This is a genomic window from Nitrosospira sp. CT, assembly GCF_059489795.1.
Map to the genome: position 1 here is coordinate 57,672 of NZ_JCAHZJ010000077.1, position 45,097 is coordinate 102,768.

Annotated in this window: 41 protein-coding genes and 1 pseudogene (1 of these 42 running past the window's edge); 19 read left to right on the top strand and 23 right to left on the bottom strand. The window is 52.8% G+C overall.

Annotation, left to right across the window (positions count from 1 at the left end; translation table 11 throughout):
• On the bottom strand, nt 1-1,022 hold the 5' portion of the coding sequence (locus AC52W5_RS14110; RefSeq protein WP_495671460.1) for a DNA methyltransferase. Its footprint begins 1,168 nt before the window's first position; only the first 1,022 of its 2,190 coding nucleotides appear in the window; the start codon lies at nt 1,020-1,022; the stop codon falls past the left edge of the window.
• Between the two features lie 6 nt (nt 1,023-1,028).
• On the opposite strand from AC52W5_RS14110, the gene AC52W5_RS14115 reads away from it, so the two are divergent.
• The gene (locus AC52W5_RS14115; RefSeq protein ID WP_495671461.1) at nt 1,029-1,838 is read left to right on the top strand and encodes a hypothetical protein; all 810 of its coding nucleotides are present in this window, start codon (nt 1,029-1,031) and stop codon (nt 1,836-1,838) included.
• 327 nt (nt 1,839-2,165) lie between these two features.
• Here AC52W5_RS14115 and AC52W5_RS14120 read toward each other — a convergent pair whose 3' ends face one another.
• The gene (locus AC52W5_RS14120) at nt 2,166-3,149 is read right to left on the bottom strand and encodes a Fic family protein (protein WP_495671491.1); all 984 of its coding nucleotides are present in this window, start codon (nt 3,147-3,149) and stop codon (nt 2,166-2,168) included.
• A 337-nt stretch (nt 3,150-3,486) separates the two neighbouring features.
• Nucleotides 3,487-3,768, bottom strand: a complete 282-nt coding sequence (locus AC52W5_RS14125; RefSeq protein ID WP_495671462.1) for a DUF504 domain-containing protein — start codon at nt 3,766-3,768, stop codon at nt 3,487-3,489.
• 144 nt (nt 3,769-3,912) lie between these two features.
• Between AC52W5_RS14125 and rtcA the strand changes: the two genes are divergently transcribed.
• The 4 genes from rtcA to AC52W5_RS14145 all read left to right on the top strand — a co-directional run bounded on the left by rtcA (nt 3,913) and on the right by AC52W5_RS14145 (nt 7,407).
• On the top strand, nt 3,913-4,974 hold the full coding sequence (rtcA, locus tag AC52W5_RS14130) for an RNA 3'-terminal phosphate cyclase (RefSeq protein ID WP_495671463.1): 1,062 nt from the start codon (nt 3,913-3,915) through the stop codon (nt 4,972-4,974).
• 191 nt (nt 4,975-5,165) lie between these two features.
• A complete protein-coding gene (locus AC52W5_RS14135) occupies nt 5,166-5,573 on the top strand; it encodes a tyrosinase family oxidase copper chaperone (protein WP_495671492.1) in 408 nt (135 codons plus the stop codon).
• Nucleotides 5,574-5,575: 2 nt separating this feature from the next.
• On the top strand, nt 5,576-7,063 hold the full coding sequence (locus tag AC52W5_RS14140; protein ID WP_495671464.1) for a tyrosinase family protein: 1,488 nt from the start codon (nt 5,576-5,578) through the stop codon (nt 7,061-7,063).
• 47 nt (nt 7,064-7,110) lie between these two features.
• Nucleotides 7,111-7,407, top strand: coding sequence for a hypothetical protein (locus AC52W5_RS14145; RefSeq protein WP_495671465.1), 297 nt, complete (start codon nt 7,111-7,113; stop codon nt 7,405-7,407).
• Between the two features lie 50 nt (nt 7,408-7,457).
• Here AC52W5_RS14145 and AC52W5_RS14150 read toward each other — a convergent pair whose 3' ends face one another.
• The gene (locus tag AC52W5_RS14150) at nt 7,458-9,320 is read right to left on the bottom strand and encodes a hypothetical protein (RefSeq protein WP_495671466.1); all 1,863 of its coding nucleotides are present in this window, start codon (nt 9,318-9,320) and stop codon (nt 7,458-7,460) included.
• An 837-nt stretch (nt 9,321-10,157) separates the two neighbouring features.
• On the opposite strand from AC52W5_RS14150, the gene AC52W5_RS14155 reads away from it, so the two are divergent.
• Nucleotides 10,158-11,114 (top strand): YihY/virulence factor BrkB family protein, encoded by a 957-nt coding sequence (locus tag AC52W5_RS14155; RefSeq protein ID WP_495671467.1) that lies wholly within the window; start codon nt 10,158-10,160, stop codon nt 11,112-11,114.
• On the opposite strand, the gene AC52W5_RS14160 is transcribed toward AC52W5_RS14155, so the two are convergent.
• The 15 genes and pseudogenes from AC52W5_RS14160 to AC52W5_RS14230 form a co-directional block, all read right to left on the bottom strand.
• Complete coding sequence (locus tag AC52W5_RS14160; protein ID WP_495671468.1) at nt 11,093-12,256, bottom strand: glycosyltransferase; 1,164 nt, start codon at nt 12,254-12,256, stop codon at nt 11,093-11,095. The genes AC52W5_RS14155 and AC52W5_RS14160 overlap by 22 nt on opposite strands.
• 1 nt (nt 12,257) lies before the next feature.
• Nucleotides 12,258-13,061: an amidohydrolase family protein gene (locus AC52W5_RS14165; protein WP_495671469.1), complete on the bottom strand. Its 804-nt coding sequence runs from the start codon at nt 13,059-13,061 to the stop codon at nt 12,258-12,260.
• A gap of 6 nt (nt 13,062-13,067) precedes the next feature.
• Nucleotides 13,068-16,946: an NAD(P)-binding protein gene (locus AC52W5_RS14170; RefSeq protein WP_495671470.1), complete on the bottom strand. Its 3,879-nt coding sequence runs from the start codon at nt 16,944-16,946 to the stop codon at nt 13,068-13,070.
• 556 nt (nt 16,947-17,502) lie between these two features.
• Nucleotides 17,503-17,781, bottom strand: a complete 279-nt coding sequence (locus tag AC52W5_RS14175; protein ID WP_495671494.1) for a hypothetical protein — start codon at nt 17,779-17,781, stop codon at nt 17,503-17,505.
• A 137-nt stretch (nt 17,782-17,918) separates the two neighbouring features.
• A pseudogene (locus AC52W5_RS14180) lies at nt 17,919-18,098 on the bottom strand (sulfate ABC transporter substrate-binding protein); the annotation flags it as partial.
• A gap of 188 nt (nt 18,099-18,286) precedes the next feature.
• Nucleotides 18,287-18,490: a hypothetical protein gene (locus AC52W5_RS14185; RefSeq protein WP_495671471.1), complete on the bottom strand. Its 204-nt coding sequence runs from the start codon at nt 18,488-18,490 to the stop codon at nt 18,287-18,289.
• Between the two features lie 128 nt (nt 18,491-18,618).
• Nucleotides 18,619-20,118, bottom strand: coding sequence for an OprO/OprP family phosphate-selective porin (locus tag AC52W5_RS14190; protein WP_495671472.1), 1,500 nt, complete (start codon nt 20,116-20,118; stop codon nt 18,619-18,621).
• Between the two features lie 623 nt (nt 20,119-20,741).
• Complete coding sequence (locus AC52W5_RS14195) at nt 20,742-21,002, bottom strand: hypothetical protein (protein ID WP_495671473.1); 261 nt, start codon at nt 21,000-21,002, stop codon at nt 20,742-20,744.
• Nucleotides 21,003-21,373: 371 nt separating this feature from the next.
• A complete protein-coding gene (locus AC52W5_RS14200) occupies nt 21,374-22,378 on the bottom strand; it encodes a PstS family phosphate ABC transporter substrate-binding protein (protein WP_495671474.1) in 1,005 nt (334 codons plus the stop codon).
• Between the two features lie 310 nt (nt 22,379-22,688).
• Nucleotides 22,689-23,933: an MFS transporter gene (locus AC52W5_RS14205; RefSeq protein ID WP_495671475.1), complete on the bottom strand. Its 1,245-nt coding sequence runs from the start codon at nt 23,931-23,933 to the stop codon at nt 22,689-22,691.
• A gap of 509 nt (nt 23,934-24,442) precedes the next feature.
• A complete protein-coding gene (locus AC52W5_RS14210; protein ID WP_495671476.1) occupies nt 24,443-25,603 on the bottom strand; it encodes a zinc-dependent alcohol dehydrogenase in 1,161 nt (386 codons plus the stop codon).
• Nucleotides 25,604-25,705: 102 nt separating this feature from the next.
• Nucleotides 25,706-26,119, bottom strand: coding sequence for a hypothetical protein (locus AC52W5_RS14215; RefSeq protein ID WP_495671477.1), 414 nt, complete (start codon nt 26,117-26,119; stop codon nt 25,706-25,708).
• A gap of 106 nt (nt 26,120-26,225) precedes the next feature.
• The gene (locus tag AC52W5_RS14220) at nt 26,226-27,035 is read right to left on the bottom strand and encodes an inositol monophosphatase family protein (protein ID WP_495671478.1); all 810 of its coding nucleotides are present in this window, start codon (nt 27,033-27,035) and stop codon (nt 26,226-26,228) included.
• A gap of 9 nt (nt 27,036-27,044) precedes the next feature.
• On the bottom strand, nt 27,045-27,578 hold the full coding sequence (locus AC52W5_RS14225) for a DUF421 domain-containing protein (protein ID WP_495671479.1): 534 nt from the start codon (nt 27,576-27,578) through the stop codon (nt 27,045-27,047).
• 227 nt (nt 27,579-27,805) lie between these two features.
• Complete coding sequence (locus AC52W5_RS14230; protein ID WP_495671480.1) at nt 27,806-28,384, bottom strand: hypothetical protein; 579 nt, start codon at nt 28,382-28,384, stop codon at nt 27,806-27,808.
• Nucleotides 28,385-28,490: 106 nt separating this feature from the next.
• On the opposite strand from AC52W5_RS14230, the gene AC52W5_RS14235 reads away from it, so the two are divergent.
• The 4 genes from AC52W5_RS14235 to AC52W5_RS14250 all read left to right on the top strand — a co-directional run bounded on the left by AC52W5_RS14235 (nt 28,491) and on the right by AC52W5_RS14250 (nt 32,283).
• Nucleotides 28,491-29,798, top strand: a complete 1,308-nt coding sequence (locus AC52W5_RS14235; RefSeq protein WP_495671481.1) for an NAD(P)H-binding protein — start codon at nt 28,491-28,493, stop codon at nt 29,796-29,798.
• Between the two features lie 16 nt (nt 29,799-29,814).
• Entirely contained in the window at nt 29,815-30,282 is a 468-nt protein-coding gene (locus AC52W5_RS14240; RefSeq protein WP_495671482.1) for a DUF2269 family protein, read from the top strand.
• A gap of 16 nt (nt 30,283-30,298) precedes the next feature.
• Entirely contained in the window at nt 30,299-30,892 is a 594-nt protein-coding gene (locus AC52W5_RS14245) for a cysteine hydrolase family protein (protein WP_133668959.1), read from the top strand.
• Between the two features lie 221 nt (nt 30,893-31,113).
• On the top strand, nt 31,114-32,283 hold the full coding sequence (locus AC52W5_RS14250) for a DesA family fatty acid desaturase (protein WP_074974663.1): 1,170 nt from the start codon (nt 31,114-31,116) through the stop codon (nt 32,281-32,283).
• Nucleotides 32,284-32,469: 186 nt separating this feature from the next.
• On the opposite strand, the gene rpmG is transcribed toward AC52W5_RS14250, so the two are convergent.
• From rpmG to radC, 3 genes are all read right to left on the bottom strand, one after another.
• A complete protein-coding gene (rpmG, locus tag AC52W5_RS14255) occupies nt 32,470-32,625 on the bottom strand; it encodes a 50S ribosomal protein L33 (protein WP_011381442.1) in 156 nt (51 codons plus the stop codon).
• A gap of 85 nt (nt 32,626-32,710) precedes the next feature.
• On the bottom strand, nt 32,711-32,947 hold the full coding sequence (gene rpmB, locus AC52W5_RS14260; protein WP_074744918.1) for a 50S ribosomal protein L28: 237 nt from the start codon (nt 32,945-32,947) through the stop codon (nt 32,711-32,713).
• A gap of 63 nt (nt 32,948-33,010) precedes the next feature.
• Nucleotides 33,011-33,685 carry a RadC family protein gene (gene radC / locus AC52W5_RS14265; RefSeq protein WP_495671483.1) on the bottom strand — a complete coding sequence of 225 codons (675 nt, stop codon included), beginning with the start codon at nt 33,683-33,685 and terminating at the stop codon, nt 33,011-33,013.
• Nucleotides 33,686-33,823: 138 nt separating this feature from the next.
• Between radC and coaBC the strand changes: the two genes are divergently transcribed.
• From coaBC to AC52W5_RS14280, 3 genes are read left to right on the top strand one after another with little or no spacing between them, the layout of a single operon-like run.
• Nucleotides 33,824-35,074, top strand: a complete 1,251-nt coding sequence (gene coaBC / locus AC52W5_RS14270; protein ID WP_495671484.1) for a bifunctional phosphopantothenoylcysteine decarboxylase/phosphopantothenate--cysteine ligase CoaBC — start codon at nt 33,824-33,826, stop codon at nt 35,072-35,074.
• On the top strand, nt 35,046-35,495 hold the full coding sequence (gene dut / locus AC52W5_RS14275) for a dUTP diphosphatase (RefSeq protein ID WP_133669006.1): 450 nt from the start codon (nt 35,046-35,048) through the stop codon (nt 35,493-35,495). The genes coaBC and dut overlap by 29 nt, the downstream gene beginning before the upstream one ends.
• Nucleotides 35,495-35,926, top strand: a complete 432-nt coding sequence (locus AC52W5_RS14280; protein WP_495671485.1) for a DUF192 domain-containing protein — start codon at nt 35,495-35,497, stop codon at nt 35,924-35,926. The genes dut and AC52W5_RS14280 overlap by 1 nt, the downstream gene beginning before the upstream one ends.
• Nucleotides 35,927-36,125: 199 nt before the next feature.
• On the opposite strand, the gene ffh is transcribed toward AC52W5_RS14280, so the two are convergent.
• Nucleotides 36,126-37,475, bottom strand: coding sequence for a signal recognition particle protein (ffh, locus tag AC52W5_RS14285; protein ID WP_495671486.1), 1,350 nt, complete (start codon nt 37,473-37,475; stop codon nt 36,126-36,128).
• A gap of 65 nt (nt 37,476-37,540) precedes the next feature.
• Here ffh and AC52W5_RS14290 point away from each other — a divergent pair, with 65 nt between their 5' ends.
• The 6 genes from AC52W5_RS14290 (at nt 37,541) to AC52W5_RS14315 (ending at nt 44,951) form a co-directional block, all read left to right on the top strand.
• Nucleotides 37,541-38,371 carry a cytochrome C assembly family protein gene (locus AC52W5_RS14290; protein ID WP_074974669.1) on the top strand — a complete coding sequence of 277 codons (831 nt, stop codon included), beginning with the start codon at nt 37,541-37,543 and terminating at the stop codon, nt 38,369-38,371.
• Between the two features lie 131 nt (nt 38,372-38,502).
• Complete coding sequence (locus tag AC52W5_RS14295) at nt 38,503-39,801, top strand: HlyC/CorC family transporter (RefSeq protein ID WP_495671493.1); 1,299 nt, start codon at nt 38,503-38,505, stop codon at nt 39,799-39,801.
• Nucleotides 39,802-39,810: 9 nt separating this feature from the next.
• The gene (locus tag AC52W5_RS14300; protein WP_495671487.1) at nt 39,811-40,722 is read left to right on the top strand and encodes a prepilin peptidase; all 912 of its coding nucleotides are present in this window, start codon (nt 39,811-39,813) and stop codon (nt 40,720-40,722) included.
• Between the two features lie 6 nt (nt 40,723-40,728).
• Complete coding sequence (gene coaE, locus AC52W5_RS14305) at nt 40,729-41,331, top strand: dephospho-CoA kinase (RefSeq protein ID WP_495671488.1); 603 nt, start codon at nt 40,729-40,731, stop codon at nt 41,329-41,331.
• Nucleotides 41,332-41,456: 125 nt separating this feature from the next.
• Entirely contained in the window at nt 41,457-42,212 is a 756-nt protein-coding gene (zapD, locus tag AC52W5_RS14310; protein WP_495671489.1) for a cell division protein ZapD, read from the top strand.
• A 411-nt stretch (nt 42,213-42,623) separates the two neighbouring features.
• Entirely contained in the window at nt 42,624-44,951 is a 2,328-nt protein-coding gene (locus AC52W5_RS14315; protein WP_495671490.1) for a tetratricopeptide repeat protein, read from the top strand.
• Nucleotides 44,952-45,097: the final 146 nt, after the last annotated feature.

Here is a 45,097-nt window from a genome sequence, read left to right on the forward strand (position 1 = left end):
GTAGCACCGCCACGTTTTCTAAAGTTTTCCCAAGCGAATACCCCATCCTCATCTGAGTTGCCAAAATGAGCCGCTTGAGCTTTTGATCGCTCCAATAAACCAATATCAGATCGAGGCGAGATTCCTGAGAAGATGGCATATTCGTGACTGACGCGGAATCCCTTCACGGATGGGCGTCCCGATGGGCTGTTTTTGATTACAACAGTCCCTAAGATATTTTCGGAGCCAAATTCATTCGAAATAATCTCGAGAAGCTCATTCTTCTGGAAATCATCAATTGTTATGCAGGCAATCCCATCTTCTTGAAAATACTTCCGCATAATTGCGAGCCTGTTTTGAATGAATGTTGCCCATGAAGCCTTTCTGTACCCATTCTTGTAGCTGATTGGACCTGCATCAGTGTTATATGGGGGATCTGCATAAAGCGACTGAACGCGTTCCCTAAACTTCTCTTGCAAAGTATTAAGCGCCTGCCAGTTGTCTGACTGAACGGTGATGCCATCTAGTGCATCGTCCAGCGGGACTGCTCCGGTAACGGCTTCCAGCATTGACCATTTGAAATCAACATCGAAATTTCTCGTGTCCACGGGAAGCGCCAGATAATGCTCGGTAGGTGCCGAGGCGAGATCACCTTCGGTTTTGCGGATACAAGCGGCGGCATTGGCATACTCGCCCAGCCCGAGTTCCTTCCATTCCTGTCGCTGCTTTTTGACGATGGTATCGATGTTCCGCGCGAGCCATTCAGGACAGTAGCGTTCCAGTCTGTCGAGCGTGATGACATAGCGGGTTTCGAACACGAGCTTTTTCTTCTCCCATAGCGCTTTCTGAAAATCTTCCAGCGCGGCCAGGAAGTCGATAATGTGCTTGCCTGCTTCCCGCACGATTCGGGCCACCTTCAAGGCGCGCTTCGGCAAATCCCACTGTGGGTCAGTTTGGTTGATGGCTCCACCCAGCAACTGATCGACATCCAGCACTTCGGTCTTGATGAAGATGTCGAGGTCCTCGGTCAGCGCTTCTTTCAATCGTTTGTGGATGAAAAAGTCACTCTGGTTGCGCGCAATGAAGCGATTAAGCCATCGGCGAATGTCCCCCGGATTACCACGGCTTTCATGCTCCACCGAGGCGACGATTTCATCCTTCTGTCTTTCCGTCTGCGAACCCTTCAGGTACTTGAGGTGAACCTCGATAACATCGCCGTCCTTGCTTACCGCATGGAGCAGGTAATGCGCCTTGTCATTCGGCTTCAATGTCGCGCGAGTGAGTTGCAGGCTTTCTGGCTCGACAGTAAAGACAATGCGTTGACCATTGCTCAAACGTACCGGAAAGTCGGTGAAGATATCGCCCGACTTGATGTAGTACATATCCTCCGTGGCCCAGCGGAACTCGGTGTCGTCGCCGGTGGATTTGACATAGCGCGCGCCATCTTTGCCGTAGCGCCGCTCCACGATAAAATCGCCGTCCTGGTAATGCCTGGAGAAAAACTGGTAGAGGCGGTTGAGCACCTCGGCGCGATCCTGCTGCACGGTCTGCTGGCCAGTCAGATTTTCGATTCGGCTGCGGTATTCCGCAACCCGGCTCTTGAGTGCGTCAAATTTCTCAGCTTGGGCGAGAGCATCCTCGCGTTGCTCCTGCGTCATGCCGGGTTTCAAGCTCAAGTCCTTTTCCAATTCCTTGAGGCGGAATTTGTCTTCGGCCTGGGTTTCGTGCTCGCTAACTTCAAAAGCGGCGTCGAGCAGCTCTGCCGCCTTCCGCCCTTGAGTGTCTTTGCCTCCCTGTCAGTGACGATCTCACCAAGGAAACCGGTAACCTCACGGTTGTGCCGACGAATGATGCGGTAGATACCGAAGTCAAGTGCCGCCGCTTCATCCATTTGAAAAAGCTCTGTCATCAGTTCGACAAAGCGAGTTTCCACTTGCTGCTTCATATGGGAGTCATTTTTACTTAATAGACTGATACGTGCCTGTTATCTATTTACGGTCGTCTGGTAGCTCAGCTTCAACTTTCGCCATGGTCGCGTATTATAGTTGGATAGGACCTGAGGGAACGCCGTAACTCTTCTATTATCAAATGAAACGTTCTGCGATGCGTTCCAGATCAGACCGCCAGCAGGAGCACCTTCAGCTTTGATGACTTGGAGGAGTGGGTAATAAATCAGAATACAACTCTCACCAAACAACTTCATAACCGCTACTCCTTCCGCCTTTGTCCGTCGGAACGAGGCAGCCCTTCTCGACCAATTCGGAAAGTTCCGGATAAGCCGTGGCGCGGCTGGTCCTGGTCAGGCTCATGTGTTTGCGGGTGTTGACGCCACCCTCGAAGCCGTTTCTCCCGACATCAAGCAGCCGGTTTAGCACCTTGCGCTGGCGCTCGTTGAGGTTTGTGTTTTGATGCCGCAGCCAGAATTTGGCTTTTGCAAGTGTATTGGCAACCGTTTTTTCTGCGGCCATGGCCGAGGCTTCGACTTGGGTCAGGAACCAGGTCAGCCAGGGGGTTACATCAATGCTTCCGCGTTGCGTGTGTTCGAGAACGTCGTAATAGCTGTCTCGCTGACGCAGGATTTGCGCCGACGGACTGAAAAAACGCATCGGCTGACGCTCGTCCTGTGCCAAAGCCATATCCGTAATGGCGCGTGCCAGCCGGCCGTTTCCGTCTTCAAAAGGATGCAGCGTGATGAACCACAGATGTGCAAGGCCAGCACGGACCAATCCGTCTACGTCGGGTGGAGGGTTGGCAAAACCTTCGTTGAACCAAGCCAGAAACTGATCCAGTTCCTGCTCCAGTCCCTCGCGCGGCGGCGCGGTAAAATGGATACGCTCCCGGCCCATCGGGCTCGAGATGACCTGCATCGGCTCATCCCCTCGCAATGTACCGGTCCTGATCCTATGCAATCCGGAGTAACCGGTTGGGAAGAGGGAGGCCTGCCAGCCGAACAGGCGCTCTTTCGTCAATGGTGAGGTGAAGTCACGCGTCGCATTCAGCAGAACTTCGATCACCCTATCCACCGCGCGAGGTGGAGTGGGCAAACCAGCGGTTGGCAAACCGAGGTGTCGGACAACCGACGAGCGAACTGCACCCACATCCAGGCGATCGCCTTCGATTGCGCTGGTGGTGACGCCATTTTCCACCAGGATGGTGGCAACCGCTTCCAGTGTCGGTCAGCATCAAGCAATTGTGTTGAACCGAGTACCTTTCCCTGCGCTAGCCTTGCACGAGCCAGCACTGAAGTCAGTGCTCCCTGGTCTCAGCGGAACTGTGGCCAGTCGGGTTGCTGCCAAATTCACTCTTGAGGTCCGGTTTGAAGCGCTTCCATGCTTCATTCGCTCCGTATAATGATAATGAAGCGATTATGTTCCTTAAACGCTTCACAACAAATCCGATACCCCGCGGAACAGTGCCCTTGACAGCACTTGTCCTGAGCCCGTTTGCCCTCCGACAAGCTCAGAGCGAACGAAGACGAAAGGGCTCAAGGCAAAGGGGATGGTTTCATCAAGAGCCGTTGTTCTCCTCATCGTTGACCGTTCGTCTATGCCAGATCAACTCGCCGTTCCTGTACACTTCCCGGATACGGTGAAGGGGGACCTCGCGAGTACGTCCCTCCTGATCGGTAAAGCGGAAAAAGAAATGATCATTTGGTGTGAGCTGCATCTGCTGTAGTGGAACCTGTATGATTTCCCCACTCTTGCGATCGTAGTATCCGATCACGAAATTACCTTTTCCGAATGACTCATCCCAGCGAATCTGGCTGAGCAGGTCTTGTATGGGGGTCATGAAGCTTCCTTTTCAGGCAGATAGCCAGCCGCGTCAGCTTCCAGAAAGAATTGCGTCCATTCCGGTCATGCGATTTTTGATGCTACATTGAATTGTAGGTCGAAAAACCTATTGTTCCTGGCCGTATCAACCAAAGAGGTCGAAATGCGGGAGATCGATGGTTCCTATGGAGAAGGCGGTGGCCAGTTGCTCCGCACATCGGTCGTGCTTGCGGCGATAACGGGACTATCGGTTCATGTGTACAACATTCGCGCAAAACGTTCCAATCCCGGTCTTGCGCCTCAACACCTCACCGCCGTAAAGGCGGTGGCAGCGCTTTGCAGTGCGCAGACGGAAGGGGTGGAAGTCAAATCGCAGGAAATCATTTTTCGCCCCGGCCCCTTGCGCGGGGGTGAATACGACTTTCCCGTGGGAACGGCAGGCAGCGTTACCCTGGTGCTTCAGGCAGCGCTTCCGGCTGCCATGGCATGCGGAGAAAAGCTGCGGATGAGTATTTCCGGTGGCACCGATGTTCGCGCTGCGCCGCCTCTGGATTACTTCCGCTACGTATTGCTGCCGCTGGTTTATAGTATGGGCGCCAGGGCGAAGGTCGAAGTGCTGCTGCGGGGGTATTATCCCCGCGGCGGAGGAAAGGTAGTCGTGGACGTAGAGCCTTGCCTGCCTCTGCGTCCGCTGATCCTGAACACCTCGGAAGGGCTGGAGGGTATAACCGGTTTTGCACACATTTCAAACCTGCCCAGGCACATCGTCCACCGCATGGCTAATGCGGCACTGGCAGAACTTTCGACCTTTCCCACGCCAGCCGTTGGCCTGGAGGTATTCGGAAAGGACGAAGCAGTAGGCGAGGGCGGAGCAGTGCTTCTGACCGCGCACAAGGAGCATAGCCGTCTGGGGGCGTCTGCCGTGGCAGAAAGAGGCGTGCGAGCCGAACGGCTCGGTGCTGAGGCGGGAAAGCGTTTGCGCGAGGAAATCCTGTCCGGCGCAACGCTGGATATTCATGCGGCAGACCAGGTATTGATCTACCTCGCGCTGGCGAGTGGCGCGTCCTGCTTTCTCACGAGAGAACTCTCCTCCCACGCCGCAACGACCATTTGGCTGCTGGAACAGTTTCTGCCGGTGCGCTTCCAGGTTACCCAGGAAGCGCATTTGATTCGCGTCCACGCAACGCCGGAATTCAATAGCAGGTCAAGCTTTTTGTGGCGATAAGAGGATTTACCAGGCGGAGCCCGGCCTACTACTGTCGGTACGCTTTCAGGTCATCGGGAAGCGCATTTGATTCGCATCAGCGCAGACCAAACAGGTGTGGTGTAGATCAGGCTCCGTCTGACGGCAGTTGGAAAATCTCCATGCTAAAGACATAATTCATGCGACATTCTGCATCTGGCTTGTTGACGTTCATGTTTTACGTGTTGGCCGCGTCCGCGTCCGCGTCTGCGTCTGGCTCTTCTGGCATTTCTGATGAAATCACCTATATTGAAAACGCCAGCTCATCGAGCGGCCAGCTTTTAGCTTGGAACAATACCTGTGCGGGGGAAAAAATGGCGGAGCAGCGTGAAACTTATAAAGGTCGGGAGATTGTTGTTCGAACAGGGGAAGACGCACCGGCAGAAGGCGCCGCGGGATTGGACGCGAGGGCGGAAAGGGCAGGTGGAGAGGCAGTAGAGGTGAGGATTGATGGAAAGAACGTTTTCGTTATAAAGAATTCGTCCGGCTCGTATATCGCATCCGGTTTCGCTTTCGATCCGCAACCTTCACCTATGGAGCTGGCGCGGAAAATTATCGATTATCGTGAGGCGGGGAGATAAAAATGGGAACCCGAAAGAATCAATCCACATTGACAGCTGCGGAGAAGGCGGCCTTCATTGCGGCGGTAAAAGCGCTCAAGGCAAATGGCGCCTATGATGTATTCGTGGCCCAGCACCGTACCGCCTTTCTTGCCGGTGTGAACGATCCAGCACACGGCGGCCCCGCTTTTCTGCCCTGGCACAGGGAGTATCTCCGCCGGTTCGAGCGTGCCCTTCAGCAGATCGATCCCAGTGTTTCCATCCCGTATTGGGACTGGACAGTTGACAGCACGACGAACGCCTCCATCTGGAATGCGAATTTCATGGGTGGAAATGGAACGGGCCCTGGCGGACGTGTGATGACGGGTCCGTTCGCCTTTTCTACAGGAGAGTGGACGCTTACTGTCCTGGATCCCGGTGACACGGATAATTTCCTCACCCGTGCCTTCGGCGCCATGGGGGCGCTACCCACCCAGCAGGGAGTGAATACCGCCATCAATATCGTGCCTTATGATTCAGCGCCCTGGAATCGTAACAGCAGCATGAACACGAGTTTTCGAAACCATCTCGAGGGGATTATCCACAATCCCGGCCATATGTGGGTAGGCGGCTCGATGATGGCGATGTCATCCCCCAACGATCCGGTGTTCTGGCTGCATCATTGCAATATCGATCGGTTGTGGGCAGTATGGCAGCGGGAAAATCCGGGGCAGAATTATCGTCCACCGAGCGGCACGGCGGGCGTGGTGAACGGCCATGGACTGGATGACCCGATGCCGCCATGGAACAACGAAGCTTCGCCGCCTACACCCCGAGATGTTCTCGATCACCATGCGCTTGGCTACACCTACGATGACGAGGAAGAGGAACCTCCGCAGGTCGTACCGCTGACCGTAGATGCGGCTCCGTTTGCCGCTTCCATAGGCCAGACGGGAGAAGTGGACGCATACAGCTTCGTTGCCTCAAGCCAGGGGAGTTATGTCATCGAAACCGAGGGTTCCACCGATGTGGTGGCAGCCCTGTATGGTCCGAATGATGCCAACGCACTCATTGCCGAGGATGACGACAGCGGTGCCGGCCAAAATTCGCGCATTGCACGAGACCTGGTGCCGGGAACATATTATGTCCGCATAAGACACTATAGCGGCTCATCCACTGGAAGCTACCGTATTTCAGTGCGAGGGTCAGGAGGGCCGCAGCCGGGTATTCAGACCATTCAGATAAACGGCCCGGCAGTGCAGGGCACGCTCTCCGTCAATGAGAGGGACCTGTACACCTTTACTGTCGGGACGCCTGGATCGCATACCATGGAAACCGCGGGTAGTACTGATTGCTTCCTCACGTTATTCGGCCCCGACAGTCAGACCACCGTCATTGCCCAGGATGACGATAGCGGTCCGGGAACCAATTCGCGGATCGTGCGAAACCTGGGGGCCGGTGTCTATTATGTTCAGGTCAGGCATTACAGCCCGACTGGTACGGGAGCGTATAGCGTTTCCGTCAGAACATGACAGGAAACGTGGCCGAGGTTCTTTTGATTCCCTGATGGCGGCCTCGGGTGAAAGACGTTCTGGCGCTCATCGTTCTTCTTGCCGGCTGCGGCTCGACAATCGCACCCAAACCCGGCGGAAACGGTGACAGTCCAGGCGTTTATACCATCACAAATTTATATGATGGCAGCCAGGCATCAAAAGAGCGACTTGCGGAGTGGATGGATACCGAGGCGCAAAAGGTATGCCATTCCCCCTATTCACTAATTTCGGAAGAATCGGTTCCGACCATCAATCGCCTGGGGGAAGCGACGTTTTCGCGCCTTGTTTGGAAAATCAGGTGCCGAGGGCAGACGAGCGAATGAGGATGAAATACCCTACGGCACTCTTCCCCGAGTGCCTGATTGGCACTCGATCATTCTCGGATATCGTTCGTGACCGATGGGCCTATCCGTTGAAAAACGACGTAATTATGGTAGGTCTTCATTGCTCTTGCATACCCATGATGGAGCAATGCATTTTCGATTTCCTCTTTATTTGAGAAATTATCATATGTAACCACTAGCTCTGGACTTTCCCTTGAAGAGATCAGTTTTACTAAAACCTCTTTTCCCTCCTTTTTGTCTTGATTCGGGTTGTGTTGATATAAATAGCGAAATAATTTCGATCTATTGGCGAAGTCGTCCTGTTGTCCATTACTTACCAGGAAAAACCCGAGATGATCTTCTCTCATATGAAATTGAGGGTATTTCGATGACAAAAGAACTATATTGCTTGAAATCTCAAGCGGAGCAAGCATGCTCCCTCTTGGGAAAGTTGCAATAATTTCTTTTACCACTGAAAGCTCAGGTTCATGGATCTTATAGGCAGGAGAAGCGAGGATGGCCTTATTTTCGGCGCGAATCACCGATGTAGGTCCCCAAAACGCGGAATAGAAAGCAACTCCTGCGGTAAGGAACGAGACCGCTTTTAAGGCAATGCTGTTTTTGAGAAGAGACAGATAGGCTATAGCTATGATTATCGGAAATGGCAGAAGGTAGAACAATCTCCAATAAATATTTTCTGAGGTGAAATTTTTAATTATAAATCCCGAGACAACGGGGTTTAAGAAAAAAATGAATCCCAAAGCCACCCAGCACAAAAAGAAGCGTCGGTAAGCCGAAAAAAAGAGCAGAATTGCGAGCGAGGAAATAAACAGAAATGGGGTCAACGGATAATCGGAGTTGATTAGCAAGCGAAGTTGATCCTGGAAAGAAGCCGGAAAACCCGAGTTTATGAAAGATCCAGCACCGAGGTTGGTTTCGGCGTAAGAGCGGAAATTCAATGCAAGCAGTACTACTGGCAGCAGGCAGAAAAAATACCTCCCCACTAAGAAAAGTGTATCTTTTTGAAAAACCCCCAGGCGCTCGTTAAAAATATATGACGTTGCAACTAGAGCAGAAAGAAACGGTAAAAAAACCATGGCAGTGGTACTGGCCCCTGCCATGGCAATCCCGAGTGCCGTTAATATAACCCCTGTTTTTCTCTGCCTTAAAGTCAGGAACTGCAAGGAAAAATACACCCATGCAGGAACACCCACCGCCATGAACATATATTTTGCGTGAAACCCTCTAGCGATACTTATATTTCCGAATGTCCGATGGGTTTCACCGAGGGATAAAATAACCAGAAGCAAAAAAACCACGCCAAGCAGAGGAGGCCATCGCCTCTGATCAAATAAGGAAACAACCAGAAACATTGATATACACATTAAAAACCCGACGATTGCCGGGAACATAACGTGATATAGGTCGAGAAAGTGAATATTTAGCTTGTAGGCTAAAGCCGCTTGCGTTATTTCGTAATACTGAAAAATTCCTGATGATGTGTTCTTCGGCAGTCCGGCTACCCAATTCATCGACCTATTTAACTCGGAATCAGGGTTTTCCATATAGAAAACCGCCTTGGGCACATAGATGGAGTCGTCAATATCTGGTCGGTTTATGGATGAAGCCAGAAGCGCTCCTGCCAACGAGACCAGCAAGACAAGAGTTACGAAAAGCCCATCGCCGCTGCCTTTGCCGGTTTTGAATATATCCTTTAGACGGTTCCATAATGGAATACCAGCAACAAGCAATAAAACAACTACCCATGACGATATGGTGGAAAACTTTGCGGAAAACTTTAGCCCCACCATTAGGCTCATCGTGGACAAGGCACTAAAGGAAATAAAATAAATCAAGGGCAACTCAAGAATCGCTCTTGCACGTTCATTAAAGTTGATTTGACTGATCTTCATTACTCGCACACTGGCATTTTCGACGACCTTGCATCGTTTTAATCTGGGAATACGCATCTAGTCCCGCTAAATTTGGTTTGCAATCATGCTCATACACCCCTCAACCGTGTACTAACACAAACAAACTCTTTCATCCGAGAGAAACTATGGGATGGAAGGTGCGGGAGGAGGTGGCGCAATTTTTTGACAGATCAACTTTCAACCATTGAGTCGGCGAGCAAACAGTACAAACGTCATATCGGCGGAAGCCGTTATCCAGTGATGTTCAAAGCACGCCACTATTGGTTTGGCTGGATTCCGGGTCAAGCCCGGAATGATGAGATTCATAGTATTTTCTGGACTCAGTAACATGGCTGTCCTACTGACTCACACCCAGGATTGCTTCTATAGAGACGCACGTTAAGCAGGCCGGCGACTTTCTCGCCTTCACGCATTTTCAATTCTGGCGCCTGCCACCTTCCACTTTTAAGTGGAATTCGAAAGGAGGCGGTATGGAACTCGTAGCACTTCATAACGTGTGATCGGAGTAGATTTCATTCTTATTTACCGCTACATCATCGAACACTTCGACCGGCTGCCTGATTCATCCAATCCCGCCTACCAGATCTATACGAGCAGAAAGCCAGCCAGGTAGCTGACAGTCGGCCCAAGTCCATCTCTCCCGATCTGTGCATTGGCGTACATACCAATTGGATCGTTTCACCTATTGTAATTCATAGCGCTATTTCGGCTCTATGGATAAATTCCTGCTTTCCGACTCGCATTTCTGCCCCATCGCCTGCTTGACAGGAGGACAGGGGACAAAAAGGGAAGGAAGGGGGAAGAGAGGAGGACAGCATGAATATCAAAGAGGTATGGGCTCTTGTCAAAGCTTCTTTTTCGTCCTGGCTGGACGATTATGCGGCCAGCATGGGCGCGGCGCTGGCCTACTACACCATGTTTTCCATCGCTCCGCTTTTGCTGATCGTCATTTCGACGGCAGGACTTGTTTTTGGCGAAGAAGCGGTGCGTGGAGAAATCTTCGGACAATTGCGCGACTTGATGGGTGATCAAGGGGCGGCCGCAGTGGAAGGGTTGCTTGCAAGTGTCAGCAAGCCGGAAGAGGGTGCGGCAGGCGCAGTGGTCGGAACAGTTTTACTCCTGATTGGCGCAACCACCGTATTTGGCGAGCTGCAGAACGCATTCGACCGAATCTGGCGCGTACCCGGCAAAGACAAGAACGGCGGGATAGGGGAGCTCATCAGGACCAGATTGCTGTCGTTTGGAATAATACTGGGAATAGGCTTTCTAATGATGGTATCCCTTGTTTTCAATGCCGGCGTGTCCGCATTGGGAAAGTGGTGGGGTGGATTTTTTTCGGAACTTGAAATTCTGGTAACGACTCTGAATTTTATATTCAGCTTTGTTTTTACCACCGCTGTTTTCGCGATGCTTTACAAATTTATGCCCAAGGTGAAAATTCAGTGGAAGGACGTGTGGCTGGGGGCAGGCGTTACCGCATTGCTGTTTACCATCGGCAAGTCTCTGATCGGTCTTTACATTGGAAAAAGCGCGATCAGTTCCGGATTTGGCGCCGCGGGATCACTGGTTGTCGTATTGGTGTGGGTTTACTACTCAGCCCAGATTTTTTTACTCGGCGCCGAGTTTACCTGGGTATATTCCCATGCTCGTGGATCGCGAAAAAACCAGGAGATTCCCCCGAGAACCATCTCCGCTGGCCCGGTAGGGATGACGCGCGGAGAGGCGGCGGAAGGTTTCACCGCGGAGAACCATCAGGAACGCGCTTTTCGATAACCCTTTGCTGTATCCGCATCGCTTCCTTTGATACCACCCTGGGTAAGAGACCGCAATACTTGCGCAGTTTGAGCGACGATATCGCTCAGGTCGAACTTCTCTTCGACGCGTTTTCGGGCTGCTTCCCCCATCCTGATACGCGTCGAATTGCTCGTCATCAGAGTGACGACATCATTGGCCAGGCCTTCCGTATCTCCGGGCTGTTTCAGCAGACCGGTACCGCCTACCTCGACAATATCGACTACGCCCCCGACATTCGTAGCCACCACGGGGAGGCCTGATGCCATCGCTTCCACGATCACCAAGGGCATCGCTTCAGAATACGAAGTTGACACAACGAGATCGAGGCAGGGGTAGATTTTTGTCATGTCCCGCTGCAGGCCCACCATATGAATGTGGCCTGTCAGATCGTGCTGGTCGATCTCGTTCTGGAGCTCTCGCCGCATCGGCCCTTCGCCCACCAGTACGAAATGGCAGTTCTTGAGCCTCTTGTGCGCTAGCTGCGCCACGCGAACAAACATTTCCGGCCCCTTCTCGGGCGAGAGGCGACCGATGAAGCCTACAAGGGGCGCTTCTGGCGGGATCTTGATCAAGGAATGAAGGTAATTGGACTTGGGAGCCGGATGGAAGATCTTTGTATCGATTCCGTTAGGAATGAAGCGCAGTTTTGTGCTTGGTACGCCCAGAGTCAACGCTTGAAAGTAGGCGGTTTTTGCAACCACGTTGATATGAGTATTCATGAGCTTGTGCACTTCAAAATCGCGCATGCTCAGGTAGCGTCCGTGGACAGTGGCTATTGCCGGCGTGTCGGTCAACCTGCTCAGGATACCTGCAAGCGAGTGCGCATTGGGAAGGTGTGCATGGATGACGTCGATCGCATCAGCCCGGACGAGGCTCGCCCCAAGGAGGATAGACTGCCAGTCAGGCTCATCGGTGACAGGGGTGATGTGAACGCTACAGCCGATATCGCGTAATTGCGATGTCAGTTTACCTTCCGCCACACAGAGGCAGGTGACACGAAAAGTGTCCTGCGGCAGTCGCTCGAGCAACCTCAAGACGTAAGCTTCCATTCCACCGACGATGGAGGCCCCTATAATTTCGAGAAGGTTGATAGGCCGTTCGGCAGTTGAAATGATTTTCACGTCAATTTATTCCCAGCCAGGCCGCGGCTGTCCCTCCCATGATCCGGTCGCGGCTGGACTTGTCCACGTCGAGACGTTCCAGCAGCGTCAACACATCGTCAATTCGGCTTTTTATCAAATCCGCACTACAGGGCAAAAACACATCGCTGCCGAATTGCAATAAGTCGGGCGTGAGGACGTCGATTGCTTTTCTCAGAACTTCAAGGCGGTAAACAGGAGGCGCGCCAAAGGAAATGTCGAAGCGAAACTGGCTGTTGTCAGGCGGCACTCCGTTGATGAGGTCTATGAGACCTACCGCATTCGCCTCGTCGGACCACGGCCATCCGAGGTGAGCCAGGGTAACGCGCAGGTCAGGATAATCGCGTATCGCTTCGTAAAAGCTGGGGCGACAGAAACGCCCCGATTTTCCATCGATAAAAATACCGCTGTGGAACAGGATTGGAATCTTGAGGCGGGCTGCTGTTTCATAAACGTTCCGTGCGCAGTCGTCATAAGGGTACCATCCGGCTGGCACCATTTTGAGTCCATGAAGCCCCAACTCGTGCGCGTTGACAAGATCTTCGCACGCACCTTCTAACGAAGGGTTGATTACCGCAAACCCGATCAGGCGATCGGTATGATGACCTACAAGCTGGGAAAGATAATGGTTGGCCGACCTTAACGACGCACTGTCGTGCATGGAATATGGGCCGCTCAAAAACGGCGCAAGCACAACGGCCTTGTCCACCTGCGCCCGATCCAATGCCTGTAGAACGTCATCTACTTTTTCGTCTCCTGAACAATGAATATGAGCGTCTATTATCATGCTCGATCACACTGCGGTTTTGTCGGCAACACGTTCTTCGCTGTCAGAGAATTGACTGATAGCTTCTGCTGCCTTTTTTCCTGCCAGGAAAGCATGATCGGAGTTGTAATATTCCCACTCGCTGTAGCGCCCAGCCAGGATAATATCGCGCTCCGAAAGCCATTGCCGGATGGTTTCAACGCTCTGCTTTCTCGCATGGTCATATACCACATAGGCGTAGGGCATATCGACCAGATTGGCCGTAATCAATTTATCGTCCCGCGTAAACAAACCCACCTTGATGCAGTCTTCCACGCATCGGTCGATTAACTCCTGGCCGTCGAGTGGCAGCGGCTTGGCCGGCGAGTAGGATATCTCACAGGTGAGACCAAATCCGCCCGGCGGATTGCAGGCAGGGCTTGCATTTCCCTGGAGGAAAACCCGGTGGAAGATGGTGTCTTCCGGATAATAGATCCAGTGCTTGTCTGAAATGTTTTCCCTGCCGATACCCAGGTTGACGCAGCGCACCGAAACGTGGCGCAACGCAGCTGCCGCTTTTTTGATTGGCGAAGGCGCTTCATCGCCAATGCTGCGGATCAGTTCAGGCAGCGGGATCGTGCTGAGCAGGTACTGGTACCGGTAGCGCCTTCCATCCGCCAATGTAATCAAGTGTTGGTCCGGTGAAATGCGGGCGACATCTGCGTTCAGTTCAATGGCGCCTTTGATATGAGGAACAAAGCCGGACATCATGGCCTGAAATCCCCCCCGAAGAGGGTAACCAAAGCGCGCATTGGGTCCCATTGGTTTGGCGACAGGCCGTAGTGCGCCTTCTATGATTTCCTCCAGGTCGGGCAGGGGTACCCGGCCCCCAAGCCAGGAAGTTTCCATTTCTGTCAGTGGAACTGTCCAGAGTTTTCTGTTGTAAGGGACCGCAAAATGTTTCGCGATACCTGCCCCCCACACCCGATAGATGAAATCTTCAAAGTTTTCCACTTTGCTTCTTTCAACCACGCCTTCGGCCCCTCGTACTTTGCCGGACTCGGGCGCTATACTCCCGGTCCCATCCGCGCAGCAGTCGGATACAACGGCAGCGGCGCCATCCGTACCCTGGCAGGCTCCTTCCATTGATTTTGCTTGCGGAGTCTTTAACGCGCCATAACGTGCTTCCATCGCTCCGACGATACATTCCCTGATGACATCCGCCGGCAGCCCATAGAGGGCCCCCTGGAATGGGTAACGGGTATGAACGCCTTTGCTGTAAACCCAGGCTTCACGGTTTTGCCAATGGACGTTATCGCCGAGCAGGACCTTGTAGAGCTGATGAACGTAGGCGTCGTTTGAAAACATGATGTGACCGGCGTGATCAAAGGTGAAACCCTTGTCTTCAATCGAGCGGCACCATCCGCCCACAATCGGGTTCTTGTCCAGCAGCAGCGTTTCTTCATCAAGGTGATAAGCGGCACTCAATCCGGTAGGTCCCGCCCCGATAATGACACACTTCCTGTCTTCGGCAGAGACAGGTTCAATATCCCGGTGGATGGAGGACTCGGGCTCTATGAAGCGGCGTACGCCCCTCTTTGCCCCCTCGTTTTGCAGGACGACATTCTGCATGAGCTCATGCATTTTTTCCGCGGTTGTATTCCATGAGGTTGCCGATACCATTTTCCGCATCCTCATAATGGTTTGCGTATTGTCTTCGGGTGTGGTCAGCAATGCATCCTCACAAGCCCGAATGAAAGCCTGTGGTGTATCTGCAATCGATACGACTTCCCCATACAGTTCCACTACATCTGCAACGGGTGTGCTGACTATGGGCAATTCGGCAGCCATGTACTCCAGTGTCTTGGTCGGACTGATGAAGCGCGTGGATTCATTCAGTGCAAACGGCAGCAAACATACGTTCCAGCCAGCCAGAAAATGCGGCAGAGCTTTATAAGGCTGTTGACCCAGGTAGTGGATGTTATGCCGTCGTGGCAATGCGCTTCGGCTGATCTTCGCGACGGGCCCAACCAGGACGATCTGCCATTGCGGGTGCGCCTCCGCCAGGCGATCGATGAGTTCCAGATCAAGCCGCTCATCGATCACGCCATAATAGCCGAGCCGGGGGCCGGGTATGTCCTCATGAGCCGGATGACGATTGCTCCGATCCCTTGCCTGTTCAAAATGTACGATGTCTACACTGCTGGGAAAGCAGTGCACGTTCGGATGGCGTGCCTGCTTTGCCCGGTAGAGGCTTGGGCCGCCGGTAAAAACGAGGTCAGCAACTCTCAGCAGCGCATTTTCCCGTTGAAGCATTTGCTTTGGCGGATTCTTGAAAGCAGCCAGTTCGTCCATGCAATCATAGATAACCAGGGAGGGTTGCAGCTCCCGCAGCAGTGGTAACGCCATCGGGGTATAGAACCAGGCGATGTGGTCTTCTTCCAGAACAACGAATTCCCGCATGAGTTTGATCAGATGCGGCAGTTGCTCATCATGAAAACCCGATGCAGCGACCGGCGTGTGAGGCTTGACCACGGTAATATTCGGCACGGGTTGGGAGTATTCGAGGAAACTGTCTTGCTGGTGCAGAGCCGGCTCTTCAATGAAAACAATTTTGTAGTTTTCGGCAAGGCGGGAGAGAAGATGTTGGGGCCGTTGATATACAAAGTCCCAGCGCAGGTGGGAAAAAACAATAATTGTCGTCATTGGGGTTCCTGGAGCGTTAGATGAGGCTTGAATTGAAAGGCAATGTGAAAAAAAATTCTCAGTCAGCCGTTGAGCGCCTCTTAAGCCAACCGCATATGTCTGCGATAAAATCCGATGGCAATGCGTCTCTTTTTCCCCCTTGATATCTACTTCCCATAGACCGCTTTTATGCCAATGTTCCGGGTTATCCCAATCCGGCCGATCCACGATGGGGTACAGGCAGATTCCCTGCAGATCCACACCGAACCGTTTAGCCATTACCGCATGTTGAGCCACTTCCTTGATCCACGCACCCCTGCCGCTTCCGACATGGCTGGTTTCCGAGATTAAAACTGGGCGGTGATAGCGGTGATAAACCTCGTTTAGAAGGTCATACAATGGAACGCGGCGGGGATGATCGAGGTGCCAGAAGAGAGGGAGACTTGCCTCCCATTTGTCGCCGCTAGATTCCCATTGGTTGCTGTGGTAGTAGTTAACCCCGATCAGGTCCAGAAAGTGGGGGGCGCCCCCCAGCTCAGGCTCCATGCGTCCGCAGATCATGTCCCAAGCTTCGAATTGGGATTGCCTGTACATCTCTGCATGATCCTCGAGATCAGGCCGGTCATCAGGGGCAACGACGTGTATCAGCGGATCGCAATGAAGAATGCGAGCGGAAGGGCTGATTTTCCAGATTTCCTCGCAACCTTTCAGCGTTGCTCGCACCAACTGCCGTTTCAACTCCGCTCCGTCGTCATCATGGGGATTAGCGCACATGAACCGGTTTCGCGCAGATGCCCAACTGGTGAAGGAGATTTCGTTGATCGGCGTGTAAACGGAAACAACGTTGCTGGTCGAAAATGATTCGAGATATTCCACTACCCGAGAACAAAACAGCGAAAACCGATCAATGAAATCAGGCGAATAGGGATATATATCATCCGGCCAGCCGTAATGGCATAACGTCCATATGACCTGTAAGCCACGGTCTCGAGCCGCACGCGCACGTAATTCGACAGACGAAAAATCGAAACGCCCCTCTTTTTCCACTGACCGCCAACCCACGCTTTCGCGGACCGTTCCGATCCCAAAATCCTGTAGTAGCGAATAATCGTGATATGCCAGATCCGCATGCTGCGTGGCGTGATTCATGGATAAGGGTACCCCCTCACCATTGATGTGGTCCGAACCTTCATAGCCTGCCTGCCAGAAAGAAAGGAATGTTTTGTTATTGATCGTGTTCATCGAACAATGAGCCTGGGAGCAAACCGTCGGGGGGCTTCGCGAACCGATTATGATGATTTTCGCATTCTTATTTCTCGGCCAGCGCAGGTGATTGCCGCTATGATCAGGGTTTTTAGGGGAAGCTACTGTGCGATAACGAACAATTCATACATCCCTCGTACAGCACTTCGAGTTCTATCGTGAGATCATTTATCCGATCCTTGGACGAGTGCAGGGCGAACTGACATGACGTCAATGGATACCGGCTTTCGCCGGTATGACGTTTGTACTGTTTGCTCGCCGAGTTAAATAGGTACGCTGCCGATTTTTTGAACAAAGATTCTTGTCAGGCTCTTTCCTCGGCAGCGTTTTGGTGTCCGGTTTTGCTCCGTTTCTGCCTCGCTGCGCTGCTGAAGGATTCAGGGCGAACGGAGAAGATGACGGGCTCAGGGCGGATGAAAACGAAGGGGGCAGGGCGAGCGGGAACGCAAAACGCTTTTCGGCGTGTGTGGGGTGTCAGGACAACCTTGCGACAGTCGTCTTCTTTTTTTCGAAGATTTTATATGCGGATGCCGCTTCAGCAAGCGGCATCCGGTGACTGATTGTATGAAGCTGCTACACCGCGTGAGCCTTTCCGGTGCGCAGCTTTGTCCACGACACTTGTCACGGATCCAGCCACTATTGATATGGATGGGGTAACGATTTCAAACTCATCCTTTCCGCTATCCTGAACGATCAGGTGAGCTTCATTTTCCCACGTGAGGAGTACATCGCCTGTATTGAGAAAGACAAAGGCAGCAGTCGCGTTTCCCGGCTTTTTACCCTCGTAATCCACCATCTGGGCGTTGGCATACAATTGGCTAACAAATTCACGCGCAGCTTGTTCGTTGCCACCTGATTGCCTAAGCGCGGATCCCAGGTGGCAAGATAATTCCAGCGACCCCTTTCCGACAGCTTTGGGTTTGCGGTAACTACTTTTATATCGGATTGTGCCAGATCACTCCAATCCTTGAGTTTCTTAGAATTGCCTTTCCTTACCAGAAACACGATGGTGGAGGTATAGACTGAAGGATAAGAGCCTTTCCGGAAATCCTGCGCTAAAATATCAGTGGCCCATTCGGCAAGAAGATCGACCCTCTTAAGGGCGCCCGGAGTCGCGGAGTCTATTGTCAAGCGGCAATTACAAATGGAAGGGAAGAGCTTTGATTTTCATGGGCACAAAAAAGCCCCTGTAACGGAGGCATGATGCTTCATTGCTACAGGGACTTTCATCAAACCCTATTCCTGGTTTGGAGAGAGTTTTTAAAAAACCACTGGTTAGCGGCTTTTGAAGTGAAGCTTCCAGTTATAGAAGCCAGAACTCAGGCGGCAATCCGCATTTCGCGGAGTCTACGGCGAGGAAGTTTGCGAGTCTCATCTTCATAAGCCACAAAGACAGTGGACATGTCCAACTCCGATCGGGATTTTCCGGCAGAGCGCAGCTTCTTGTTAATACCTCTTTCCAGCAAGGGGTCGAACTCGTCTGCTGTATAGCCGTACAGATCAATGTATCTTCGTTTTTTCATAACATATCATCCATGGCGGGAAACACATCAGGCAGAAAATCCTCATTTCAGCGGCATTCGGGCTGTTCTTCGTTACAGGTTTAAGCCACTGATCCGTGATTTCACGCGCATCCTCAGGCGAATCGGAATCAGAAGGCTATTTGACTGCGGAACATGAAAGTATTCAGGTCATCCGGCTTGCCCCCGCTTGCCGTGATTAGGGGCGAATCCTTGATTTCCAATATCCTGTCGTAATTGAACATGAAGCGAATGTTGCTGTTCACGTACCAGTTCAGGGCGGCGGTAAAGTTTTTCATCTCTCCTGCCCTGAAGACGCCATCATTCAGGTCTACTCCGGCGATACGCGCCGCGAGTTCCCATGCGCCCCATCCGCCCTTGGAAAAACTGAGATTCCGGGTTGGCTCCACTCTGTGAAACTTTCCTTCTTTGTACTGGCGCGATTCTCCTGTAAGTGTCCACGCAGCTTCTCCGTACCATCCATGGAAGCTCAGTGAATCCAGGCCGTTTCTACGGCCAATCCAGCTATGGGTATACTCGCCTCCTACGCTGAAAGGTCCATATACGCCGCTGGCCTCCAGGCCCAGCATCTTAATGTCCTCGACATTTCCCAGGGCACCCGAATCAATTGGAAAGAGGTTGGTTATATGCGAGGTTTCATGCCTGAATCTCACGCCATTTGAGGGACCAAATAACTGGCCCCTGCCACTCGGTCTGCGATAGTTCCCTGCCACCCCCAAATGGACAATCCTTGTCTTTTCATCAATGGGTGCAAAAGTGATGCGCGAATTGGTTCCCCAACTTTCATCCAAACTGTCGTTATTGGCGTCGATTGACTCCCCATAAAGCCCGACCTGTCCGGTCCAGTTCTTACCTCTACTTGACAGGTTTACACCCATAGCGCGGTCTACGAGTGGCGCATTGAGCACATTCATTAACGATCTTTCCATAAACATGAGATCGTTGGAGCTTTCCTGTAACTCGCGGCTGAAAGCCTGTTTCTGATGGCCGACGTTGACCTTTGCGAAATCCAGCCCTCTATATGAGATAAACATGTCCTTGACGCCGACTTGGTTATCAGCGAAGTCGACCTGGCTCTTGAAATCCCAATCTTTAAAGAAAGTGCCTGCAAACTCCAGTCGCCCCCTGCGCAGCTCTGCGCCATCATTGGCTTGAACCGGAACCCCGCCTCTAAAAAAATGATCATTACTGCTGTGCGTGTAATCCGTATGAATCCGGCCCCCGATCTTGAACTTGAAGTTCTTGTCTGCTGTTTCAAATTGCAGGCCGTTTTTATCCAGCTTGAGTTGCTTTTCGCTTTCCTTGAAACGTTCCTCAAGAGACTCAACCTTGCCAACGAGCTGCGCACGTTCTGCTTTTTCTTTTATTCTCGCGTTTCTGTCTCCAGGCAGTGACTGACCGATTCTCTCTGCCTCCGGCGCGGGCGTGGCGTTATTTGATGGTGTACCTTGGACTCTTTCATAGGTACCCAGCGGTTGCCGGTCAGGCCCGGGCTCTGCAAATATGTGCTTGGTTTTGGTGTCAACATAAAGATCAATCGCAAAAACCAAAGATGATGTGCTTGCTCCCAAGGCAGCAGCCGCTGCCAATACAAGTTTTGAAAATTTCAAAGATATGCTCCCGGTTGTAGTGTTGATTGGTCATGTTTTATTGGTAAAAACCGGGGGCAAGGATATGTAAGGGAAATGACGACCTTATTACCCTTTTGTAACTGTTTTATGACAAAAGGTAGGGTTGAGCCATGACGATTGAGCCGAACGCCCAGATACTCCCTATCATGGCCCCAATGTACGACGAACGGCAGCTGAGCTTTGCCTGTGACGGAGGGGTAGCGCTACTTACAGAATTTTAAGAAAGGAGCTGGCTGAAGGAGGCGGTGTAAGGGGATTCTTTCCAAATCCCTTCAAGCTTTCTTGCTAGCGAGATTTTGTGCGAGGGTTCACAGCCTGAAATGCGAGAATCTTTCTCTTCCCCGTTTGCTGTTTCTTAAACGATACAGCTGCCAGATGAGGATCGGATCATGCAGAGAGTTGATGTGGGCCAGCCTTTAACCTCTGCAGAAACAAAAAAAAGAACCCGGCCTACTGAACAAGGGAGGCAGGGTCGTAGGCCGGGTTCGTTTACACTCCTAAAGACACAGGAAAAGGACATCGCCAAAGGGATAAGATGGGTCCCACAATTAATATCCCATAGGCAGATTAGGCACAGGAATTGACGTTAGCAGCCAGGAACTCTAGCCCATCAATAAGGCGGGGAAGAGGGCACCATCCGCAGAGTGAGAAGGAGGGTTAATAGGAGCTATGCCTACACTCGGTCCTATAGTGTTTTCCCAGAGCACTAGGGATTCAGGAAAACCGACGAGCTTTTCTTCGTGCACATAGGGGGCTAAAGAACCATAGGCTTCTTGCGGATCGTAAGGGAAGTTATAAATAATATTATTCATGCGCTCGACGTAGCCCTCTTTGGTCCGTACATACACAGCATATTCAAACATGATTCACTCCAGTGCGATAGGATTCGGTCAGACATCGTACTGGGTATTTGTTACAGCATTTTTAAGGACTTAGGCGCCAGTTCATTGGAAACAACTGAGAATATCGAGTATTGTCAGTTGCGCTGTGTCAGGATTTGATGCACGTTGTAGGGTATTTCCAAAGGTAGGAAGCAAGGATAAGGTTGAGGTGTAAGTACCTTAGAGAATCCCGGACTTGATTCTGCGGCTGTTAGCCTATGGGTAGCGGAAAGAGGGGGACGCAGAGTAACGAGGCCTTATCAGATAGGTATTGCTGGTCAGGCACGAGGTTCAACCAAAAAGGCTTAAATAGCGGTGAATATTGCAGTTTCCCCCTCATCTTTTTCGTCGTATTACAGGCTGGCCTCACGCTTGAGCAGTTCATCGATCTTGAGCCCAACTTCCGGCTGGCCGTTAAATACTGTGCCAAGCTTCTTCTTGTGCAGGTGTTCCAGGCTAGTGGTATACGCTTGAGCTGGCAGTGGAAAGTATTTGACTTCTCTCACCAGAGCCGGCGCATTTTTCATATAGAACTCAACAAATTTCCTGACTTCGGGTTTTTCTGCCGCCTTGATGTTGATGTCAATAAAAATCGGGCGAGACAATGGCTGATAGCTTCCATCTTCCACCGTTTTAAGGGACGGGAGAACGCCGCCTTTGCCTCCATCAACAGGAAGCGCTTCAAGCTTTTTCTGATTTTCGTTGTAGTAAGCAAAGCCAAAATACCCAAGTGCGTTTTTATCGCTCGCTACCCCCTGTACCAACACGTTGTCGTCTTCCGAAGCGGTGTAATCCCCCCGACTTGATTTCGCCTTTCCGACGACGGCTTCCGTAAAGTAGTCAAAGGTACCGGAATCCGCTCCCGGGCCGTAGAGCTTTATCGGTTCATCAGGCCATGCCGAGTTTACTTGATTCCATCGGGTTATTTTCCCCTGGGCGTCCGGCTCCCAAATCTTCTTTAATTCTGCAACCGTAATGGTTTTAACCCAATCATTTTTTGGGTTCACCACAACCGTCAAAGCATCGAAAGCCAGGGGCATTTCAACGTATTGAACCCCGGCGGTTTTACAATTGTCCATTTCTTTTTTCAGGATAGGGCGCGAAGCATTGGCGATATCTATTTCACCCCGGCAAAATTTCTTGAACCCTCCCCCCGTGCCTGAAATACCAACTGTGACTTTAGCCGCACCTTTCATGGCTATTTGAAAATCCTCGGCCACTGCCTCTGTAATGGGAAAAACAGTGCTGGAACCATCAATTTTTATAATCGGTTCAGCATGTACCACGCTGGCCGCTCCAAGCAGCACACCCAATACCACCACCACTACTACTATCTCAATACCCAGCAATTTCAGCATTTTGTTCTCCGCAAGTGGATCAGGAGCCGCTCCTGGCGACATCCTTACCGTCTTTTTATAGAAACCCAGCGGGAGAATACTGCCCAGATATGTCCATACCATTTCAGCTTTGTGGCTGTTTTATGACAACAGGTGATTTTGGCTACAAGAGAGGGGAGGCGATCACAGGAGAGTTCAAGTCGGTATGGCCGGAAGGTGCATGGGGCAATGAAACGTTGATGGGTCTTTGGTAATTTGATGGTTTTGTTTCTATCCCTGAACTGAAGGACAGACTTGCCCTTACCGTGACCGAAAACCAATCCTTTCAATCTCAATCCAGCGGAACATCCAGGCGTCTAAAGGATATTAACAAGGCCAGATCGTAAGCAATCTTCAAAGCTCCACAAGCAATCAAAGGTGCGCTCAGCAGTCCGCTGGCCAGCAAGGCTCCGGTCAGGGTTGGGCTGGCGATCGAAGCAAGGCTGCGGGACACTGTGGTGAAGCTTGCAGCGGCAGTGCGCTCTGCAGACGTGACCACCGCCATTACATAGGCAGCACGTGTCGGCACGTCCATCTGCGATAATGCGCTCCGTACGAACAGCAGAGCGAGCGCGCCCTCAAGATTGGGGGCAATCGCAGCAAAAATGAGGCACACATTAGCAGGGAGGTGAGTGAAGACCATTGTGTTGAGCAGCCCGATCCTGCGCGCGACGACTGGTGCAGCAAGCTGGGATCCGGCAGATAAGAGCCCCGCGCAGAAGAAGAATGTTCCGGCTTGCGCGAGCGATAGTCCAAACCGCTCAAAAAGCCAGAGCGTTAGCAGCGAATTTCCCAACAATCCCCCCGCAAACGCATCAATGCTGAATAACGTGGCTAGCTTGAACACAATGCGGCGCGATGCGCCCAACGGGTGTGGTAGCGGAGAAGTCTGAACCTCGATCGCCGGGAGAGTCCGATAGAGCAGCCAGACTGCCCCGCCGAGTAGACCATACAGCACGAACATTCCGCGAAGGCCGTCAATTAATGAAAGACCCGGCCACCCCGACACGAGCCAGGACGGAATGACGGCGGCTGAAGCACCTACAGCAGCGCTCAGCGAGCCAATAAGTGAATAACGTGCAAACAGTGTGATTCGTGCGTTGCCTCTGGCCGCTTGTGCCAAGTGGGCATGTTCAAGTGGCAAAAACACACTTATATCGCTCGAACCAGGATTAAGTGTTCCTACGAATGCGACAACAAACAGTGGCCAAAACGACGAGATGCTCGCAAAGCCAAGACCGGTAACTGCCATCAACAAGGCAGCGGATAGCAACAGTCGACGAGCTGTCCATCTGTAGCCAATTGTACCGACCCCCAGAATCGCCAAAGCTGATCCGGCTAACGTTGCCGTAGTTAAAAAGCCTACATCCAATTGATCAAATCCCAGCGCCAGCAGATAAGCTGGCAAAAGTACGGCAACATAGCCATCGCCAAAGGCACGCAATGCGCGTGCTGCCAGTAATGGGAAAGCGGTTTCAGCTGCCTCCGCAGGCATGAGCAACCGGGTGAGTATTCTGCGCCCCACATACACTTTCACTGACTTGATCCTCCATCTGGTCCATCTACATGGAAATGCCGGTTTTGTCGCCACCCATGTATTTACACCATTTCTTTTACAACTGATATCTCGTGAAATGGCGGTCGGTTCGCCCGATGGAAACTTTCAGCACCTCATCGAATAGCGCTGTCTGTGGGGAGAAAATCACATCCCGCCCTTCCTCACCGGCACATCTATCAGCCGGTAAACCGGACAGGAATACTCTTCGTCGTATTGACCCGCAACCCCGCAGCATAGCAAACAAGGCTCGGACGAATGATGGTTTGATTTTGTAGATCGGGTTGGGGCAGTGGTACAAATGGAGATACCAGATACCCTTCGTCAGTGATGTCCGGAGTCTGACGAAGGGCCTATCCTGAGCCCAGTCCGCCCCTTCGATCCTTCCAGCTCAGGATCAGGGTGAACGAGATGAAGGGCTCAGGACGAACGGGGAACGAAGGGCTCAGGGCGAACGGGAACGCGAAACGCTCTTCGATGTGTGTGAGGTGTCAGGGCGTCAGGACAACCTTGCGGCAGTCGTCTTCCTTTTTTTCGAAGATTTTATATGCGGTAGCTGCTTCAGCAAGCGGCATCCGGTGACTGATGATGATATCCGGTTGCAGCTTTCCGGATTCGATATGTTCCAGCAGTTCGGGGAGGAAGCGCTGGACATGAGTTTGCCCCATTCTGAAGGTCAGGCCTTTCTCGAAAGCATCACCGAAAAGGAAGGCATGGATAAAACCCGCATACACTCCCGGCACGCTGATCGTGCCGCCCCGCCTTACTGCTGCAATGCATTGGCGCAAGGCCACGCCGCTACTGCCTTCCAGTTTCAGGTTGGTCATGACGGTCTCGAGTGCGCTGCCTTTGGCTTCAAATCCTATTGCATCGATGGCCGCATCGACACCTCTGTAAGAAGTTTTCTCGACAATGACCTCGGCAGGATCGACTTCATCGAAATTGATGGGAAGTATGTCATATGTTTGGCGAGCGAATTCGAGTCGATACGGATGATGGTCGACCATGAAAATTGTTTCCGCCCCAAGAAGCCGCGCGCAAGCTGCCGACATCAATCCCACCGGACCCGCGCCAAAAATCGCTACGCTGGAACCTGGGCCTATATCTGCATTCAGAACAGCCTGATAGCCGGTCGGTAAAATATCGCTCAGGAACAGGACTTTCTCATCCGGAAGCGTTTCGGGGATCTTGATTGGTCCCACGTTTGCCTTCGGCACTCGTACATATTCAGCCTGCCCTCCGGGCACCCCACCATAGAGGTGGGTATAGCCAAAAAAGGCAGCACCTGAACGTACGTTTTTTCTGTTCATGATTGCGCCCCGATCCGGATTGGTCGTTTCACAAGCGGCATATAATTGCCTCTCGCAGAAGAAGCATTGTCCGCAGGCGATAACGAAGGGGACCACCACCCGATCGCCTTTTTGCAACGCTGTAATCCCCGAGCCCGCATCGACGACTGTTCCCATAAACTCATGGCCGAGTATGTCGCCATTCTTGAGTTCCGGCATTTTGCCCCGATACAGGTGCAAGTCTGATCCGCAGATCGCGGTGGCCGTAATCTTCAGGACAATGTCGTCCGGTTCCTGAAGTATCGGGTCGGGTACGGTATCCACGCGAACATCGTAGCTTCCATGATAGGTGACTGCGCGCATTGGCTTTTCCTTTGAAGGGCGATAGCGGTTTACCAGACGTGCGGGACGGGTTGGTTCGAGGACTCGGCTAATCCCCACGCCAGATTTATCTCGCTATCTCGGCTAAGGGGAACCTGGCGGTATCCTGCTGGCTTCTTCCGGACTTATTATTCCGTTTCGATCCAGGTCCGCTCCTTCTCTGATTGTACGGTTGAGCCTCTCCTTGGCCGCATCGCGTCCACTCATCAAGCCGCTGGGTGGAGAGCCGGGCTGTACCGGACCGATCTGTCCCGGGACGAGCGGGGGCGGCGTGGAATCGTTTTGTCTCATCGAGGGTTGTTCCGGGATGGGGCGGGTAGGTGGGGGAGGCGGCTGCCCGACGATGTAGCCACCCCCCGGCGACATTCCCTGGCCGGGCGGTTGCCCGACGATGGAACCTCCCGGTCCCGGCGCAATCTGCGCGTGAATTGCCATTGGCGCCAGGAAAACTGTGCCTGCCAGGAGCAAGGATTGAGTCACAAATTTTGAAGGTTTCATGGCTGCTCCCATAATGGTTTCAGGAAATAACCAACCGATCGAAAACGGATTCTATTTCGGGAAGATATGATTTTCGGTGCGGAATCGCACTAACAGCACGCGAGAACTATCCGGTGACTGAATCCGCTGCCGCGAGCGAATTGTGAAGCACCTCTATTGCCGCTTCCAGAAGGTGCTCAGTGGAAGCGGCAATGATTCGTCCATCCGAATTCAAGGTGAGGGGTTTTCCTGTCCAGTCTGTAATCTGTCCGCCCGCGCCGTTAATTATCGGCACGAGTGGCAGGTAATCGCAAGGCTCCAGGTTGTCCTCGACCACCAGGTCACAATAGCCGGAGGCGAGCAAGCCGTATGCATAGCAGTCGCAAACAGGACGGGTGATGGCGGCGACGCGGTACAATGTCTCGATCCCTGCATATTTCTCATCAGAATCGGCTCCAGGCGGGGCCATGATATAAAGCCGGGCTGCATCAATGGAACGGCAGCCGCTGACATTCGCTTGGCCATTGCTGATCCCATCCGTGAATATTGTCCTTCTGCCCGTTCCACCCCACCGCTCTCCCATTGCAGGAAGATCGACCAATCCGGCGATAGGTTGACCGTCATCCAGCAGGCCAATGAGTGTCCCGAACAGCGGGTTTCCCATTGTGAAGCTCTTCGTCCCGTCAATCGGATCCAGTATCCAGCTATAGCGTGCCCCGGGAGTGCAGTCATATTCTTCCCCGATAATGCCATGGTCCGGATATCGATCACGTATTGCGCTAGGCAGCGTGCTTTCGATCTTGCAATCTGCAATCGTCACGGGGCTCCCGTCTTCCTTCCAGTGGATATCCAGCGAAGTGCGGAAATATCGTAGCGCAATGGATCGGGACACATCGGCCAGGTGCTGGGCGAACTCTAACGCTTCCTCTTCATCCATCAGGCTTTCCTAAATAGTTTTTTTACTTTTAGGCTTGCCGGGTGGGTTTTCCGGTTCCCTGGCATCATTTCGCAATATGCTGATTTCGCCATCTTCTTCAAGATGCGCCATTTTTACCTCACTGAAATCCTCGATACCCTGTTCCCGCAATTTGGATTTTAATTCCTCGGTAGTAATCAACTCACGCCGCATGGCTTTGCGCTGGATTTTGCCATTTTGTATGAGCGCCAGTGGAGGCAGCTGAACGATGCGGCGGATGGAGGGAAAATGGAAGCTCAGCAAGTCCAGGAGATAATTCCAGCCGGCAAGGGTAGCAATAAGGAGGCAGCCATCTGTGATGGAGTCGTAATTCCCGGACATGCCGTTGCTGGCAGCATCGGCTATCAGCACAAGCAGCATCACATCTGCAATGGCGATAGCACCTACATCGCGGCGAAGTACTAGCCTGAACAGCAAAAAGATGAACCAGTAGATGACTGTTCCTCGCAGGATGATTTCGGCAGGATTTACGGAAAAGCCAAAAAGACGAGACCAATCAATCATGCCTTTCTTTGATCAGGGAACTTTGGTTGTGGGTCTGAGCTGTGTAAATATGGCAGGGAGACGAGCCCACGGCGTACTCAGATCGCGACAGGACAGAGAGGAAACCTGCAATGAATATAGGGAATCGCTTGGGTTTCCTCAGTGCGATAACGCACATTCCGAGCCTCTGCCATTGAGGTAGAGTGGCAACAGTATCGCGTAAAACACTGCTGCCCGGGAAACGGGAGTCAGCGTTTCCTGAATGCAGCGACGCCTGACTTTCTGCGGACAGAGTTTAGCGGCGGTGCAATCCTGCTTGCGGTATACCTTCGACGAGGATGCTGCCGCGCGAGCAGGGCAGTTCCGGCCAATCCGAGTGCGAAGGTTCCATAGACGATGAGCAGGGAAGGCTGGGAAAGCCGATGCTCAAACCCCGGCGTGAGCCGGGGCGTTAGATGTTTCGGCGTAAAGTGAAAATCGACGGCATAAGCCGCGGCGGCTGTTGCGACAGCTGGAGCAAGCACGGCTGCAGTGCTTTTAGCAGGCGGGAGTTGCTGACGAAGCTTTTCATACCAGGTTGCCCAGAATACGGACGCAACGTGGTGTACTGCGTAGCCGATAAGCGTGTACCGAAGGCTGAAATGGTCCTGATAGGGAGCATGTCTTCCCCATATCCACTGACTGGGCCCGTTTACAGGGGCGGCAAACTTGTCCAATTCCGCCTTGCCCAGGATCGAGAGCGCAACGGTCGACACAACGCTCGCCACAGTACCGGAAACGAGGCCGTTAAAAATTGCACTGCTCCAGGTTTTTTCAGGCTCAGTCATGACTGGATCCATACTTTATTTCCATTCTGTAAAGATATGAAAATCCCGCGCGAAAAAATCCGATCTGTCTATACAATCTTAATTCCAGTATATCTGATTATCTGATATGTCCACCATCTTGATTACCGGCGCTTCCGGCTTCATCGGCAGCCATCTGGTTGTGGCATTGGCTGCTGCGGGACACAGAATCGTATGCGCCACCCGGCAAGGCCAGCCAGAGGATATAAGGGATCCGAAGGAATCTCAGCTTACTTATATCGCGGCAGATTTTACGCGCGATTTCGATATGGAGATCTGGAAAAAACGCCTTGCCGGCATCGATGTGGTGATAAATGCGGTTGGAATATTGCGGGAGCATGGGAGGCAAACCTTCCAGGCGCTGCATGATCGTGCTCCGAGAGCGCTATTTGCGGCTTGCGAAGCAGCAAATGTGAAGGTCGTGCAGATATCCGCGCTCGGTGCGGACGAAAATGCGCGCAGCCAGTATCACCTCAGCAAGAAGGCCGCAGACGATGCATTGCTTGCCCCTCGGAACAAGGGGAACAAGAGGAACAAGAGCGTGGTTGTACAGCCATCGCTCGTATACGGACCGGGTGGGACAAGCGCGCAACTGTTCAACCTCATTGCGAGCCTGCCGGTTATTCCGCTGCCCGGATCGGGAGATCAACGGATACAACCGATTCATATTGACGACCTGACGCAAGCCGTGGTGATGCTCCTCGAAACCGACCGGTATCTTGGCCAGCGTGTCCCTCTGGTGGGGCCGGAACCCATCACCTTTCGAGACTACCTGGGTGAACTGCGGCATCTGATGGGGTTGGGGCCTGCCAGATTTCTGCCGGTCCCTGCCGGATTTGTCGAGTTCAGTGCGCGAATAGGCCAGCGGCTCGGGAAGGGTTTGCTGGACCTGGAAACATGGCAGATGCTTCAGCGGGGGAACATCGCCGATCCTGCCACGGCGCACGCGCTGCTCGGTCGCAATCCCCGACCTGTACGGGAATTTGCCTCACAGTGGGAAGTGAAGGCACTGCGCTTGTCGGCGCTCCTTGGCTGGTTGCAGATCGTGCTGCGTGTGTCACTGGCAGCAGTATGGTTTGTGGCCGGTGCGGTATCGATGGGAATTTATCCGGTAGAAGAAAGCTATGTCTTGCTTGCCCGTGTGGGAATTACCGGCAGTCTTGCGCCCATAGCGCTTTACGGTGCTGCGGCAATGGATATTGCCTTTGGGTTCGGAACCCTTTTTCTGCGCAATCGCCGGTTACTCTGGATAGCTCAGGTCACCCTCATTGGCGTCTACATGGTTGCGATCACTCTTTTTCTTCCCGAGTTCTGGCTGCATCCCTTCGGTCCGTTGATAAAAAATCTGCCCATCCTTGCAGTCATCCTGTTGCTGTACGAATTGGAGAAACGATGATCGAGCTGGAGGGACAGTGAACGACTACATTATTGTAAAGTGGCTGCACATCCTTTCATCGACATTACTGTTCGGTACGGGCATAGGCACAGCCTTTTATATGTTTTCGGCGAGCCTGACGCGCGACTCCGCCATTGCTGCTGCAGTTACCAGAAATGTCGTTACCGCTGACTGGATATTCACGGCGACGACCATCATCATTCAGCCGCTTACAGGTTTTTATCTCGTCTACCTGGCAGGAATTCCCGTGACGAGCAGGTGGGTAATGTGGTCGACAGTTTTATACCTGATCGCGGGAGCTTGCTGGCTTCCGGTGGTGTGGCTCCAGATACGGATGCACCGGCTCGCTGCCGATGCGAGCAACAGAAAGGATGAGTTGCCGCTCTTGTACTGGCAGTACTTCCGGTTCTGGATCGGATTGGGTATTCCTGCATTTGTTGCACTGGTTGCTGTGTTTTACCTGATGGTGGCCAAGCCGATATGAACAGCGGTTCTGAGCAATGAACGATAGCTGCGTGCTTCATGAATGCCCCGTTGCGCTTCTTTTAATCGATGTCATCAATGATCTGGAATTCGAGAGTGGACAACAGCTCGTTGAATACGCAGCGCCAATGGCGCGAAACATCTCGTCCTTTAAAGCTGAAGCCAAGAAACTCGGCATTCCTTGTCTGTACGTGAACGACAACTTCGGACAATGGCAATCCGATTTCAAACATCTCGTGTCGCGTTGTGTAAAAGACGGTGTCTGCGGAGCTCCGGTTGCCCGTGAGCTTGCTCCCCAACAGGATGATTACTTTGTTCTCAAGCCGAGGCATTCGGGCTTTTTCCAGACGCCTCTGGATCTTCTGCTCCAGAGCCTGCACGCAAAAAAGCTCATTCTTTGCGGCCTTACCACGGATTCCTGCGTACTGTTTACCGCCAACGATGCCTATCTGCGCGGTTTTGATATCCACATTCCTTCCGACTGCTGCGCAGCGATAAGCAAAAGCAGACATACAGACGCCCTGGGCCAGATGCGACGAACGTTAAAGGCTGCCACGGCGGAATCAGTCCGCATTGATCTGGAACAATTACTGGTCGATAATAGTCGCTAAATAAGCTGGTATTGTCTCCGGGAAGAATCCGGTTTCTTGCCGTCCACGCTCTCCCGCGTCTCTGCAATCCGGTGCTTCCCGCCCCCGTTTTCCCGGGCTCCTTCGAGCTTCCGGAAGGCACATAATTTCTTGACTAACCGTTCATTTAGCTATAAATTTCCGTATCCCTTCTTTCCGGCAACTACCGCTTCTACCCGTACTTACTCTAAAGGTCGCAAACAATGACTCTAGGTCTTATCGACTTGCCATGGTGGGGTTATATCGCCGTTATCCTCGGCCTTACTCATATAACCATTGCCAGTATCACAATCTTTCTGCATCGTCATCAGGCTCATCGTTCACTGGATCTTCATCCCTTGCCCAGTCATTTTTTCCGCTTCTGGCTGTGGCTCACGACCGGGATGGTCACCAAGGAGTGGACAGCAATACACCGGAAACATCACGCCAAGTGTGAAACGGTCGATGATCCCCACAGTCCGCAAATAGTCGGGATCGCCAAAGTGCTGAGGGAGGGATCTGAGCTCTATCGCCAGGAAGCCAAAAACATGGAAACCATGGAAAGATATGGCCATGGCACGCCGGACGACTGGATGGAGCGCAATGTCTATGACAAACACAGCCGCAAGGGCGTGGCGCTGATGTTGATCATCGATCTCATCCTGTTCGGGCCGATCGGTCTCACCATCTGGGCCATCCAGATGGCATGGGCTCCCATCATGGCTGCGGGCGTGATCAACGGGATAGGGCATTATTGGGGTTATCGCAACTTCCAGGCCGAAGATGCAAGCACCAACATCGTTCCCTGGGGAATTCTCATTGGCGGAGAGGAACTGCACAATAATCACCACGCTTATGCCACTTCCGCGCGCTTGTCCAACAAGTGGTATGAGTTCGATATCGGCTGGATGTATATTTGCATACTTCAATGGATGGGGCTGGCGCAGGTGAAGAAGGTGGCCCCAAAACTGCGCCTCGATGCTGCCAAGACAGAATGTGATGCAGATACTTTGCAAGCAGTCATTTCTCATCGTTACGAAGTGCTGGCAAAATATGCCCAGTCTCTCAAGCAGACGCTGGCAAAGGAAGTTGATCATCTGAAAGAAGCTGCTACAAATCTTGGCGTTGACCGTTCCACGCTTAAGCGTTGGGTGCTTGCAGACTCCAAGACCCTGCAGGAAGACGAGCGGGCGAAGCTCAATCTGGTGCTGAGCAAGACGAGCACTTTGGATAAGGTTTACAAAATGCGCGAGGAATTGATAACAGTGTGGCAGCGCTCCGCTTCATCCAAGGATGATCTGGTCAAACAGCTGGAAGACTGGTGTCACCGCGCCGAGGAAAGCGGCATCGAAGTGCTGCAGAATTTCTCCCGCAGATTGCGCTGCTATGCTTAAAGCTTTCTAAAGCTGCTTAAGAAAAATTATGTAGAACTCAATTACTCAATTAGAGCTCAATTCATAGGCTCCCAAAACAGGAAACCCGCCATTTGGCGGGTTTCCTGTTTTGGGAGCCTATATTTTCTTGAGCTATATTTTTACAATACTTCTTCCAAGGCTCCCCTGGCCTTGGTGCGAGGAAATCTATTTGAGCTTGGTTTCCTTGTACTTAACGTGCTTGCGCGCAACCGGATCGAATTTGGTAATTTCGATTTTTTCCGGAGTAGTGCGCTTGTTCTTGGTTGTGGTGTAGAAATGGCCCGTTCCCGCCGAGGATTCGAGCTTTATTTTTTCTCTCATGGTAATGTCCTTATCCTTACTTAGATTACCTTTTCGTTACCTTAACGATACAGGCCGAGTTGCTGACTGAATGCGCTTTAAACTCTTAGATGCTGTCGCGGCGTGCGCGCATTTCAGCCAGCACTGCATCGATGCCATTCTTGTCAATGGTACGAAGGGCTTCATTGGACACGCGCAGGCTGATCCAGCGACGCTCACTTTCAACCCAGAAGCGGCGGCGTTGTAGATTGGGCAAAAAACGCCGCTTTGTTTTGTTGTTCGCGTGGGAAACGTGGTGGCCGGTCATGGGCTTCTTCCCGGTAACTTCACATACTCGTGCCATGATTGATCCTGTCCGAAAGCGGAAAAACGAATATTATATCCCGGTTTTCGGGATTTCCTCAAATCAAATCAATCCTCGTTCGGCAAACGACATGGTCGCGCCCCTTCCAACAATAAAATGATCCAGTACTCTCACACCGACGAGCAGAAGCGCCTGCTTCAGGGATTGCGTGAGAACCTCATCTGCGTGGCTCGGCTCAGCTGCACCTGAAGGGTGATTATGTGCAAAGATTACACCCGCGGCATTATGATGGAGTGCCCGTTTTACCACTTCACGCGGGTAAACGCTGGTCTGTGTAAGGGTGCCTCGGAACAGTTCTTCGGTTGCAATGACCCTGTTCCGCGCATCGAGAAAAATGCTCACGAAGACCTCGTGCTCCTTCCCTTCGAGGCTGAGGCGCAAATAGGCTCCCACAGACCCCGGCGAATTCATCGCATCGCTGCTTTTCAGTTCTTCTTCCAGTGTGCGGCGCGCCATTTCCAGCACTGCCTGCAACTGCGCAAACTTCGCGGGACCCATTCCCGGCATCTGGCAGAACGCGCTTTGGTCTGCGGCAAAGAGCCCGCTCAAACCCTTGAAACGTTTGAGCAGTTCTCTTGCCAGATCCACAGCGCTCTTGCCTGCGATGCCCGTACGCAGAAATATCGCCAGCAGTTCCGCATCGGAAAGGTATGCGGGCCCGTTCTTCAGGAGTTTTTCCCGCGGACGTTCGGCTTCGGGCCAGTCTGAAATCGGCATAATAAATGTAGCAATGCAACGAGGAATTGTTCAGAGGTTAAACGTCAGTTTGTGAAAAAACTGTAGTTGAAGAACATATCGCTCTGTAAAGCGGTGCGAGTTTTGGGAGTATTGAGTTAGACTCCTCTTTTTTGGGGAGTGATTCGGTTGGAGACGACTGGCAGGGCGCCTGAGGCAAGGCGCGTGCTTTTGGGACTTACGGGGGGAGTTGCGGCATACAAGGCGGCAGAACTGGCGCGCCTCTTGATAAGCGGTGGCGTGGAGGTGCAGGCAGTCATGACGGCATCAGCCTGTCGTTTCGTCGGCACCGCAACGCTACAGGCCCTGACAGGTAGACCCGTATTTACTGAGCTGTGGGATGCCAGTGTAGCCAACAACATGGCTCATATTGATCTTTCACGCAACGTCGATGCAATTGTCATTGCACCCGCCAGTGCCGACTTTATTGCCAAGGTTGCTCACGGCCTTGCGGATGATCTGCTCTCCACATTATGCCTTGCGCGCGTCTGCCCCTTGTTGATTGCTCCCGCAATGAATCGGCAGATGTGGGAAAACCCGGCGACCCAGCGCAATCTCGACACGCTGCGCAGGGACGGCGTGACAGTGCTGGGTCCTGCAAGCGGAGTGCAGGCGTGTGGCGAAACCGGTATGGGACGCATGCTCGAAGCGCATGAGCTCGCGGAAACGGTGCACGTTTTTTTTCAGCCCAAACCGCTGGAGGCCAAGCGCGTACTCATCACTGCCGGACCTACGTTTGAAGCGATTGATGCAGTTCGGGGCATAACCAATTCGAGTTCCGGCAAAATGGGTTACGCAGTGGCGCGTGCCGCAGCCGAGGCGGGAGCGGAAGTCATTCTCATATCCGGTCCGGTTTGCCTGGAAGCGCCACCTGCTGCCCGGCTCGTCAGAGTGACAAGCGCGCAGGACATGCTGGTGGCCGTAAAAAACGAAACCCCACATGCCGATTTTTTTATAAGCGTCGCTGCCGTGGCCGACTATCGTCCCAAAAGCGCCAGCGAACACAAAACGAAAAAAAACGACAGGAATATCATGCTGGAGCTTGTTCCCAATCCTGATATTCTTGAATACGTGGCAAATCTGCCCGATCCGCCGTTTTGCATAGGTTTTGCTGCAGAGACTCAAAATCTGGAAGAGAATGCCGAAGCCAAGCGCCGCCGAAAAAAGCTTCCACTTCTTGCTGCCAATCTCGCCCGGGAGGCGATAGGCGCGGAGGAAGTTGCGTTGACACTCTTCGATGATTCCGGCAAACACCCCTTGCCAAAATCGTCGAAAATAGAACAGGCGCGACGCCTCATCGCTCACGCAGTATCGCTTTATGAAAAAGACAGAATTTTCGTTCATGCAAAAAATAGACATCAAGATTCTTGATCCGCGCCTGAAAAACCAGTTGCCCGCCTATGCAACCTCCGGCTCCGCCGGCCTCGACTTGCGCGCCTGCATCGAGCATGTCATGACCATTCAACCTGGAGAAGCCCACCTGATCCCCACCGGAATCGCAATCCATCTGTCTGATCCCGGGCTCGCCGCACTGGTGCTCCCTCGCTCCGGCCTCGGTCACAAGCATGGCATTGTGATGGGAAATCTCGTCGGGTTGATCGATTCGGATTACCAGGGACAGATATTCGTATCGTGCTGGAACCGGGGACAAGCGCCTTTCCTGTTGAACCCGATGGAGCGCATTGCGCAACTCGTAGTGGTACCCGTCGTGCAGGTTGGTTTCAACGTAGTGAATGACTTCGAGCAAAGCGAGCGGGGAGCGAACGGATTTGGCAGTACCGGGAAGCACTGATGCGCATCTTCGCCTTTATTCTCGCTTTCCTTTTATCGGCGCCAGGCAGGGCGGAAATGCCGGTGCGCCAGCTCAGGATATCCCACCACACTTTTTCGGTTGAAGTGGCGCATACGGAATCTACCCGAGTCCAGGGATTGATGTTTCGACAATCCCTGGGTGAAAACGACGGAATGCTGTTCGTGTTTTCTCACCCTGAACGCTACAGCATGTGGATGATGAACACGGACATTCCCTTGAGTGTTGCTTTCCTGGATGAAAAGGGAGTGATTCTTAACATTGCCGACATGATGCCTCGCACGGCCACGGCGCATAGCTCAGCTGGGGCGGCAAAATATGCGCTCGAGATGAATCTCGGCTGGTTTACCGCAAGAAACATCAAGCCGGGCCGGCGAATCGAAGGTCTCGAAAAAGTGCCGCCAGCGGAATGATCTATTGATCCAGCCAGAAAATACTATGAATCCCGTCACTCCGGGCCTGACCCGGAATCCAGCCCAAACCAATAATGGCGGGCTTTGAACAGAACTGGATACCGGCTTCCGCCGGTATGACGTTTGTACTGTCTGCTCGCCGACTCAATAAGGCGAGGCCAGTATCTCTCGCAGCCTTCGCGCTTGTTCAGTGGTTCCTTTAGCGCATTCCGGGCAGCATTCCCTTCATGCTTCGCAGCATTTTTGTCATGCCCCCCTTATTCATCATTTTCATCATTTTTTGCGCCTGCTCGAACTGTGCCAGCAGTCGATTCACCTCCTGCACCGTGACACCTGCGCCAGCAGCAATGCGACGCTTGCGCGAGGCCTTGAGGATTTCCGGCTTGAGACGTTCCTGGGGAGTCATGGAATTGATGATGCCCTCAGTGCGGCCAATCACCTTATCATCGACTTTCACATTCTGGGCAGCTTGGCTCAATTGAGCTGGCAATTTGTCCATCAGCGCGCCCATGCCCCCCATGTTTCTCATTTGTTCAAACTGCATCTTGAAATCGTTCAGGTCGAAGCTCTTGCCCGATTTCATCTTTTTGGCGAGTTTCTCGGCCTCCTGCTGATCCACGCCGCGCTGAGCTTCCTCGATCAGTCCCAGTACATCGCCCATTCCCAGGATGCGTGAGGCCATGCGGTCAGGATGGAAGGGCTCCAATCCGGTCAGCTTTTCAGCGACACCCGCGAATTTGATTGGTTTCCCCGTTACGTGAAGCACGGAAAGCGCCGCTCCGCCTCGCGCATCTCCATCCAGCTTTGTCAGTATTACGCCCGTCAGGGGCAGTGCTTCGGAAAATGCCTTGGCGGTGTTGACAGCATCCTGTCCTTGCATAGCATCCACCACGAACAAGGTTTCGATGGGCTTCAGCAATGTTTCCAGTTCGCGAATTTCTGTCATCATCGCTTCGTCGATGGCAAGGCGTCCTGCCGTATCCACGATCATCACATCATGGAAGTGCCTGCGCGCGAAGTTGAGCGCAGCAGTGGCGATCTCTTTTGGCTGCTGTCCCGCTTGAACCGGAAAGAACTCCGCGCCCGTTTGTCGCGCCAGCAGTTCCAGTTGTTGAATGGCGGCGGGCCGATAGGTATCGCAGGAGACAAGCAACACTTTTTTCTTTTTTTGTTCCATCAGCCACTTCGCCAGCTTTCCGCTGCTCGTGGTTTTTCCGGCGCCTTGCAATCCCGCCATGAGAATCACTGCGGGCGGGACAGTGGCAAGGTTGACATCTGCCTTCTGGCCTCCCATGAGGGCGATCAGTTCCTGGTGGACTACGCCCACCAATGCCTGTCCTGGGGTAAGACTGCCGATTACTTCCTGACCGACTGCTTTTTCCTTTACTCGGGCAATAAATTCCTTGACCACCGGCAGGGCGACGTCAGCTTCCAGCAGCGCCATGCGCACTTCCCGCAACGCTTCCTGTATATTGGTTTCGGTCAGCCGTGCTTCACCCCGCAAAGTCTTGATGACACCCGAAAGCCGATTGGTAAGATTATCAAACATGCAAAATGCCTCTCCGGAAAAATTGGTGTAGACTAAATGAGAGTTTCATTTAATCTGCAATATCAATGTCCGATATTTTAGCCTATCTCGCTGCCTTCCTGCTCTATGCACTGATCGGTTGGCACTTCTGGCGCACCCGGTGGAATGTTCCTGCAAGGTCAGCGGGGCGTGAGGTTGCTATTGCGGGATGGGAACGGTATGTCATTGTCGCGCCCCTGGTATTGCACGGCTATACGTTGTATGAAGCGGTGTTTGCAGGGGTAGGATTGAATTTCGGCGTGGGCAGTGCGGTTTCTTCCATCGTATGGCTCACCGCCATGATTTACTGGCTATCCGGATTTTTTTATCGGCTGGAGGGGTTGCAAACACTGGTCGCCCCGGTTGCAGCCGTAGCGGTACTGCTGCCGCTGGCATTTCCTTCCCTGCGCCCCCTGGCGAATACCGAGTTCCCTGCTTTCAAGGCGCATATCTCGATTGCCATGCTGGCTTACAGCCTGCTGACCATTGCCGCACTGCATGCGTTGCTCATGGCAGTGGTGGAGCGGCGGTTGCATCACCACCCGACCTTGCCCTCGGTACTTACCAACATGCCGCCACTGCTGACCATGGAAAACCTGCTGTTTCGCGTCATCTGGGTGGGGTTCATACTACTCACGCTCACGCTCATCAGCGGTATCGTCTTTTCGGAAGAGGTCTTCGGGCAAGCCCTCAAATTCACGCACAAAACCCTGTTTGGTATCATTTCATGGTGCGTGTTCGCAGCGCTGCTGGTGGGCAGGCAGCTATATGGCTGGCGCGGCCGCATTGCCATTCGCTGGACACTGAGTGGATTCATCATTCTCCTGCTGGCTTATCTCGGCAGCAAGTTTGTACTGGAAGTGATCCTGCAGCGCTAGCAGCACCTGTGCCATAAAACAGTTGAGGTGGAAAAAGTGCAAGGAAATCCGGGGATGGAATCTCCAGTTATTTTGCCTTCTTTCCGCCCTGAATTTTTGTCTACTTGCAGAAAGGCTTTTTCTTGGAAGACATGCCGTGGTATGTGCTGCTGGCAGCACTGGCTGTTCTGTTGATTTTATCTGCATTTTTTTCTCTTTCCGAAACCAGCATGATGGCGATCAACCGTTACCGGTTGAAGTATCTTGCGAAAGAAGGCCATCGCGGCGCCCGGCTCACCAGCCAGTTGTTGCTGAATACAGACCGTCTTCTGGGGGTGATTCTCCTTGGCAATAACTTACTGAACGCGGCCGCTGCCACACTAGTGGCGGTGATTGTGTCCATTTTCTTCGGCCACAGCGATGCGGCTCTTTTTATTGGAACGGTAGGCGTGACCTTCGCCATTCTGGTATTCAGTGAAATTACCCCGAAAGTTGTCGCCGCTGCCTATCCCGAGCGTATCGCCCTGGCATCAAGCTATGTGTTGACGCCACTACTGAAAGTCTTCTCGCCTGTGGTATGGTTCATCAACCTGTTTGTGAAGGCGCTGCTTATCCTCCTGCGCCTGAAACCGCAGAACGAGGATCTGACCCAGAAAATCAGCCTTGAGGAACTCAAGACACTCGTGCTGGAAGCAGGCCACTTCATCCGGCAAAAACACCAGAGCATGCTGCTCAACCTGTTCGAACTCGAGAACGTCACGGTTGACGACATCATGGTGCCACGCGGCCAGATCGAGGCAATAGACCTCGAAGACGACGATGAGAGCATCCGCGATCAACTGCTCACGTGTTATCACACACGTCTGCCGGTATACCGCGGTACGATGGATAACGTTACCGGAATAATTCATGTGCGCAAGGTGCTCAACCAGATGAGAAGCGAGGAAATCACGGCCGCTACACTCGAGAAAATCATGCGCGAGCCTTACTTCATTCCCTCTGGAACACCATTGTTCTCGCAACTGCAATTATTCCAGGAAAACCGCGAGCGCGTCGGCCTGATCGTGGACGAGTATGGGGAGTGGATGGGGCTGGTGACGCTGGAGGATATAGTCGAAGAAATCATCGGAGAATTCACCACCCATGCACCTTCGCAGGCTGGGAACTTCCTGAAACAGGAAGACGGCAGTGTAATCGTGGAAGGCAGCAGTCTGCTGCGCGACCTCAACCGCAAGCTTGGCTGGAACCTGCCTCTGGGTGGCCCCAAGACGTTGAACGGACTCATTCTCGAACATTTCCAGGACATTCCTGAAGCCGGCACCAGCGTGAAAATCGCCGGTTATCCCATGGAAATCATCCAGACGCAGGATCGCGTGGTAAAAGTCGTACGAATCTTTCCCCCATTAGTGCCGATCGAGGAGAAGGTTCCCGATTTCGACGTGGAACCGTAATTTCCGGGGATGTCTTTTATTTTCGTGCTGCAACACTCTCCGGCGTTCTTTGTCTCGTTCTGCGCTCTCATTGGTCTGATTGTCGGCAGTTTTCTGAATGTGGTTATCTACCGCTTGCCGAGAATGCTGGAGCGGGAATGGCAGCAGCAGTGCGCCGAACTGTCCGCTGGAGCAAACGGAACGGAGCAGTCACACGAACCGCATGAAACCCTGCCGCATGAAATCCTTGTTGCGGGACCGGCTTTCAATCTCATTACGCCGCCTTCCACTTGTTCCAATTGTGGGCACAGGATTACGGCGCTCGAAAATATCCCGCTCATCAGTTACATTGCGTTGAGAGGGCGCTGCTCGCAGTGCCACAGCGCCATTTCCATGCGCTACCCGATGGTGGAAGCATTAACTGCAGCTCTGAGCGGCCTTGTCGCCTGGCATTTTGGTTATGGGGTCATCGCTTTTGCGGCGCTTGCGCTTGTTTGGGCTATGATTGCGCTTGCTTTCATCGACCTGGATACTCAACTGCTGCCCAATGACATCACCATGCCTATGTTATGGGGAGGGATATTGATCAATCTGGACGGTGGTTTTGCAGATATTCATTCTGCTGTGATTGGCGCCATGCTGGGGTATCTTGCCCTGTGGTCGGTGTATTGGGGCTATAAACTCCTGACCGGCAGGGAGGGAATGGGGTATGGGGACTTCAAGTTGCTGGCTGCCATTGGCGCCTGGCTGGGATGGCAAATGCTACCCTTGGTGATTCTGTTTTCATCTATCGCGGGAAGCATGGCAGGGCTTGGCCTGATGCTGATAGCAAAGCAGGGGCGTCATGTCCCTATTCCGTTCGGGCCTTATCTGGTGTGTGGAGGAATCGTGGCACTGCTTTGGGGAAGCGAGATCAACAGCGCTTACCTGGGATTGTTTTAGCTCCCCATGTTGATAATCGGCCTGACCGGGGGCATTGGCAGCGGTAAAACCAGCGCTGCCAATATTTTTTCCGCGCTCGGCGCCGGTGTGATCGATACCGACGTGATTGCCCATGAACTCACACAGCCGGGAGGTGGAAGCATTTCTGCTATCCAGCAAGTGTTCGGGGAGAAATATATCACAGCGGAAGGAGCGCTGAATCGCAAGGAAATGCGCGACCTCGTGTTCGATGACACGGATGCGCGTCGCAAGCTGGAAGCCATTCTTCACCCGCTCATCCGAAACGAAGTGTCGCGGAGAGTAGAACTTGCTCAGGCGCCTTACCTGATGGTCGTGGTTCCACTGCTGCTGGAAACCGGGCACTACCGGGGAATAGTCCAACGCGTTCTGGTGGTGGATTGCAGCGAAGGCATGCAGATCAGCCGCGCCACTGCGCGCAGTGGACTGGATGAACAGGCAGTGCGGGCCATCATGGCGGCCCAGGTTTCGCGTGACGAACGGTTGGGGCAGGCGGATGATGTGATTGTCAACGATGCCGACCTTCCCAGCCTTGAGCGGCAGGTACGGGCTTTGCACAAGAAATATATGATGCTGGCCCAGGGAAGTTGATTTCAACGCGCCCAGCGGGTTCCCCGCAGGGGCTTCACATTTGTTGCCTACGGATTTGGCTGCTAAAATAAGAATTTGGAACAACGCCCATCTGCAGTCGCGGTTCTCTGCTCTGGGCCTCTATCGTGATCCGTTACGAACACCCTCTCAACGAACGCGTCCGCACACTCCTGCGCCTTGAGGACTTGTTTGACAAGGTGGCGTTCTTTTCTGCGCAGGAAGAACCCTATGATCACCACGCTGCACTTGTCACCCTGTTCGAGATTCTCGACGTGACAGGCCGCGCCGACATGAAGTCGGAACTGCTGCAGGAATTGGATCGGCAGAAGCAGGCGCTGGAGTTGTTGCGTAAAAGCCCGGAGAACCCGGAAGGCGAGCTGGACGAGGTGCTGGATGACATTCAGATCTCCTCCCAGGATCTGCGGACCGTTGCCGGAAAAATCGGAGAACCCATGCGCGACAACGAGTGGCTGATGGGCATCAAGCAGCGCGTCGGCATACCCGGAGGGGCATGCGAATTTGATTTGCCTTCATATCGCTACTGGCTGCATCTCGACCCCGAAGTGCGGCGAAGCGACCTCGATGAATGGATTGCCCCGCTGTTGCCAGTCGAGAAAAGTTTCCGTATCCTTTTGCGTCTGCTGCGGGACACTGGGAAAACCGAAAACCATATCGCAAACAAGGGCATGTTCCAGCAGATGGGAGGGGGGAAGACAGCGCACCTGCTATCCCTCAAGCTGGACGAGAGCCTGCCCTGCGTTCCCGAGATCAGCGCGCACAAATTTGCCCTGACCATTCGCTTCGTGGTTTCCAGCTTCAGACAGAAAACCAGGATATACGAAGAAGATGTGGAGTTCGATTTGACTTCCTGTACTCTATAGAGTCGCGGCTCGATCCATTCCGATCAAAATCGCTATAGCCGCTTTCGCCATAGCCACCACTGCTGTACACCTTCCTCAGCCGCAGTAATCACCCTGGCAGTAATCTCTCTCAGATCGCTAAGATCGCTAAGATCGCTCAGATCACCCTGATCGCTTACCCGCTATCGTGGGGTTTTTGTCTTTTGGCCCGCCACGTACTATCCTGACATTGGTATTTGCTGGAACAAGCCCAGTAGGGCAGACGCTCCTGACAACATTTCTGATAGTTGAGAGGGACGTAATTTGCTACGAATTTAGGAGACTGCACCCCACTTGATTTACTTGCTTGCATTTTTTCCGCTTGCGCTCGTCGTTCCTATAGTGTTCCCAAGGAGCACTTGAAACTCCTGATCGCTGGCGAGGGGAAGGTTAATGCCGGGCATCTTTATCAGCTATCGACGTGACGACAGTGCTGCCTCTGCCGGACGGCTGTACGATCGGCTAGCCAGGCATTTCGGTAAAGAACAGGTGTTTCGCGATCTGGATGCCATTGCGCCGGGCGCAGAGTTTTTAAAGGTCATCGAGGAGCGGATCGCACAGTGTAATGTCCTGGTTGCTATCATCGGTAAAAATTGGGTCAGCATCAGGAATACTGTGGGGCAGCGCAGGCTCGATGACCCAAAGGACGCCGTGCGGACCGAGATTCGCGAAGCGCTCAATCAAAAAAAACTCATCATCCCTACGCTGATTGGAGGAGCGGAAGTTCCAAAACCCGAGGCGCTTCCAGACGATATTGCGGCGCTGGCCGGGCGAAACGCGATCGAGATCAGTGAATCCCGCTTTGATTACGATGCAGCCCGCGTGATCGAAGCGATAGAAAAGGCAGGAGTCTCGCCCACGCTCAAAGAATCATCACCGCCAGCACATCAGTCCACATATCAAGGTGAACAGCGAGGAGGACAAGGAGCATTGGCTGCAGTAAGTAACCCGGCCAACCAGCGTACCTGGAAGTTTATTGGGGGTGGGATCGCGGTTGCGGTCGGGGGCTTATGGACGCTTTACACCCATTTTTCAGATAAGGAAGCTGCTCCAGCTACCGGCCCGACAGTTACTTCATCAGGTGGAGGGGTAGCTGCGGGACGTGACATTATTGCCGGCCGCGATATAAATATTGGTTTATCCCTGCTGGAATTCGAGGAATGGCGTCAAAAACTGAAAGAAGAAGCAACGGCGGAACTTGCCAGCGAATTTGCGAAGGAAAGGCAGGCGGACCGGGAAAGAATCACCGCGCTCGAGCTCAAGATTCAAAAAGCAAGCGCTGATCTGGAGTCTCTTGAAGAAGCTACAGCGAGATACAACGCCACCCTCGTCAGTGCAGACAAAAGCTTGCAGGAAATCGCACCGGATGTTCCAAATGAGGTGCTTAAGCAAGCACGCGATTCACTCTTGAAAGGCGAGACGGAAAAGGCTGAGCGGTTATTCCAGCAAGCCTTCGGGACTGACACAAAGCGCGCGGCGGAAGCTGCCTTCCAGTTGGGGGAACTGGCATTAGGCAGGATAGACTATCTGACGGCGCGCAAATACTATCTCGAAGCAGCGCGTCTTCAGCCGGAAAACGCCGAGTACCTCAACAAGGCGGGTAAAATCAACCACGAACTGGGGCGCTACTCTGAAGCCCTCACATTCTATCAGAAGGCCCTCGGCATTCGAGAAAAGTCGCTTGGCCCCAACCATCCAGATGTAGGCGTTAGCCTCAACAATCTTGCTGGGCTTTATCACGACTTGGGTCTATACGACAAGGCCGAGCCATTACTTAAACGCGCATTGGAACTGATGACAAAGGCCCACGGGCCCGACCATCCAGACGTGGCGATTTCGCTGAATAACCTCGCAACGCTTTACTATACAGAGGGTCAATACGCCAAGGCCGAGCCCTTGTATCAGCGATCACTCAAGATTGGGGAAAAAACCTATGGCCCTGACAACCCCCATGTCGCCATTAGACTCAACAATCTCGCGAAGGTCTATTATGCCCTTGGAGAATACGCCAAAGCCGAACCGCTATTTCGCGGGGCGCTGAAGATTTTCGAAAAAACCCTGGGCCCCGATCACCCTAACGTGGCGACCAACCTCAGCAATCTGGCCGGGTTCTACTATACTCTCGGTGAATACGCCAAGGCCGAGCCCTTGTATCTGCGCGCGCTTACGATTCGCGAAAAGACCCTGGGCCCCGACCATCCTGATATAGCGGCAAGCCTCAACAATCTGGCCACTGTTCACTATGCGCAAGGCCATTACACGATGGCCGAGCCGTTGTATCAGCGCTCATTACAGATTCTGGAAAAGTCTCTCGGCCCGGATCATCCTCATGTAGCCGCAAACCTCAACAATCTAGCGGAGCTCTACCAGGAGCAGGGGCAATACGCCAAGGCCGAGCCGCTGTATCAGCGCTCCCTGAAAATCTGGGAAAAGTCCGTCGGTCCAGATCATCCCCACGTGGCGGCTAGCCTCAACAATCTCGCCGCCCTTTACTACAACGAGGGGCAATACACCAAAGCCGAACCTTTGTACAAGCGCTCATTGAAGATATGGGAAAAAACGCTTGGCCCCGACCATCCCGATGTCGGGAATGCGCTGGATGCCTACGCTGACCTGTTGGATAAGATGGGGCGCGCTAAGGAAGCAGCATCAAAGCGCGCCCGGGGTGAGGTGATTCGGGAGAGGCATGCAAGAGTGAATGGTGGGGATGAGAAAGAGTAAAAAAGCAGTGCTTTCGTTGTCTCATATGTAGTAGTCGCGATCCCATCAGACAGTTCCCGATTTGACTGGTGCAGTTGTCAGATCAGATTCAACTGTTCAGTAAAGTGATTTTATCGTTCCACACCTCCTTTCCGTCAATTAATGTT

What these genes read in the sequence shown, in the direction of transcription:
- AC52W5_RS14125 (WP_495671462.1), bottom strand. Translation starts at nt 3,768, where the DNA reads ATGACCCCCATACAAGACCTGCTCAGCCAGATTCGCTGGGATGAGTCA.
- rtcA (WP_495671463.1), top strand. Translation starts at nt 3,913, where the DNA reads ATGCGGGAGATCGATGGTTCCTATGGAGAAGGCGGTGGCCAGTTGCTC.
- AC52W5_RS14135 (WP_495671492.1), top strand. Translation starts at nt 5,166, where the DNA reads ATGTTTTACGTGTTGGCCGCGTCCGCGTCCGCGTCTGCGTCTGGCTCT.
- AC52W5_RS14140 (WP_495671464.1), top strand. Translation starts at nt 5,576, where the DNA reads ATGGGAACCCGAAAGAATCAATCCACATTGACAGCTGCGGAGAAGGCG.
- AC52W5_RS14150 (WP_495671466.1), bottom strand. Translation starts at nt 9,320, where the DNA reads ATGAAGATCAGTCAAATCAACTTTAATGAACGTGCAAGAGCGATTCTT.
- AC52W5_RS14155 (WP_495671467.1), top strand. Translation starts at nt 10,158, where the DNA reads ATGAATATCAAAGAGGTATGGGCTCTTGTCAAAGCTTCTTTTTCGTCC.
- AC52W5_RS14165 (WP_495671469.1), bottom strand. Translation starts at nt 13,061, where the DNA reads ATGATAATAGACGCTCATATTCATTGTTCAGGAGACGAAAAAGTAGAT.
- AC52W5_RS14170 (WP_495671470.1), bottom strand. Translation starts at nt 16,946, where the DNA reads ATGAACACGATCAATAACAAAACATTCCTTTCTTTCTGGCAGGCAGGC.
- AC52W5_RS14185 (WP_495671471.1), bottom strand. Translation starts at nt 18,490, where the DNA reads ATGAAAAAACGAAGATACATTGATCTGTACGGCTATACAGCAGACGAG.
- AC52W5_RS14195 (WP_495671473.1), bottom strand. Translation starts at nt 21,002, where the DNA reads ATGTTTGAATATGCTGTGTATGTACGGACCAAAGAGGGCTACGTCGAG.
- AC52W5_RS14200 (WP_495671474.1), bottom strand. Translation starts at nt 22,378, where the DNA reads ATGCTGAAATTGCTGGGTATTGAGATAGTAGTAGTGGTGGTGGTATTG.
- AC52W5_RS14210 (WP_495671476.1), bottom strand. Translation starts at nt 25,603, where the DNA reads ATGCGCGCAGTCACCTATCATGGAAGCTACGATGTTCGCGTGGATACC.
- AC52W5_RS14215 (WP_495671477.1), bottom strand. Translation starts at nt 26,119, where the DNA reads ATGAAACCTTCAAAATTTGTGACTCAATCCTTGCTCCTGGCAGGCACA.
- AC52W5_RS14220 (WP_495671478.1), bottom strand. Translation starts at nt 27,035, where the DNA reads ATGGATGAAGAGGAAGCGTTAGAGTTCGCCCAGCACCTGGCCGATGTG.
- AC52W5_RS14225 (WP_495671479.1), bottom strand. Translation starts at nt 27,578, where the DNA reads ATGATTGATTGGTCTCGTCTTTTTGGCTTTTCCGTAAATCCTGCCGAA.
- AC52W5_RS14230 (WP_495671480.1), bottom strand. Translation starts at nt 28,384, where the DNA reads ATGACTGAGCCTGAAAAAACCTGGAGCAGTGCAATTTTTAACGGCCTC.
- AC52W5_RS14235 (WP_495671481.1), top strand. Translation starts at nt 28,491, where the DNA reads ATGTCCACCATCTTGATTACCGGCGCTTCCGGCTTCATCGGCAGCCAT.
- AC52W5_RS14245 (WP_133668959.1), top strand. Translation starts at nt 30,299, where the DNA reads ATGAACGATAGCTGCGTGCTTCATGAATGCCCCGTTGCGCTTCTTTTA.
- AC52W5_RS14250 (WP_074974663.1), top strand. Translation starts at nt 31,114, where the DNA reads ATGACTCTAGGTCTTATCGACTTGCCATGGTGGGGTTATATCGCCGTT.
- rpmG (WP_011381442.1), bottom strand. Translation starts at nt 32,625, where the DNA reads ATGAGAGAAAAAATAAAGCTCGAATCCTCGGCGGGAACGGGCCATTTC.
- rpmB (WP_074744918.1), bottom strand. Translation starts at nt 32,947, where the DNA reads ATGGCACGAGTATGTGAAGTTACCGGGAAGAAGCCCATGACCGGCCAC.
- radC (WP_495671483.1), bottom strand. Translation starts at nt 33,685, where the DNA reads ATGCCGATTTCAGACTGGCCCGAAGCCGAACGTCCGCGGGAAAAACTC.
- dut (WP_133669006.1), top strand. Translation starts at nt 35,046, where the DNA reads ATGCAAAAAATAGACATCAAGATTCTTGATCCGCGCCTGAAAAACCAG.
- AC52W5_RS14280 (WP_495671485.1), top strand. Translation starts at nt 35,495, where the DNA reads ATGCGCATCTTCGCCTTTATTCTCGCTTTCCTTTTATCGGCGCCAGGC.
- ffh (WP_495671486.1), bottom strand. Translation starts at nt 37,475, where the DNA reads ATGTTTGATAATCTTACCAATCGGCTTTCGGGTGTCATCAAGACTTTG.
- AC52W5_RS14290 (WP_074974669.1), top strand. Translation starts at nt 37,541, where the DNA reads ATGTCCGATATTTTAGCCTATCTCGCTGCCTTCCTGCTCTATGCACTG.
- AC52W5_RS14295 (WP_495671493.1), top strand. Translation starts at nt 38,503, where the DNA reads ATGCCGTGGTATGTGCTGCTGGCAGCACTGGCTGTTCTGTTGATTTTA.
- AC52W5_RS14300 (WP_495671487.1), top strand. Translation starts at nt 39,811, where the DNA reads ATGTCTTTTATTTTCGTGCTGCAACACTCTCCGGCGTTCTTTGTCTCG.
- coaE (WP_495671488.1), top strand. Translation starts at nt 40,729, where the DNA reads ATGTTGATAATCGGCCTGACCGGGGGCATTGGCAGCGGTAAAACCAGC.
- AC52W5_RS14315 (WP_495671490.1), top strand. Translation starts at nt 42,624, where the DNA reads ATGCCGGGCATCTTTATCAGCTATCGACGTGACGACAGTGCTGCCTCT.